The organism is Ereboglobus luteus (assembly GCF_003096195.1).
Classification (GTDB): domain Bacteria; phylum Verrucomicrobiota; class Verrucomicrobiia; order Opitutales; family Opitutaceae; genus Ereboglobus; species Ereboglobus luteus.
On record NZ_CP023004.1, the window covers coordinates 3,544,051 to 3,601,721 of the forward strand.

40 protein-coding genes (2 of these 40 only partly in view) are annotated in these 57,671 nt (G+C 60.7%); 9 read left to right on the top strand and 31 right to left on the bottom strand.

Going from position 1 to position 57,671, the window contains the following annotated elements:
* The 6 genes from CKA38_RS12940 to CKA38_RS12965 all read right to left on the bottom strand — a co-directional run.
* Positions 1-5,266: the 5' portion of a filamentous hemagglutinin N-terminal domain-containing protein gene (locus CKA38_RS12940; RefSeq protein ID WP_108825854.1), read on the bottom strand. Its footprint begins 9,206 nt before the window's first position; 5,266 of the gene's 14,472 nt are visible here — the first part of the coding sequence; its start codon is at positions 5,264-5,266; its stop codon lies off the left edge, out of view.
* 156 nt (positions 5,267-5,422) lie between these two features.
* Entirely contained in the window at positions 5,423-10,723 is a 5,301-nt protein-coding gene (locus tag CKA38_RS12945; protein WP_161554905.1) for a beta strand repeat-containing protein, read from the bottom strand.
* Positions 10,724-10,773: 50 nt separating this feature from the next.
* Positions 10,774-11,514: a ShlB/FhaC/HecB family hemolysin secretion/activation protein gene (locus CKA38_RS12950; protein WP_108825856.1), complete on the bottom strand. Its 741-nt coding sequence runs from the start codon at positions 11,512-11,514 to the stop codon at positions 10,774-10,776.
* 575 nt (positions 11,515-12,089) lie between these two features.
* Positions 12,090-12,734, bottom strand: a complete 645-nt coding sequence (locus CKA38_RS12955; protein WP_108825857.1) for a hypothetical protein — start codon at positions 12,732-12,734, stop codon at positions 12,090-12,092.
* A 340-nt stretch (positions 12,735-13,074) separates the two neighbouring features.
* Positions 13,075-14,547: a peptidoglycan-binding domain-containing protein gene (locus CKA38_RS12960; protein ID WP_108825858.1), complete on the bottom strand. Its 1,473-nt coding sequence runs from the start codon at positions 14,545-14,547 to the stop codon at positions 13,075-13,077.
* Between the two features lie 70 nt (positions 14,548-14,617).
* Positions 14,618-15,184, bottom strand: coding sequence for a hypothetical protein (locus CKA38_RS12965; RefSeq protein WP_152032865.1), 567 nt, complete (start codon positions 15,182-15,184; stop codon positions 14,618-14,620).
* A gap of 499 nt (positions 15,185-15,683) precedes the next feature.
* On the opposite strand from CKA38_RS12965, the gene CKA38_RS12975 reads away from it, so the two are divergent.
* On the top strand, positions 15,684-16,832 hold the full coding sequence (locus CKA38_RS12975) for a hypothetical protein (protein WP_152032866.1): 1,149 nt from the start codon (positions 15,684-15,686) through the stop codon (positions 16,830-16,832).
* Between the two features lie 106 nt (positions 16,833-16,938).
* Positions 16,939-17,781, top strand: coding sequence for a hypothetical protein (locus CKA38_RS12980; protein WP_152032867.1), 843 nt, complete (start codon positions 16,939-16,941; stop codon positions 17,779-17,781).
* A 213-nt stretch (positions 17,782-17,994) separates the two neighbouring features.
* On the opposite strand, the gene CKA38_RS12985 is transcribed toward CKA38_RS12980, so the two are convergent.
* From CKA38_RS12985 to CKA38_RS13070, 19 genes are all read right to left on the bottom strand, one after another.
* The gene (locus CKA38_RS12985; RefSeq protein WP_108825863.1) at positions 17,995-19,101 is read right to left on the bottom strand and encodes a hypothetical protein; all 1,107 of its coding nucleotides are present in this window, start codon (positions 19,099-19,101) and stop codon (positions 17,995-17,997) included.
* A 127-nt stretch (positions 19,102-19,228) separates the two neighbouring features.
* The gene (locus tag CKA38_RS12990) at positions 19,229-22,864 is read right to left on the bottom strand and encodes a type VI secretion protein IcmF/TssM N-terminal domain-containing protein (protein WP_108825864.1); all 3,636 of its coding nucleotides are present in this window, start codon (positions 22,862-22,864) and stop codon (positions 19,229-19,231) included.
* 69 nt (positions 22,865-22,933) lie between these two features.
* Positions 22,934-23,695 carry a DotU family type IV/VI secretion system protein gene (locus tag CKA38_RS12995; protein ID WP_108825865.1) on the bottom strand — a complete coding sequence of 254 codons (762 nt, stop codon included), beginning with the start codon at positions 23,693-23,695 and terminating at the stop codon, positions 22,934-22,936.
* A gap of 127 nt (positions 23,696-23,822) precedes the next feature.
* On the bottom strand, positions 23,823-25,190 hold the full coding sequence (tssK, locus tag CKA38_RS13000; protein ID WP_108825866.1) for a type VI secretion system baseplate subunit TssK: 1,368 nt from the start codon (positions 25,188-25,190) through the stop codon (positions 23,823-23,825).
* A gap of 168 nt (positions 25,191-25,358) precedes the next feature.
* Positions 25,359-26,303, bottom strand: coding sequence for a hypothetical protein (locus CKA38_RS13005; protein WP_108825867.1), 945 nt, complete (start codon positions 26,301-26,303; stop codon positions 25,359-25,361).
* Positions 26,304-26,346: 43 nt separating this feature from the next.
* On the bottom strand, positions 26,347-30,708 hold the full coding sequence (locus CKA38_RS13010; protein ID WP_108825868.1) for a hypothetical protein: 4,362 nt from the start codon (positions 30,706-30,708) through the stop codon (positions 26,347-26,349).
* 121 nt (positions 30,709-30,829) lie between these two features.
* On the bottom strand, positions 30,830-31,369 hold the full coding sequence (locus CKA38_RS13015) for a hypothetical protein (protein ID WP_108825869.1): 540 nt from the start codon (positions 31,367-31,369) through the stop codon (positions 30,830-30,832).
* A 107-nt stretch (positions 31,370-31,476) separates the two neighbouring features.
* Positions 31,477-32,400, bottom strand: a complete 924-nt coding sequence (locus tag CKA38_RS13020) for a hypothetical protein (protein WP_108825870.1) — start codon at positions 32,398-32,400, stop codon at positions 31,477-31,479.
* Between the two features lie 407 nt (positions 32,401-32,807).
* On the bottom strand, positions 32,808-33,443 hold the full coding sequence (locus tag CKA38_RS13030) for a hypothetical protein (protein ID WP_108825872.1): 636 nt from the start codon (positions 33,441-33,443) through the stop codon (positions 32,808-32,810).
* A gap of 69 nt (positions 33,444-33,512) precedes the next feature.
* Entirely contained in the window at positions 33,513-33,812 is a 300-nt protein-coding gene (locus CKA38_RS13035; RefSeq protein ID WP_108825873.1) for a PAAR domain-containing protein, read from the bottom strand.
* Between the two features lie 75 nt (positions 33,813-33,887).
* Positions 33,888-34,721, bottom strand: coding sequence for an ion transporter (locus CKA38_RS13040; RefSeq protein WP_236919035.1), 834 nt, complete (start codon positions 34,719-34,721; stop codon positions 33,888-33,890).
* 2 nt (positions 34,722-34,723) lie between these two features.
* The gene (locus tag CKA38_RS15790; RefSeq protein ID WP_161554906.1) at positions 34,724-35,872 is read right to left on the bottom strand and encodes a hypothetical protein; all 1,149 of its coding nucleotides are present in this window, start codon (positions 35,870-35,872) and stop codon (positions 34,724-34,726) included.
* Between the two features lie 105 nt (positions 35,873-35,977).
* Positions 35,978-37,927, bottom strand: a complete 1,950-nt coding sequence (locus tag CKA38_RS13050; RefSeq protein WP_108825875.1) for a type VI secretion system contractile sheath domain-containing protein — start codon at positions 37,925-37,927, stop codon at positions 35,978-35,980.
* 618 nt (positions 37,928-38,545) lie between these two features.
* Positions 38,546-39,520, bottom strand: coding sequence for an ABC transporter ATP-binding protein (locus CKA38_RS13055; RefSeq protein ID WP_108825876.1), 975 nt, complete (start codon positions 39,518-39,520; stop codon positions 38,546-38,548).
* Between the two features lie 29 nt (positions 39,521-39,549).
* Positions 39,550-40,158 carry a hypothetical protein gene (locus CKA38_RS15540; protein WP_152032868.1) on the bottom strand — a complete coding sequence of 203 codons (609 nt, stop codon included), beginning with the start codon at positions 40,156-40,158 and terminating at the stop codon, positions 39,550-39,552.
* Between the two features lie 23 nt (positions 40,159-40,181).
* Positions 40,182-41,846, bottom strand: a complete 1,665-nt coding sequence (malQ, locus tag CKA38_RS13060) for a 4-alpha-glucanotransferase (RefSeq protein WP_236919036.1) — start codon at positions 41,844-41,846, stop codon at positions 40,182-40,184.
* Between the two features lie 178 nt (positions 41,847-42,024).
* Positions 42,025-42,582 carry an FKBP-type peptidyl-prolyl cis-trans isomerase gene (locus CKA38_RS13065; RefSeq protein ID WP_161554907.1) on the bottom strand — a complete coding sequence of 186 codons (558 nt, stop codon included), beginning with the start codon at positions 42,580-42,582 and terminating at the stop codon, positions 42,025-42,027.
* A 58-nt stretch (positions 42,583-42,640) separates the two neighbouring features.
* Positions 42,641-43,330 (bottom strand): hypothetical protein, encoded by a 690-nt coding sequence (locus CKA38_RS15795; protein WP_161554908.1) that lies wholly within the window; start codon positions 43,328-43,330, stop codon positions 42,641-42,643.
* A gap of 3 nt (positions 43,331-43,333) precedes the next feature.
* A complete protein-coding gene (locus CKA38_RS13070) occupies positions 43,334-43,606 on the bottom strand; it encodes an FmdB family zinc ribbon protein (RefSeq protein WP_108825878.1) in 273 nt (90 codons plus the stop codon).
* 195 nt (positions 43,607-43,801) lie between these two features.
* Here CKA38_RS13070 and CKA38_RS13075 point away from each other — a divergent pair, with 195 nt between their 5' ends.
* The 3 genes from CKA38_RS13075 (at position 43,802) to CKA38_RS13085 (ending at position 46,148) form a co-directional block, all read left to right on the top strand.
* Positions 43,802-44,689 (top strand): polyprenyl synthetase family protein, encoded by an 888-nt coding sequence (locus tag CKA38_RS13075; protein ID WP_108825879.1) that lies wholly within the window; start codon positions 43,802-43,804, stop codon positions 44,687-44,689.
* A 29-nt stretch (positions 44,690-44,718) separates the two neighbouring features.
* The gene (locus tag CKA38_RS13080) at positions 44,719-45,126 is read left to right on the top strand and encodes a protease inhibitor I42 family protein (protein ID WP_108825880.1); all 408 of its coding nucleotides are present in this window, start codon (positions 44,719-44,721) and stop codon (positions 45,124-45,126) included.
* A gap of 104 nt (positions 45,127-45,230) precedes the next feature.
* Complete coding sequence (locus CKA38_RS13085) at positions 45,231-46,148, top strand: endonuclease/exonuclease/phosphatase family protein (protein ID WP_108825881.1); 918 nt, start codon at positions 45,231-45,233, stop codon at positions 46,146-46,148.
* 94 nt (positions 46,149-46,242) lie between these two features.
* Here CKA38_RS13085 and CKA38_RS13090 read toward each other — a convergent pair whose 3' ends face one another.
* From CKA38_RS13090 to CKA38_RS13110, 5 genes are all read right to left on the bottom strand, one after another.
* Positions 46,243-46,623, bottom strand: a complete 381-nt coding sequence (locus CKA38_RS13090; protein WP_108825882.1) for an RNHCP domain-containing protein — start codon at positions 46,621-46,623, stop codon at positions 46,243-46,245.
* A 433-nt stretch (positions 46,624-47,056) separates the two neighbouring features.
* Positions 47,057-47,860 carry a hypothetical protein gene (locus tag CKA38_RS13095; protein ID WP_108825883.1) on the bottom strand — a complete coding sequence of 268 codons (804 nt, stop codon included), beginning with the start codon at positions 47,858-47,860 and terminating at the stop codon, positions 47,057-47,059.
* A gap of 158 nt (positions 47,861-48,018) precedes the next feature.
* Positions 48,019-49,434 carry a DUF1343 domain-containing protein gene (locus CKA38_RS13100; protein WP_236919037.1) on the bottom strand — a complete coding sequence of 472 codons (1,416 nt, stop codon included), beginning with the start codon at positions 49,432-49,434 and terminating at the stop codon, positions 48,019-48,021.
* Between the two features lie 257 nt (positions 49,435-49,691).
* Positions 49,692-51,254 carry an RNA polymerase factor sigma-54 gene (rpoN, locus tag CKA38_RS13105; protein ID WP_108825884.1) on the bottom strand — a complete coding sequence of 521 codons (1,563 nt, stop codon included), beginning with the start codon at positions 51,252-51,254 and terminating at the stop codon, positions 49,692-49,694.
* Positions 51,255-51,300: 46 nt separating this feature from the next.
* Positions 51,301-52,305: a serine/threonine protein kinase gene (locus CKA38_RS13110; protein ID WP_108825885.1), complete on the bottom strand. Its 1,005-nt coding sequence runs from the start codon at positions 52,303-52,305 to the stop codon at positions 51,301-51,303.
* Between the two features lie 183 nt (positions 52,306-52,488).
* On the opposite strand from CKA38_RS13110, the gene CKA38_RS13115 reads away from it, so the two are divergent.
* Both CKA38_RS13115 and CKA38_RS13120 read left to right on the top strand, forming a co-directional pair.
* Entirely contained in the window at positions 52,489-53,199 is a 711-nt protein-coding gene (locus CKA38_RS13115; protein WP_108826586.1) for a MazG family protein, read from the top strand.
* A 44-nt stretch (positions 53,200-53,243) separates the two neighbouring features.
* Positions 53,244-54,188, top strand: coding sequence for a tyrosine recombinase XerC (locus CKA38_RS13120; RefSeq protein ID WP_108826587.1), 945 nt, complete (start codon positions 53,244-53,246; stop codon positions 54,186-54,188).
* A gap of 33 nt (positions 54,189-54,221) precedes the next feature.
* Here CKA38_RS13120 and CKA38_RS13125 read toward each other — a convergent pair whose 3' ends face one another.
* The gene (locus CKA38_RS13125) at positions 54,222-55,109 is read right to left on the bottom strand and encodes an AraC family transcriptional regulator (RefSeq protein ID WP_108825886.1); all 888 of its coding nucleotides are present in this window, start codon (positions 55,107-55,109) and stop codon (positions 54,222-54,224) included.
* A 226-nt stretch (positions 55,110-55,335) separates the two neighbouring features.
* Between CKA38_RS13125 and nagB the strand changes: the two genes are divergently transcribed.
* Both nagB and CKA38_RS13135 read left to right on the top strand, forming a co-directional pair.
* Complete coding sequence (gene nagB / locus CKA38_RS13130; protein ID WP_108825887.1) at positions 55,336-57,243, top strand: glucosamine-6-phosphate deaminase; 1,908 nt, start codon at positions 55,336-55,338, stop codon at positions 57,241-57,243.
* Positions 57,244-57,277: 34 nt separating this feature from the next.
* Positions 57,278-57,671, top strand: partial view of a beta-N-acetylhexosaminidase gene (locus CKA38_RS13135; RefSeq protein ID WP_161554909.1) — the 5' portion only. It continues 1,277 nt past the right edge of the window; only the first 394 of its 1,671 coding nucleotides appear in the window; the start codon lies at positions 57,278-57,280; its stop codon lies beyond the right edge, outside the window.

Below are 57,671 nucleotides of genomic sequence, written 5' to 3' on the forward strand. Positions count from 1 at the left end.
GGATGATGGAACCGGCGGTGATGCTGGCGGAAGCGGCGGTGATGGAGTTGTCGGAGACGGCGGCGATGAAGGCGCCGGAGGCGGAGGCGGTGAAGGCGGCGGCGGAGTTGATGAGGCCGTCGGTTGTGGCAGTGTGGACAAGTGTGATGGTGCCGGTGGCGTTGAGGGTAATGTCGCCATCGGCGGCGTTGGTAGTGGCGAGGGTGTTGGTGACGTAGATGTTGGAGCCGGAGAAGGAGAAGGACTTGCCGGAGGTGATGGCCTCGAGGGTGAGGTCGCCGGAAGTAGCGGCGGAGATGCTGCCCGTGCCGGTGTTGATGACGGAGGGCAATAGGAGGGAGCCTCCGGCGGAGTAGGCTTGGTCGCCGTTGGAGGTGGCAGTGATGCCCTTGAGCGAGAGGTTTCCGTTGGTGGAGGTGATGGAGATGCCGCCGGAACCGCCGGTTCCGGCGGTGATGTTGCCGTTGAGGGTGATGGCGTTTTGAGCGTTAATCGTGATGTTGTTGGCGGCGGTGATAGTGTTGTTAAAGGAGATGCCGTCGTTGCGGGAGGCGAAGGTGATGTCGTCGTCGATCGTGACCGCGCCGGCGTAGGTTTGCGCGCCGGTGGTGGCGATGGAGGACGCGGCAATGTTGATACCGTTGTTTCCGGTGACGTTGAGCGAGGTGAGGTTGAGGTTTCCGCCAAGGGAAACCATCTTGCCGCTCAGCGTCAGGTTAACGTTGGTGGATGCGAAAACGCCGGAGAAATTAATGTCGCCGTTGTTGCTGGTGGCGTTGAAGGCGTTGTTCGCGATTTGGAGGGTTCCCGAATAGCTCTGGCTGCCGTTGGTGGTGAAGCTGGTGTTGGAGCCGAGCTTGATGAGCGTGCCGGTGAGGCTGAGGGATTCAAATCCGGTGCCTCCGGTGTTGCCGAGCGCGCCGCCAAAGGAGATTTCCCTGGCGCCGGTGACAGCAAGCGATGCGGTAGTTCCTGTTTTCCGGATGACATCGTTTGCAAAGGAGATCGTGCCCGTGGCGCCCGCGCCGAGCGTGACGTTGCCGCTGAGGAGGACGTTGCTGTTGTAAGTTTGGTTGGAAGCAGTGGTGAGCATCAAATCCCTCAGGGTGATGGTGCCGGAGGCGCCAGTGCCGCCGACGATGCCGGTGGAGCCGGCGGTGCCCGCGCCGCCATCGGAGCCGTCGTCAGCTCTTTTGCCACCGTCGCCACCCATGCCCCGCACTCCCGCGCCGCCGGCGATTCCGGCGCTGTTGGAGACCGTGAGCGCACCACCGCTATCGGCATTTCCGGCAATTGTAATGCTATTGCCCGCGCCGCCAGTGCCGCCATTGCCACCGGCGCCGCCGCCTCCTCCGCCTCCGCCGTCGCCGTCCAGGTAATTAAAACCGGTATGAAAGGTGGAGGCGTCGCCGCCCTTGCCGCCCTTGCCGCCCTTGCCGCCCGTGCCACCCGCGCCGCCGTTGCTGGATAGTGAAAGCGTGCCGCCTATTGAGACGGTTGTCGTTTTGGGAAATAGCAAGGAAACTGAACCGCCACTGCCGCCCTTGCCGCCGTTGCCGCCACCACCGCCACCACCACCGCCGCCGCCGCCCGCGCCGCCGCCCATTGAACCGCCGTTGCCGCCGTTGCCACCATCGCCGCCCTTGCCACCCGCACCGCCGTTGCTTGCCAAAACGATGGGTCCAGCGACTTGCGCAAGCTCGTCAAGCGTCACCGTAATGGAGCCGCCATTGCCACCCGCGCCACCGCGGGTTCCTCCCTTGCCGCCGCTGCCTCCGTTGACCACCCGATTTTCCCCAGTCGCCTTGTTATCGCCTTTGCCCCCTGCTTGACCAGCGGCTCCCACGCCGCCGCCCGAGCCACCGTCGCCGCCCAAATAGGTGCTGCCTCCCGTAGAAGATCCGCCGTTGCCGCCGCCGCCGTTTGGTGATGTGATACTGCTCGTGCCCGCGCCGCCCGCGCCGCCATTGGCGTGGATGTCGATGGTTCCGCCAATGTTGCCAGTGATGGTGACGTCGATTTGGCCGCCATTGCCGCCGGTCCCACCCACGGTGCCGCTGCCGCCGTCGGCGTTGATGGTGACGTCGCTGAAGGACTCGATGCCGGCAATCGTGACGTTGCCGCCGGCTCTGCCCGAATTGGCGGTTCCACTGGTGTTGATGCTGAGTGCAATCGTGTCGGCGCCGCGCAGGGTGCCGGTGGTTGTGAAGCCCCGAACATCGAACAGGCTTCCGCCTGCGCCGATGTTTATCAGGCCCGACCCGGCATGCAGGGAAAGATTCCCGCCGGTGGTAATCGTGGCGTTTAAGTTGATGTTGCTGCCCGCGTGGATTGAAGCACCGCGTTGGGCGGTAATGGTGTTGATGGGGCCCTCAAGGGTAAAATTGCCGGAGGCAGTGGCGGAGAAGATGCCAATGGCATCGATGCGCCCGTTTTCGTTGATGAGGATGTTGCCGTTTTTGGAGATGAGGGTGATGTCGCCATCACTGGCATTGGTGGTCATCAACTGGCCGTCAATGGTGAGGTCGTAATCGACATCCATAAGAATGCTGGTTGCGGAAATACGGGCGCCTGTGGTGATGCTCTGGCTATTGAAGGTGATGCCGACGGCATCCAGAGTGCCGGTGTGGATGATGCTGCCGTTGAGAGCGCTGTAAGCTTGGGTGCCGTCGGGCGAGAAGGCACTGGTCAGGGAGATGCTGCCGGTGGCGGAGGTGATCGCGATGCCTCCTAGGTCGGAGCGAATGTCCTGGGAGAGGGAGATGTCGCTTCCGGCGTTTATGACAAGGTCGCCGTTCACGCCGGTGGTGCGGAGTTGCCCCGAGCCGGTGAAGGCGGCGCCGGCTGCGTAGGTTTGGGATCCGCTGGAAGTGGCGCGATTGATGGTGATGCCGCCGGTGCCGGAGGTAAGCGAAATGCCGCCTTGTTCGGAGATGATGTCCCCGGTGAGAGAGATGTCGTTTTGGGACTCGACGATAATATCGCCGTTCGCGCCGGTGGTGCGGAGTTGCCCCGTGCCAGTGAAGGCGCCGCCAGCGGCGTAGGTTTGGGCGCCGATGGAGGTGACGTCGCCGACGTGGATGCCGCCGGTGCTGGTGGTGAGCGAGACACCGCCCTGGCCGGAAGTGATGATCCCGGAGAGGGAGATGTCGTTTGCGGTGTTGATGGTGATGCCGGCGTCCGCACCGGTGGCTTGGAGTTGTCCGGTGCCGGTGAAGGCGGCGCCAGCGGCGTAGGTTTGGGAGCCTGTGGAGGTGACGTTGCCGACGGTGATGCCACCGGTGCCGGAAGTGAGCGAGATGGCGCCTTGGTCGGAGGTGAGTTTTTTTGTGAGGGAGATGTCGTTTCCGGCGTTGATGGTGATGCCGGCGTCCGCGCCGGTGGTTTGGAGTTGTCCGGTGCCGGTGAAGGCGCCTTTTGCGATGTAGGTTTGCGCGCTCCCCGTGATGACGTCGCCAATGATCATGTCGGAGTCGGAGATTGCGGTGAGGGATCCACTTGCCGCGCTGATGGCGGCGGCGATTGAGAGGCTGGTGCTGGAATCGAGCGTGATGTCGCCGCCGAGCGAGGTGATGTTGCCGTTGAGCGTGATGTCGCCGTTGGTGGCGGTGATGGCGATGCCGCCGTCGGCGTTGATGGTGTTGGCGGCGGTGTTTGTGGCAAAGTTGCCGGACACGGACGAAAAGGCGCCTGCCGTGGTGATCGAGCCCGCGCTTGAGAAAATCGTGTCGGTGACAGCGTTGAGGTTGATGTCACCGGCGTTGGTGTTGGTGATCGCGGCGTTGATATAAATGGCCGCGGCGGAATCGAGAGTGAGGGAGTTGGTGGAGTTATAGGGAAGCGCGTCGGCAACGGTGATGGCGCCGCCGGCGGAGGTTTGGACAGTGATGTTGGCGAGCGCGAGTTGGGCGATCAGGGTTCCGGTGTTGAGAATGTAATCGCCGTCGGCTGAGGGGGCGGTGAAAACGCCGGATGCGTAATTAACGTCGTTCGTGCCATTCGATATGGTGATGTTGTCGGGATCGAGGAGGAGGCTGCCGGTGAGGCCGTTGGCGGAACGCAGGTCGGCGAGGCCGGTGTAGAGGAGGTTTTGCTTGCCGGAGACCTCGGCGAAGCCGCCGTGCGTGAAACCGGTCGCGGAGATATTGCCGTGGAAGCGCGTGGTTTCGTCGGCCCAGACGATCACCTTTCCGCCGGAGCCGCTGGTCGTGGCGTCGGCGCGGATGGCCGCGCCCTCGGCGACGTAGGTGGCGGTGGCGTTGCGGATGTCGGCGCTCGCGCCTTGGAAGTCGCCGCCAATGAGGACTTCGCCGCCTCCGGTCGCGCCGCTCGCGTCGATGACGGAGTTTTCGTCGAGGCCCACATATTGACCGGTGATTTCGACTCGGCCGCCTTCGGTGTCGGTGGAGGCGGCGTCGATGGCACCGCGGTTCCAGACTTCGCCGGAGCCCTGGCCGGCGAGTTCGACGTTGCGCGCCTTGATGACGCCGGAGTTTTGCACGGCGAGCGCGTAGAGGTCGCCGGCGGCGAGCAGGGCGCGGCCGCCATCGGCGTTGATGTTGCCGGCGTTTTCAACACCGGCGGTGGCGGAGGCTGCGTCGGGCGTGGTCTTGGTGGCGTTGACAAAGACGTGCTCGCCGCGGCGGCCGATCAGCACGTCGTCGCCGGCGGCGAGCATCACCAGGCCGGCGGGGGCGTTGAGGTTGCCGGTGTTGCGCACGTTCTGGCCGATGAGGTGGATGGCGCTGGCATTGATTGTGCCCTCGTTGTGCACCTGGCCGGAGAGCCGTTCGAAGTTGTCGCGGCCCGCGAGGAAGTTGGAGTTGGAGAGGTTGCCCGCTGCGGCGTAGAACTGGCCGACGTCGATGGTGGCGTGCTGGCCGAAATAGATGCCGGCGGGGTTCACGAAATAGACGATGCCGTTGGCCTGCAAATTGCCGAGGATCGAGGATGGATCGCCGCCGGTGATGCGGTTCAAGACGCGCGAGGTGTCCGTGGGCTGGACGAACTGCACGGTTTCGTTTCGGTCGATGTTAAACTTGGGATACTCGATGATGGCGTTGTTGCCGGCGGTGATTGTCGTCTTGTTGCCGTTGTAATCGAAGGAGGCCTCGCCCGAGACCACCGTGCCCATGGGCGCGTCGGCGCGAAGGCCGGTCGCGGGAAGGGTGAGGATGGATGCGGAGAGGATGACGCGCAGGGTGAAATCGGCCTCGCGTTTCAGGCGGAGGAGGAGGCGGGAAAGGATTGTGTTGCGCGTGTTCATGGGCGGGGGTGGCTTTCGGTTGCATGGACTGCGGGGAACCGCCAGAGGGTGGAAATTTCAAAGGGCGAGGCCGCGCCTCGTCCGACGGTTGAAAACCGTCGCTCCGGCGCAAGCGCGCTTCGATGGGCTTTTTGAAATTTCGTCATTTGGGATTTATTAATAGGAGGCGGTGATGAGCGGGCCGGTGTCGGGGGAGACTTGCATGAGGGGGGCGAGGAGGGAGGAGGGGGCGCCCTGGACGCGGAGGGGGCGCAGTATCACGTTTTTGGATACAAGCACTTCGTTGTTGGTGAGGCCGAGGCGGTCGATGCGCAGGAAGAGGGCGCGGACGTCGTCAAAGAAGGCGTGGAGGGCGCGGGTTTCCGCGGTGCCGGGTTCGATGGTGTCGATGTAGCGGACGTATTGGGCGGCGGGGGCACCGGGGTTGGCGGCGCGGAATTCGCGGTAGGTTTTGAGGATCGCGGCCTGAAGGTCGGGGAGTCGGGATGCGCCGGCGGCGGTTTCGAAGGCGCGGTTGTAGGCGGCGAGGGCGGCGAGGGCGGATTGCTCGGAGAGGCGTCCGTCGGCGACCCGGTAGTTTTCGGGCGCGCGGATTTCGGAGGGAATGATCTGGCTGAGGGTGCCGAAGCGGGCGCCGAGTTCGTTGCGTTCTTGCGGGGTGAGGGGGCGGGGGAAAATGCCGAGTTTGCGGAGTTGCGAGGCGGTGGCGGCGCTGATGGCGGTTTCGGCGTCGATTTGCTGGAATGCGGCTGCGGTTGCCGCGGCGCGGATTTCTTGAAGTTGCTGCGCCTCGGGTTCGGTGCGGTTGGAGGGGTTGGCCTCGTCGGCGACGATGTTTTGCTTGATTTCCTGGTCGGGGACGGCGGGGGCGACGATTTCGCTCCAGAATTGGGTGCGCTCGTAAACGCTGGCGTAGGGCGCGCCGGTGGAGGTGGCGATGAGCGGGAAGTAGCCCGCGTTCATGGAGAGGCCGGTCATGGCGTCGTCGGCGATGGTGACGGCGGTGTAGGAGCCGGTTGTCGGCGGTGTGATGTCGTTTACGGCGGAGGCGGTGGCAATGGTGACGGCGGAGCCGCTGATGTCGAGGGATGTGACTGCGCTGAGCGCGATGCCGGGGGCCTGGTAAACGGTCCCATCGAGTTGTATTTGGTCGGCGGATACATTTATCCGGCGCGATGCGGAGAGGTTGCCAAGAGAGGCGATGCCGCCGGCCTCGATGACGATGGTGCCGGCGTCGGGGGCGGCGCTGCCGTCGTGGTAGGCGAGGAGGGTGTCGTTGTGGCCGATGGTGACGTTGCCGAGCGTGGCGGAGATGAGGATGCCGTTTGGCGAGGTGGAGAAGATGGTGGCGTAGGGCGGGGGAAACCCACTGTTGCTTGTGATGGTGATGTCGCCGGTTTCGGAGACAAGCGCGCCGTTTATTTTCATGGCGCCCGCGCCGTTCGGACCGAAACGGTAGTCCTGGTCGTCGAATGTGGTGACGGCGGCGGTTTCGATGTAGCGGGCGTCGAGGACGGAGAGCGCGGGGAGGTTGATGTCGGCGTTGATGACGACGTCCCTTGAGAGCGCGTCGATGACGAGGCCGAGGTCGGATGTGAGGCTCGCGCCGTTGTCGATGCGGACGCCGCCGTTGAGGTTGATCGTCCCGCCGGAAACCGAGGCGGCGCCGGCGATGGCGATTGTGCCGGTGGTGGCGTTGATGGTGTTGGCGCCGCTGAAATTGAGCGCGCCGGAGATCGAGACGCCGGTGGCGGAGGTGATGCCGACAATGCTTCCACCGTGCGTGCCGGTGATGGCGAGCGCGCCGGTGGTGGTGGCGATGGTGAGGGTCTCGTCGGTGTAGATGATGCCGCCGAGGGTGGCCGCCGCGGCGTTGAGCGTGATGGCGCCCCGGGAGTCGATGCCGGCGCCGGCGGTGGTGACGAGGGTGCCGGTTTGCGCGGTGAGCGCGACGCCTTCGCCGGTGTTGGTTGTTTGAAGCGTGCCGGTGAGGGTGAGGTTGCGGGAGGCGGTGTAGACCTGGGCGTCGTTGGTGATGACGGTGTCGATGGTGAGGTCGCGGACGTTCGAGATGCCGAGGGTGCCGGAGCCCATGTTGAGATCGGTGGCGATGACGACGTCGCGGTTGAGGGCGTCGATGGTGATGTTGCCGACGCCGTAGGGCGTGGTGAGCGCCGCGCCGTCGGCGACGTCGAGGCCTCCTGTGATGTTGATGTTGCTGCCGTTGACGGTTCCGGTGGAGGCGACGCTTATGGTGCCGGTGGTGGAGGCGAGGGAGACCGCTCCGCCGCTTCCGGCGTCGATCACGCCTCCGACGGACATGGCTTGGTTGCCGGTGAAAACGAAGTTGCCGGACACTCCGGTGACGGTGCCGGTGAGGGTGATGTTGGCGGCGTTGGCGAAGGTGCCGCCGGTGAGTGTGTCCACTTCGCCACCGAGGACGATGTTGCCGCCGAGGGCGTTGACGATGGTCTCATGGGCGTAGACGATTGCGCCCGAGGCCATGTTGAGCGCGCCGGTGATGGCGACAGTGCCAGTCGAATCGATTTCGGAGGTGCCGGCGAGGGAAACCGAGGTGGCGGAAAGCGAGATGTTTTGGTCGGAGTTGAGGGTTTGGAGCGTGCCAGTGAGGGTGATGCCACCGGTTGCGGTGTAGGATTGGGCGTCGTCGGTGATGATCGCGCTGGCAAGAGTGAGGTTGTCGGCGTTGGTGACGGTGAAGGAACCGGAGAGGTTGAGGTCGGTGTTGATGAGCACGTCGAGGTTGTCGCCGTCAACAAACATGCTGTCGCTGCTGATCGAGCCGCCGGTGTCGAGCCGGAGTCCGCCGGCGACCGAGAGATCGCCCGCCGAATCGATGGCGGCGCCGGGATCAAGCGAAATAGTGCCGCTGGTGGTGTCGAGCACGATGCCCTGTCCGGCGGTGCTGGTCTGGAGCGTGCCGGTGAGGGCGATGTTGCCGGTTGCGGAGTAGGATTGGGTATTTGTGGTGACGATGGCGCTGGAGATCGAGATCGAGGAGGCGTTGTTGATGGCGAGGGAGTCGAGGTCGATGGGAGTGGTGGCGTAGCCGATGTAGGTGCCTCCGGTGACGAGGCCGGCAATGTTGATGGCTGAGTTTTTCGCATCGATGACGAGCGCGCCACTGTCGGCAAAAAGGGTGCCTGTCTCGGTGAGGTTTAGTCCGCCGGTGATGTTCAACCCGTCGGTGTCGGTGGACCACATGTCAAGGCTGCCGATTGCGCCGTGAATCGTCGTGGTGCCGGAGGTTGATGCGGCGCGCGTGGTGTCGAGTGTGAGACCGAGGAAGACCCCAAAGAATCCGGATTCAACGATGATATTGTTGCCTTGAAACGAGGGTGCGACACCGCCGATGCGGATGTTGGATCCGGCCTTGAATGTGATTGTGTCGGCATTGATGACGGTGAAGTAGTCGAGGTAGTTGATATAGCTGTCGGATCCGTCGGTAATAAACTTGAGCGAGACGTCGCGGCCCTTGGCGTCAACGGCGAGACCGCCGGCGAAAAGGAAAAAGTCACCCAGCGACTGTCCGTTCACCTCCCATCCGCCGAGAATGGATACGGGGTATTCGTAGCCGCCGCCGGCGATGCCGATACTTACATGGTTAAAGACAGTTTTTCCAACGAGGCTTGTGTTCGTCGGGTGCGAGGTGTCAAAGGTTAGCGAGCCTTCGGCGGGCGTGGGGAAGCCATGGGGGCTAAATCTTCCGCGCGAATTCGTATCATGGTTTCCGACGATGATGTCGCCTCCGTGGGTTTTGAGGGTGACGTATTGGCCTTCGATGGTAACGCTGTCAGCTTGTGCAATGAGAATATTTCCAGCGGTGGCGGTGAGGGCGATGTTGGCGGCAGATAGATCACCGTTGATATCTATCCCCTGTCCGGCGGTGAGAGAAATGTTTCCTGCACTGATGTTGTTGCCCCCCGTTATGTTGATGTTGTTGCGCGCGATTAGCGTGAGGGTGCTGCTGGTGCCGATGCCTTCGATGCCGGCGTTGATGTTGATGTTGTTGCCGGCGTCGAGTTTCAGTTCCGTGTCGGCAGTCCATCCTGTGGCCAATGATATGTAGTCGTTGACGGTGATGTCGCCGTTGGTGGTCTTGACGGTGACGTTGGCGGAGTTGAGCTGGGCGATGAGGTCGAGCACGTTGAGGTTCCAGTCGCCGTCGCCGGGTGGTTCGAAGGTGCCAAATGTGTCGGTGATACCGGGGGATGTTGCCGCGTTCGATATGGTGATGTTGTCGGGATCTAGGAGGAGGCTGCCGGTGAGGCCGTTGGCGGAGCGCAGGTCGGCGAGTCCGGTGTAGAGGAGGTTTTGCTTGCCGGAGACCTCGGCGAAGCCGCCGTGCGTGAAACCGGTCGCGGAGATATTGCCGTGGAAGCGCGTGGTTTCGTCGGCCCAAACAATCACCTTTCCGCCGGAGCCGCTGGTCGTGGCGTCGGCGCGGATGGCCGCACCCTCGGCGACGTAGGTGGCGGTGGCGTTGCGGATGTCGGTATTCGCGCCTTGGAAGTCGCCGCCAATGAGGACTTCGCCACCGCCGTGCGCGCCGCTCGCGTCGATGACGGAGTTTTCGTCGAGGCCCACATATTGACCGGTGATTTCGACTCGGCCGCCTTCGGTGTCGGCGCTGCTGGCGTCGATTGTGCCGCGGTTCCAGACTTCGCCGGAGCCCTGGCCGGCGAGTTCGACGTTGCGCGCCTTGATGACACCTGAGTTTTGCACGGCGAGCGCGTAGAGATCGCCGGCGGCGAGCAGGGCGCGGCCGCCATCGGCATTGATGTTGCCGGCGTTTTCAACACCGGCGGTGGCGGAAGCGGCGTCGGGCGTGGTCTTGGTGGCGTTGACAAAGACGTGCTCGCCACGGCGGCCGATCAGCACGTCGTCGCCGGCGGCGAGCATCACCAGGCCGGCGGGGGAATTGAGGTTGCCGGTGTTGCGCACGTTCTGGCCGATGAGGTGGATCGCGCTGGCATTGATTGTGCCCTCGTTGTGCACCTGGCCGGAGAGCCGTTCGAAGTTGTCGCGGCCCGCGAGGAAGTTGGAGTTGGAGAGGTTGCCCGCTGCGGCGTAGAACTGGCCGACGTCGATGGTGGCGTGCTGGCCGAAATAGATGCCGGCGGGATTCACGAAATAGACGATGCCGTTGGCCTGCAAATTGCCGAGGATCGACGAGGGATCGCCGCCGGTGATGCGGTTCAAAACGCGCGAGGTGTCCGTGGGCTGGACGAACTGCACGGTTTCGTTTCGATCGATGTTAAACTTGGGATACTCGATGATGGCGTTGTTGCCGGCGGTGATTGTCGTCTTGCTGCCGTTGTAATCGAAGGAGGCCTCGCCCGAGACCACCGTGCCCACGGGCGCGTCGGCGCGCGCGGATGTGCACGGGAGCGCGATGATCGCGGCGGAGAGGACCGTTCGGATAATGGCTGACACGAAACTGACTCGCGAAATTGTTCTCATCATGGTGAAAGACGTTTTTCGAATTACCAGAGCATCGAAATGGTGAAGTGCACCTGCGAGGAATTCCTGGAGACATCGCGCGCGCTGGTGTGGACGGATTTTTGGGCGAAGCCCCAGTCGATGCGGGCGTTAAAAACTCCCTTGAATTGCGCCTCGAAACCGAAGCCGACGCTGGCGAGCGTATGGGAGTCCTCGATGACGTAGGCCTTGCTTGTGGGGATAACGTGGGAGCGGCCGACGTCGCCGAAGAGGCGCACGATGAAATCCCAGTCGGGCAGGGCGTGAAGGTTGGGGGCGCGCCAGTTCATGGGGATTCCGAAATAGGTGGGCGGGGTGTGGTCGCCGCGGTCGCGGGGCAGGGCGGCGTAGGGGCGGAAGAGGCGGGGGACGTGGAGGCGGTATTCGAGCGACGCGGCGTAGACATTGTCGCCGGAGGTGGTGGACTCGGGGTATCCACGAACTGAATACATGCCGCCGAGGGTCATCATTTTTTGCGGTATCAGGCGGTCGTCGGTGATGGAATACTGGCCGCGGCTGCTGAAGGAGATTTCGTGGGCGCGGGCGGATTTGCGCCAGTTGTCGCCGGAATAGAATTTTTCGCCGAAGAGGAGCGGCTCTATGAACATGGTGTGGCCGAAGTCGTAGCTGAGGATCTGGTAGTCGCGGGTGGTTTCGTAGCGGCCGAGGGCGATGAGCTCGGGCTCGGTGAGGCTGGTGTCGCCGTCGAAATTGGTTTCGTATTTGAGGCGGAAATACGTGCGCATGGCGTCGGTGTTGCGCTCGAAGTGGAGACTGAGCGAGGCGGCGATGAAGTCGGTGGTGGATTTGCCCCGCAGGGGGAGGACGTCCTTTTGGTTGCTGTCGTAAGTGTGGTATTTTTGCCAGGTGACGCCGGGGATGATGTCGAACGAGATGCCGCCGGGAATGCGGAACGGGCTCCATGGGACTTCCGCGCCGGTTGCGATGGAGTAGCCGGTGAATTTGTCGAGGGCGATGCCGAGATCGCGTGCGGTGAACTCGGAGTAGGCTCCGTAAACTCTTGCGCGGAGTGTGTTGGGGTAGAGGAGGGGGCGGTTGTAGCTGGCGGAGGCGGAGAAGCCGCTTTCGACGTCGGTGGTGGAGGAGAGGTCGAGCAGGAGCGTGTCGTCGTGATTGGTGAGCTGGTAGTAGGAGAAGCCGAGGTGGGCGCGGAGGTCGTCGGTCTCGTCGGTGCCGGAGTCGGAGAGTTGGGCGTAGGCGAACCAGGGGCGCGTTTCGGAGACGAGGTAGTCGAGCGTGACTTCGCCGGGGCTGGCTCCGGCGGAGATAGCGGCGTCAACGCGGCGGGCGGGGTGGCGGTTCAGGTCGAGGAGGTAGTTGTCGAGACGTTTTTTCCAGAGCGCGGAATTGGGTTTTGTTGTGTTCGGGTCGGGCTGGAGGGGGAGTATTTCGAGATGAGTTTGTGCGCGGGATTGTCGATTGCGCTGGCGGCGGGGATGCGCGAGCCCTTGGCGATGGTGCGCATTTCGCTCACGCGGCTGACCCAGATCGTGAGGCGCAGGTCCTTGCGCCCGGCGGGGCGGTAGTCCTCGCGGGTTTGAGGGTCTATGTCGTCGCGATTAACCACGACAAACACGCCGTAGATGCCGCGGGTGTTGTAGTATTCGGCGATTGATTGGAAAACTTTCAAGAGCGCGGCCTCGGAAAACTTGCCGTCGGGGAAGGTTTGGCCGACGGCGCAGGGCGCGGTGGCGACGGGGCCGGTTGCCGGATAATAAACGCCGTCGCGCAACTCGATGTTAACCTTGATGGAACGGAGCGCGTCGAGCGGGATGATGTTTTCCGTTTCCGAGCCGTAGCCCAGCGTGAATGACTCGGCACTGAAGATTTCACCCGCGGCGGGGGCGTCGGCTTGCGCGGGCAGGTTTGGGGTGAATACAAGCGCGCAGATGGCGAGAATGCATGCGGTGGTAACGCGTGGCGAGCCGAATGGTTTCGGGTTCATATTTCAGAGGCTTTAGGTGTCTTCAGGGGGGTATTCACATACATGCGGTTTCACTCAAAAACGCAAGCGGCGTTTAAAAGACAAAACGGGTGTTTGCAAATACGATGGAGAGAATGGATGGCGGGTGGCTGTTGATTGCCTGCGAACTGGATAATCAAGTTGCGGGGACGCGCAATGAGTCAACGGGCAGGTGATTACAATTCACGATTTTTTTTGTAATCGCATGGATGCTTAATGCAATTTTATGGAAAAACGCGTGTGTGCGGAGTGTGTGCGAAACATGCCGGAGACTTTTGCGGGGCTCCGGCTTGGCAACGGATGACACGGCCGGTTTTGCGGGTCATTTTTTCTTTTCGATCTTGGCGATTTCAGCCCGGATTTGATCCATGAACTGCTTGTCCCTGGCGGCTTCGATGGCGATCATGTCAACGATTTGGTTCGCCGAGGTTTCATTGCCGTTCAGATTATTGATTGCCGCTCCCATCGCCTTGTCGAGGGGCACGCCGACCGGGCCGCTGGCCATGATTTTTTTGAACAGATCGTGTGTCAGGCGACTGGTAATGTCTTTCGGCAGCTTGCCGTATAGTTTTGCCGCGAGGTTCGAGTCGATCGCCTTGTTGAGGCCGAAAAGCGGGATTTTTGTCAGCATGTTCTTCGCGATTGTCGATCCGAGCTGGTCCAGGCCTATGTCGCCGGTCAGCACCTTGGACGTGTCTTGCACTGCGGTCTTGAGCAGGCTGGCGCCGCCCTTGGCCAGCCATTTGGCGATGTATTTCTCGCACACACCGCCCAGCTTGCTTGGCAAATGCTTCGCAAGCGCGCCCATTGCATTTTTGGCGACATTGTTGGTGAGGTTTTGGACAAGGCCCTTGTCGGCGAAAAACTTGCTGGTTCCGGCTGCGACGAAGGTGTCCACCGCCACATTTTTGAATGCGTCGTCGAAGCCGCTACTCGTTCCGGCGACACCCTTGCCGATCTCTGTCGCCGTGCGTTTCACTGCCGCGATGCCGGCATCGATGACCACCGAGCCCCGCCCCCCGCTTTTGGCGTTGGCGATGAGCCTGACGGTCTCGAAGCTCACATCGCGGGTGATTTCGAGGACGGTGACAGCGCCGCCGCTTCTGCCAATGGATTTTTCCCGGTGATTGTAAAGCACCTCGCCGGCGCGGTTGATCTCGTCGGCAGCGGCCTTGAATTTGGCCTCGACGATGTTGAGATTGCCCGCATCGACCGCGCGCTTGGCCTCCGCCGCGGCGGCCTCGGCTTTCCTGACAAATCCATCGTTGGGCGGAGTCGGCACGACAGCGCGGACAAACCAAGGCGCGTCATTGTAGATTTCGACCGCGCACTTCCATCCATACCTGATGCTGCCGGCGTTGTTGACCAGATGGGTTGCCGTGGCCTTGAGTGATTTGATCGCGTTGGCCCTGATTTCCTCATAATCCTTTTTCGTGACCACCTTGCCGTCCGCGAGCACCATTAGTTCCACCTGCGGCTCGCTTTTTTTCGTTTCCGCGTCCTTCTCCGCCCGATCCTTGAGCGCCTTCATCGTCGTCTCCTTGAGTTGCTGCCATTTTTTCATGGCGGCGGTGAACTTGCCGCTGCCGAGCTTGCCGGCCGTCTTGAGGTCAACGACGCCGTCGGGGCGGAGTTTGTTTTGCTTTTGGAACCCCTTGACGGCGATCTCGGTCGCCGAGCCAAAGACTCCGTCGGCGCGGATCGGGTGCTTTTGGGGGAATTCCTTGTTAAGCGTGTTTTGGAGGATTTTGACGAGGTCTCCCTTGTCTCCTTTTTTTAGCATGGGCTCGGACATGGTGTTTGTTGGGTTTGAGGGTTGATGTTGGTTGGCAAACCGGGCGCCGCAAACGGCACCCCGGCGTTGATTACCATATTATTTTTTCGAGTTCGTTGATGGTTCTCCCCACTTGATCCAACATGAACCTCAATTGTTTTTCCTCGTTGAGAGCCTTCGCTTTAATGAAGTTGTGCTTTTCCACGCCGCCGGCGAGCAATTGCTCTTTGATCGCGACAACGGTTGTCTTGAGATGAAAGCTTTCGAGGGCCGGTCGCATTTTTTTATGCAAGTAGTCCGCCGCATCAGGGTGGGCGGCTTTGAATTTGGATGCGGTTGAAATGCCGCTGAAATTTTTGGCGGCCATTATGGCCTCTGTAAATCTGCTATTAGCAAAGGCTTCGCGCAGTCCTTTATATTCCTTTCTCAAATCCATGGCTGCATCCACAGCGTGCGCGATGTCCTTGTATTCGGGTTTTCGCTCGCAGAATTCCTTTATTCGGGCCCACGGTATTTTTTTATACGCCTTGTGGAGGGTATCGAGATTTTTCGTGAGGATTGCGGCGTCCTTGTATTTTTCCGGGGCGTCTCCGGCGTTTTTCACCCACTCGTCCACGGTGATGACATTTGGAAATACGGGTATTGTGAATGATGGCATGGTGTTTGTGTGTGTGTTATTTCGGTTGTCGTGAATTGCGCCGGGGAAAAGCGTCCCTGTCGCAAAGGCGGAAAAACATTTCCGCTTACCCATGCATTGGGATTTTTTTGGAAAAATGTTCGGAAAATTTTCGGGAAATCTTGCGAATTTTAAACGGGAGCATGAGCCGTTTTTTTATTTATTGGTATTTAAAGAGTTGTGCGGCCTGTCGAGTGCGCGAGGATTTTTTTCGAAACCTTTTGCGCATAAATCCCAATGCACTGATGCCCGGGGATATTTTTTCGGCAACATTCCTCCATGTCGTGACTCAAGCAAACCAAACCAACCGCAGATAAACGCAGATAAACACGGATATCCAAACCATCGAACCACAAAATACATTGTTTTCTTTATATGCGTTTATCTGTGTCCATCCGCGAATAAAAAAATCGGTATTTTCGATTAATACAAACACATAAACAAACCCAACAACACCAACCAACTAACACCAATAAACACCATGAGTAAAAAAGCATACGCGGAATTCAAGAAGATGTATGATCTGGCCTGGAAATATAATAAAGAATCGCACCGCCTCGCGGAGGCGGTTACAAAAGACTACGAGGCGATGATCGTCGCGTATATCGCCTTTTATAATACGATCAGTGACGTTCCCCATGAGATACAAAAGGCGTCCGATGCGATCAAGGCAAAGGATCCCGAGGGATGGAAGACGGGCGCGAAGGTGTTGACCGAATTGCAAAACAATTCGAATTTCCGGGATGTCGCCCTGATCACGACGACAGGCGGCATGCTTACGACACTAAAGGATGCTGAAGCCGCGGTCATGAAACAATACACTTATGTTTTTGAGATAAAAAAATGGTATGATAAAAAGGCAAGCGGGAAGGATGCCGTGAAGGCGACGGATTTGGATGTCTTCAAGGCAGCCCAAACCCATATTAAAAATTGCCAGAATATAATAGATAGCATCCTCAAAATAAAAAGCGACGACAGGGACGTCACGGCATTTGTAAAGGCCACCGGAACACTGTGGAGTAACATAAAAAAAGGCTCCGCCCAGGAAAAGGCCGCGAATGACCTCGTCGCATTGATCAAGAGGGAGATTGGCCGCGCAAAGAAAAAGAAAAAAAACGAGCTTCCCATGGGGTATCTTGACACGCTGGCAGCATTGCTGCCGGATTGCATGAAAATACCGAAACTTATCTCCGATGTGTATAAGGCGGATGCCGGCCTGAAGGCGGACGCAAAGGGCGCGCAGGGCGCTTATGATCAAATGGGCGCGGCAGTTGCGACCGGCATGAAAAAAATGTCCACATTGCTTGGGGTTGTGAGGAAGCCCCGCTGGAATATACAGGGACTGGCAAGGGAATTTGACGACCTCAAAAAGACGTCGGCAGCGGAAATGCTAAAGCACATGAAGGCGCTGGAGCGCGACTGGGTGACTGACAAGAAAAATTTCGAAACCTTGAGGAGTCGTTTTGCGTCGGCGGGCTCCTTCAATATAGCATTGGAGGCCAAGTTTCATGATCACCCCAAGCGTTCGCCCCTGAAAAACGCGATCTTTGAATACAACGAAAACTTTGTGATGGGCTCCCCCAGTGTGAACAATTGGACGGGAACCGAAATGCGCGCGCATGAAAAGTAATGCCGGACAGGGGGCGGCCGCGCCGCGTGCGGCGTGTGCCGCCCCTCAAATTTGTCGAAACAAACAACCCTCAATATAAACGCAAACCACCAATATAATAAAAATCATGTCACTCGATAAAAAAACAATCAAAGATCTGGAGTCTTGCCTTTTATCCCACGGCAGGCACATGCACAAGAGCATGCACGCGGCTGCAACGAAAGCATACAGGGAGGGGGAATTCACCCAGGAAGACTACCAGCAATTCGTCAAGGAATACGTTCCTTATGCCAAAAAATTACCCGACGCGGTGCGAAAATACTGCAAGGATTCAACGGATCCCAAAACAGTGCTCATGATCTGCGATGGTTACATAAAAGTGTTGAACGCCGAGAAAAAGCGCACCGAGAAATTTGAGCACTACGGGTGGTCGAAGCATCTGAAGGCATATTGCAACGGACTGGATCTCATGGCTGACGAATGCGAGAAAATAAAAAAAATCGTTCTCGACGCTGAAAAGAAAAAAAAGACCGGCCCCAAGGGGGGGCCAATGCTGATAGACGACAAAAAACTCAAGGCACTTGCGGAAAAGGTCGATAAGGAGTTGGCGCAAGAAATAGAGAGTTGTATCAAGACGGCAATAAAATCAAAGATTGATAAAGCGGACTCAGTATTGCCGAATGGTTATGACTCCATAAAAAATTATATTCTTCATATTAAGAAAAAACATATATCCCGTTATGAGGGCAAGCGCAAGGTGGGTGATCTTATTGGGCTGCCCGAGGGGCTTCTGAAATTCGCGGCGGAATTGGGCAAGTGGCGAAGTGGAACCCTCGTAAAATCAAAAGATCATTCCAGCAAGGCCAAGGATCTGTCGCATGATATAGCCTACGTGGAAAAACTGGCCGTGGCGCTGGCCAAGGATATTGAACAACAAATTGGCGCGCTCACCGTTCCGCTTCCCGATTAAAATTTGGCCGCAGGCGCGTTTCAGAGTTTTTGAATCGCGTGAAGCGAGCATTGAACAGGGGATGGCCGCGCCCGACCAGCCATGCGGGCGCGGTCTATTTTTGTGGGGGCGCACCTTGTGTGCGCCCGGGAACGCGGGCATCATGCCCGCAGGTTTGGAGGTTTGTGCGGCGCGTCGCGCCGTCTTGCGGGCGGGACGCCCGCGCTCCCAGACTCAGCCGAAGAGTTTTTTGAGAAGGCCGGGAGGGCGGGTGGCCTTGGTGAGTCCGTCGCGGGTGCCGATGATGGCGAGCGCTGTGTCGCGGGTGGGCGGCTTGAGGTGGAAAAGGCTGCGCGCGGGCAGGGAGGATTCGTCGGCGTTGAGCAGCAGTTCGTTTGTGACTTGCTCGATGTGCGACGGCACGGAATAGGGCGTGTCCGTGACCGTGGGGAGCGCCGCGGAATCGACGAGGAGGCAGCGAAAATGCTGGCTGGCGGGTTCGCCGACGATCAGGTCGAGCCAGGCGGCGGTTTCGGGGGCGATGAGTAGCAGGGGGATTTGTGTGTCGAGTTGGGTGAGCCAGTAGGTTGCCCACCAGAGGAGGTTTTGCACGGCGCGGGGCGAGGCGGAGGGGAGCCGGAGGTGACGGCAGGATGGATGTTCGGGGCGCGCGCCGGGGCCGTATTGGTGAAGCTGGCTTTCAATGACGTGATAAATGCGAGCCCAGCCGGTCGGATCAATGGCGGGGCGAAGGCCGGGGGGCAGCGGGTTTGGCGAATCCGAGGACGCCTCGGCAGTGGCGGAGAGGCGCGCTCGTGCTTGGGCAATGACTTGGCGAACCGCATCGGGCGTGGTCGCCTCGCGTGCCTGGCGCGCAGCCTCGTCGATGAGCGGGGCGCAGGTTTCGAGCGCGGCCGCAAGCGGCAGGTTTATAATATGCGCGAGAACAACAAAGGGATACCGTGTGCGGCCTTTGCCGTCGGTCGAGGCGAGGAGGCGTCCGAGGAGGATTTCGCCCGGACGTTGCCAGAGGAGCCAGTGGTTGAAGGAAAGGGCGGCTGAAGAAAGGGCTGAAGGACTGAAGGGCTGAATGGCTGAATCGGAAGACGGCGCGGGAGAGGAGGGAGGGTTCCATGCGCCGCTGTCGATGTTGCCGGAGATGCCTTGGAGGTAAATGTAGCGTTTGGCTTCGAGGAGGGTGAGCGTGTTGAGGCCAATGTCCTCCATGTGGTCGTTCCACGCGGGGTGCTTGCCGAACGCGGCGAGATGCACGACGGGTGGCGCGCCCCGTGACAGGGCGGTGATTTCTTGGTGGAGGAAATCTTTGGGGAAGTCAGGCATGGTTACGCTTCGCTAATGAATAATTTATAATGAAAAATGTATAATGGCGCAGGCTTGAAAGCCTGCGCCACGAATGAATGGCGGGGGAGTGGTTTGGAATTTTTCATTATACATTATTCATTTTCCATTAGAGCTGTAAGCTCGCTCGCGTCGGCCAGTCGGCGAGTTCGGGGAGTTGTTTGTCGTATTGGAATTGGAGGATCAGGAAGAGATCCGTTTGCGGGGCGCCTTCGGCGACGGTGTTGTCGCGGATGCTCACGGGGGCCTGCCAGGTCTTGCCGTCGGATTTGCGGAAGCCGGCTTTCGAGATGAGGCGCAACGTGGTCCAGGTGTCGGAGAACGTGGCCTGCGTGTCGGGGGTCGGCTTTGCGTCGGCGGCGAGGAAGAGTTCGAGCGGGGGCATGGCCTCAATGACGCGGATGGTGGCGAGCTCGGAGTCGGAGGGCGACTGGGTGCGCGCGGCGCGGCCGCTCATGCGCGCGGTGCGCCAGAGGTTTCCGGCAAAGACGGCGCCGAAATCGCTGGAGATGCCGCGCTCGGTGATGAACTTTTTCTGGTCCTCGTATTTTGCGATCTGGATTTTGACGCTTGCGGGCGCGCCGTCGGGCGCGGCGAGGGCGTTGAGGATGCCGCCGATTTTGTTAATGCGCTCGATGCTGCGGTTGAGATTGGTGCGCGCGGCGCTGGGGGCCCGGGAATCGGCAAGGTCGGCGTGGGCGGCCTTGATGAAGTCCACGTTTTTCTTGAGCGTATCAGTCGTGGTGGTGATGTCGGTGGCGTCGAGGAGAATGGGGAAGCCGACGTTTTTGCGGAGGTAGTCGGCAATGGTGTCGTGGTGGAGTTTGTAGAGGTCGAGTTCGCGGGCCTGGTTTCCGGCACGGGTGACCTGGCGGAGGGTGTTGCGGAACTCAAGCGTGAGGGCTTGCATGTATTTCGTGCCCTCAGCGTCGATCGCGGCGGCGGTGGCGGCGGCTTGCTCGATGTGCCTGCCGAGTTCGCCGACGAGGGTTTCGGCGGTCGAGGGCGCGAGCGTGAAAAGATCCATGCTACGATTGTATGCTGTGAACCGAATTTCGTAGAGGGGGCGCTTTTCGTGGATGGCCAGGTAGTTTGTATCGAGCAGGGCGAGGTCCTCGGGTTTGGTGTCGCCGAAAACGGCGCGGGTTTCGGCGAGGGTTACTTTTTCCATCTGATCAAGGCGCGCGGTGATTTCCTGCAACATGGGAAACTCGGGCGTGAAGCTGGTTTTCACTTTCTTGGCGAGATCCTCGGCGGTGGTGCCGGCCTGGCCTGTAATGTGGCTTCCGAGCTCGCCGATGACGCCGGTGCTGCCGGCTTTTTCCGCGAGAGCGCCGAGGTCGGGTTTTGTAAACTTGCCAATGACGTCGCGGATGGCCTTGCCGCCGGCCTCGTTTTGCGCGCGGGCTTTTTGAACAAGGTCGTTGTAGGCGGTGGCGAGGGCGGGTGGGGCGTTCTTGGCGAATATGCCGTTGGCGCGGCCTTGCTCGATGGCGCCGTCGAGCATGGTTTTGGCGGCGGTGAGTTCGGTGAAGGTGCGGCGCGCCTCGGTGAGCCAGCCGGCGATGTTGCTTTCGCGCGAGGCGTAGAGCTGGTAGTCCTTTTCGGTGGTGGCGAACGTGTTCACGGCGTCGCGGATTTTGGCGAGATTACCCAATTCGGTTTTCTGGCTGACCGCGCCCGCGCCTTGCGCCTTGGCAAAGGCGAGCCAGGCCTTGGCGATGGGGGTGTTTTCGCGGAAGGAGATGCCGGCGGAGTAGGTGACGTTGGGCCATTTGTTGTAGCCGGAACCGCCGCGTTCGTAGTAGGTGGCGTCGAATGCGCCGTTGAGGTCGGCGGGAATTTTGCCGTCGGGTGTCCAGAGACCGAGGAGGGGCGTAAGGAACGCGTTGGGCGCAAACTCGACGGTCTGGCCGGGGAGCATGGGGTAGTGGATTATGCCTTCCATTTGGATGAGCGTGGCGAGGGCGGCGGTGTCGCGTGCGGTCCAGGTGGCGAGGGCGTCCTCGCTGGCGATGCGGGTGCGGGCGGCGGCGATGGCGGGGCGCATGATGCTGCTTTCAAAGAGCACGCGCTGGGCCTCGCGTCGTCCGGCGTTGGTGGTGGTGCCGAAGATGTCGAGCGGCTTGAAGACGAGCGGCACGGAGAGGTCGCGCGTGACGAGGAATTGCAGGCGGGCGTGGAATTCGTGGAGCGGGATTTGCTCGGTGCCGACGCGGACGGGGTTGTCGCCGTTGTATTTGTATTTTTCGGCGCCGCGGAATTCGGGGGTGACGATGGGATTCCATGTGTGGTCCTTGGTCCAGTCGGCGGCGGCGGCTTTCCAGTAGGCGGATTCGGCGCCGACGCTGTCACGGACGGAGAAATAACCCCAGATGGAGAGGGTGAGCGTGAGGGCAAGGCCGGCGACGGCGGTGCCGCCGAGGATGAGCTGGCGGCGCTTGAGCTGCTTGCGCGTGTTGGAGGCGCGGGTGACGAGGCCTTTTTCCTTAAAGATTTTTTGAATGAAGAGGTCGCGGAGGAAGAAGGAGCGTTCGCGTTCGAAGAGTTTGCCCTCGGGGAGCGAGTCGGGGGTGACGCCGAGGGTTTGGGCGAGTTCGAGGTCGAGCGCCTTGCCTTCGGTGAGCGCGGAGGTGAAGTAGATGCCGCGCAGGAAGAGCGGCTTGGCGGACCATTCGCCGGTCACGAAAACGGTTTCGAGGTAACGGCGGAGGCGCGGCGCGAGCGACTGGATGGAGTTGGGCAGGGCGAAGAGCGAATCGACCTCGTCGGCGCGGCGTTCGCTGGGATCGGTGGCGACGGGGTCGGCGAGGAGGCCGAGGCGGCGGCGGGCGATTTTTTGAGCGATGGTGTTGAGGTATTCGTCAACGTGCTCGGGCTTGAAGGGGGTGTCGAGCGGATCGGGGTTGGACCAGCCGGTCATTTGGTGCTGGAGGTGCGGGTCCTTCATGTCGGAGAAGAACTCGCGGAAGCCGTTCAGAAGATCGCACTTTGTAACAAGAATAAAAACGGGGAAGCGAACGTCGAGGGTGCGTTGGATGCGGTCGAGTTGCTCGCAGATTTTACCGGCTTTCTTGGCGATGTCGTCGGCGTTGTCCTTGAGGAGCGAGTCGGCGGGGATGACGAGGACGAGGCCGTTGATGGGGCAGTTGGGGCGGGACTTGGTGAGGAGGTTAAGGAACTCGGTCCACTCGGTGGTGGTGCCGGGGGGCGCTTCCTGGAAGAGGAGCTTGCCCGCGGTATCGAGGAGGATGGCGTGGTTGGTGAACCACCAGTGCATGTTGATGGTGCCGCCGGCGCCTTGCATTTCGTCCTGAAGGCCGGGAGGGAAGCCGACGTTGGAGCGGCGCACGGCCTCGGTTTTACCGGAGCCGGGTTCGCCGACGACCATATACCAGGGGAGCGTGTAGATGTCCTTTCCGGCGGCACGGAATTTGGCGATGCCCTTCTGGAAGTTTTCGCGGAGGGCGTCGAGCTGGGCGCGGCGGGCGGCCTCGGAGATGCCGGCGTTGCCGGAGGAGTTGTCGGCGAGTTGCGCGGCGAGGCGTTTTTCAGCCTTCGATTTTTTGGCGCGACGAATGGCGTCGAAGACAAAGAGCAAGCTGCCGACAACGATCAGGCCGATTGCGAAGACGGTGTAGATGGCGCGGTCGGCAAAGAGAACCGAGCCGGCGATGCCCGTGCCGGCAAGGAGCATGGCGACGTAGCGCAGGTTGTCGGAGATATTGTTAAAGAAGTCTTTCATGGGAAATGCGGAATGCGGAGTTTTTGGGTTTCGAATTAAGTCGGCTTAACTCGATTTAAGTCGTGATGGTTAGCGGGCGGGCGTGGCTGCTTGTTGCTCGGCGGCCGCGGCATTTTCGTGGGCGCGGATTTCGTCGACGGACTTGGTGAGTTCGCTGGAGGCGGTTTTGAAGAGGACGATGTTGGCGGCGATCACCACGACGATGAGCGTGACGAGGCAGATGAGCATCGGGATGAGCGTCGAGCCCATCGGGAGCGGGAGGTTGACGGTGTTGGTGCTCTTGTAGGCGTCGGGCGAGATGAGGCCGGACTCGTCGGTGTCGAGGTAGGGGCGGATGCGGGGGAGGATTTCCTTTTGCTTTTTGCGCAGGTATTCGTCCTGGCCCATATACCAGCCGCTGAATCCGAGGCCGAGGCAGATGTAATAAATGACGAGCCGCTCGACCGCGCCTTCCTTGGTGTCGGCGAGGGTTTCGTCGAGCATGTCGAAAAACTTTTCGTCGCCGGCGAGTTCGTTGCGCTCGTAGGCGAGGCGTTTTTTATTCCACTCGGCGGAGTAGGGGAGCTTCGCCTCGGTGATCATGAAGTCCACGAAGAAGACGAGCGCGAGCTCGACTTTCTCGTAGTTGAGGTTGAGGCGGACGTCCTTGCGCGCTCGCTCGGCCATGTTGGCGAAGATGCCCTTGATTTCGGAATACGTGATGGCGTATTCGCCCGCGGGCGCCTTGCGGCCGATGCGGTTGAGCCGGCAGATTTCCTGAAAGAGCGGATCGCAGAGTTCGTGGAGCGTGGGAACGGCCGGCGGCTTGGTGTCGAGAGTGGATGTGTTCATTGTGGATTGAAAAGGCGGGGAGGGTGGAAATGCGGATTGCGGATTGCGGAATGTCGGACGCAAGCGGCGGGGCGGGTGGTTTGCGGTTTTTCATTCCGCATTCCGAAATCCGCATTCCGCATTCAGATTAGTCGGCGAGTGTCATGTAGAGCGCCACTTGGAAGTCGGATTTTTCCTGGTCGGGCCAGCGGAGGACCGCGACTTTTTCGGTTTGGAGTTGCTGCCAGATGCGCGCGCTTTCGGCGCGGTTGAGGCGGTAGAAACTCAGGCCGCCAATCGCGGGGAGCTGCATCGGGGGGAAGCGTTCCTCCTTGAGCTCGACGCCGCGCACGGCGCGGTTGGCCATGCTCTTGGGCATGAGTTTGAAGCGGTTGCCGTCCTCGATCATCGGGGCGATCTGGCGCGGGTCCTCCTTCGACTTGATGGCGAGGTAGTATTCGACGGGGCGCGTGAAATGCTCCTCGGTGAGCGTGGCCTCGAGCCCTTCGGGCGTGGTGGCAAAGTCAACCTTGAGGAACGATGCCGCGACCGCGCCGCGCAGGAGGGCGCGGATTTTGGTGCTGAGCTGGTCGAAGCCGTTGAAGAGGTTTTCGTGATTGTAGGGCGGAATTTCGTAATCGTCCTTGTCGGGATGCAGGCCGCAAAGCTCGGCGTGGAGCGAGCGCAGTTCGAGATACCAGTCGAAGGGCGTGATGTTGGCGGCGGTGAGCAGCGTGGTGAGGCGCGCGCTGTAGTGGTTGAGCGTGCGCAGGCGGAGGACTTGCTCGATTTGCGCGCCGCGGAGGGTGTCCATCGCGAAGCCGCCGCGGTTGATCTGGATGACGAGTTCCTGGCGCGAGGCCTCGACTTGGTTGACGAGGTCGCGCACGATGTTGTGGAGCGTGGCGGAGCCGGTGAGGAAGAGGCAGGGCGAGGCGTATTCGGGGTCGAGCTTGGGCTGGCCGAGTTGCTCGCCGACGCCGCGCACGAGGCGGAGCACGGGGATGAGCTCGAGGTCGGACTTGTCCTCGTCGTCGGTGACAAAACGGGCGTTGAGGCGGCGGATGAGGAGGGGCTTGGAGTTGTCGCCGGTGTTTTCGTCGGCGAGCGTTTTTTCCTCGACGCGGTAGATGATCTTGGCGGTGGCGTCGGGTTGCTCGGAGGGCGACTCGCCGCCGGAGTTGGCGCGGCCTTCCTTCCAGAGCGGCACGCCGAGGTAGATGTTAAACACGGCGCCGCTGCCGGCGAAGAGGGGTTTCAGGTCGATGGAGGGCAGCTCGGCGTTTTCGGGATAGTTGACCTCAAGGCCGCTGGGCATGACGGCGTGGAGCTTGTCGAAGCGGACGCGGAAGTTGGCGAGGTCGTCGAGCGAGAGTTTCGATTCGATGATGCCGTAGGGGTGCGTCCACGAGAGGCGCCGGTCGGATTGGTTTTGCGCGAGCACGCCGTGCTGGAGGCGCTGGAGGTGGTGCGGTTGAAGAAAAAGGCCTTCGTGCCAATGGATGTTTAAGCTCATTTGGGAGATGGTATGCGTGGTTGAGGTTTTGGGTTGTTTGTGTGCTTTGAGAATGGAGGGGAAATGAGGAATGTGGAGTGCGGAATGCGGAGTGTCAGACGCAAGCGGCGGGGCGGTCGGTTTGTGGTTTTTTCATTCCGCATTCCGAAATCCGCACTCCGCATTTCATCAGCGGTTTTGTCCTTTCATGAGTTCCTCGGCGTATTTGGCGACGGCGTCCATCATGTCGGTTTGGATGGTGTCCTCGCTGATTTCCTGGGCGAGCTCGGTGTATTTTTTCCAGTTGCGGGCGTCGGCGTTGCCGAAGACGGAGGCGCCTTCGAGCTTGACCATGTCGCGGATGGCCTCGGGCGAATAACGCGACTGGAAGCGGCGTGTGAAGTTCTTGCCCGCGGGGCCGATGGCGGCGATGAGGCCGGCGATGAGCTGGCGGTTTTTTTCAAGCTGGGCGGCGATTTGCGCGGCGGAAACCTCGGGGTCGCCGGTCGTGGAGCGGCGGAGCGCGGTGCGCAGGTCGCCGGCTGATCCGTCGCGGCGAATGGTGGATTTCGGCGCGAGGCCCTTCCAGACGTTCCATGCGAGCTGGTCGGTCATGATGGCGAACTCGGCGAGCGCGGCGTAGAGTTTGCCGAGGCGCGAGCCGTCGATTTTGTCGGAGGGAGGGATTTTTAGTTTTTCAACGATGTCGGCGGTGGAGCTGCCGTCGATCGAGTCGCCGGAGACGCGCACGAAGCCGGCGTCGGCGAGGCGGGCCTTGATCGTTTCGCGTTGCTCGAGGGAAAACTTTGGCAGCGTTTTCAGGAAGAGCGCCCAGACTTCGTCGGGCGTGCGCTCCTCGCTGGCGGCCTTGGTGGCGACAGCGGGCGCGGAGGAGAGTGATTCCCATGTGGGGAATTTTTCCGCGAGCGTGTCGAGGTAGAGCTGGCGCTTGCCGAGCGGGACGGGATCGAGGAGTTTTTTGAGTTCGTCCTCGAGGAACGCCTCGCGGCTTTCGGCGGGATCGTCGGCGAAGTTGGCTTGCAGATAGCGCAGGCGCGTGGCTGCAGCGGCGGCCCAGGCGGGCGCGTCGGTGAGAGGCTGCGAGTTTGAGGCGGTGGAGGTGGGTGTTGTCATAGTAAAATGCGGAGTGCGGATTTCGGAATGCGGAATTGGTGGATCAGTCTGATCGGGCCGATTGGCGGACGTAGGGTTGTTTGCGGAGGAGCATCATGAGCTGGCCGCGGATGATCATGGATTTGGAGGCGTCGAAGACGGGGCGGATGCCGATGTCGGCGTAGCCTTCGCTTTCGGCGGGGAGCGGATAGGTTTTTTTCGGGTCGATCGTGGCGGGTGAAATGGCGGAGCCGCCGGCCACGGAATAACTGCCGCCCGCGGCGGCGAGGGGATCGTGAAGAAGGGTCGCCACGTTGCCGAAGAGATGCGCGAAGCCGGTCTCGTTTTGCGCGGCGTCGGCGTTCACATCGGCAAACCAGAGCATGCCGTCGTTTTGTTGCGGTGCGTAGGCGGGGGCGGTGGAATGGGTTTGCACGGTCGAGGGCGGCGAGCCGGGCGGCGCGTAGGCGCCGGAGTCGGGCCAGGGGAACTCGAAGAGCGCGCCGTTTTTCACGAGGTGGTCGCGCTGGGCGAGCCAGGTGGCGTCGGTGAAGTTTGCGCCGGGGGCGTCGGGGCGCGCGAGTTTGCCGGCGAAGAGCTCGACGATGCCGGACCATTCCTCGGTGGTGGGGAGGCGCGCGCCGAGTATCCGTTCCGTGAATACACGGGCGGCGGCGGGCGGGAGGTTTTGCATCGGGGCGTTGGGCGTCGGCGGCGCGGGCGGCGTAATGCCGGGCGCGTAATAGGGCTCGGGCCAGCGCGGGTCGAGGAACGCCTGCCAGCGGGTGTTGAGCGACATGCGCGAGTCGTTGAGGCGCGTGGCGGTGAGGCGGCGCGGGGCGAGCACGCGCCAGGGTTGCGGGCCGGGGCGGAAGTCGGTGTCGATGCCGCCGGAGACATCGGCAATCCACGCGGGCATGGCGTCGATCACGGCGCGGCCCTCGGGACGGCCTTCGATGAGCGCGATGAACTCGCCAACGGATACCGCCGTTGTGGACAGGAAGAATGGAACGCCGGCCTCGGGTTCGACGAGGAGGTATTTTTGGATGTGCTCGTTGCCGCGCAGGTCGGTCCATCGGTAGGTGGCGGCGCGCATGTCGTCGGAAAACTCGCCCGTCCAGCCGATGCGTCCGGGGCCGATGTCGGCGGGGGTTGTGCGCTCGCCGGTGGGTTCGAGGTTGATGCCGGCGGCTTCGGTGAGGAAGCCGTCCAATGCGGAATGCGGAGTGCGGAGTGCGGAATGATCGGAGCTGCCGGAAAGCGCGGCGCGGGCGTTGGTGACAAATGTGTTTCGCTGGTCGCGGGCGTCGGTTTCGGTGAGGCGCGCCCAACGGGTTTGCTTGGCTTGCGCAAGGAGGTAGTCGAAACGGTCGAGTCCGGTGAGGTCCTCGGGTTTCACGCCGAAGGCATCCATGCGCGCGATGACGTCGGGCGTGTGCTCGACGGGGATTTGCGCGTAGCCGCGACACCAGCGTTTTGGAGCGGCGTCGGTGATAAGTGCGAGGCGTTTGGCTTTCAACTCGGCCAGGTATGCTTCCGTTTTTTGTTTTTCGTCCGATGATGAATCGTTGGGCGGTATCAAGAAGGCTGGTGATTTTTCGATATGCTCAATCAGGTCTTTTTCCAATGTGCTTTCAGTATCGAGTTCCTCGACGCTTGCAGGCCAGTCGGGAAGCGCGTCAAGACGCCGCCATGCCGACAGCGGGACACTGAGCGAGGCGGGTGATGCCGCGGTTTGCGCAAGCGTGGCGCGGTTGGTTTCGTTTTGGAGGGATTGAATCAGCCTGCATTCCCCGAATATTTTCGAGGGACTTCCCCCGGCGGTTACCGTGGAGGCCGTGACATTTGTCGAGGCGCGCGCGAAGTTGTCGCCGAGTGTCTGGTCGGTCGCGCCGATTTTTTCATTCCATGCGTAACCCTGGTTTAGCGCGGATTGAAGGCCTTGGAGTTCGTGGGCAAGTCTGGTCGCTGCCTCGCGCCATGCAGCAAGCGCTTCGGTGTTGCCGCGAACGGCGGTTGTGGCGGCAAATTCCGCAAGCGTTTGGGCGGGCGTTCCGTTTGCCGTCCATTGCGTTTCAGCGAGCAGTTTTGTGAACAGCTCTTCTTTTTGCGCCGCGTCAGCCGCGTTTGTTTGGGCGGTGATCGCCGGGTCCGTTTTGGCCAGGTCGGTCGGTTTCACACCGCCGGCGACTTGGGGGCCGTCCAGGCCGGAGAGGAATTCGCGGGTTTGGCGGACGCGGGTGCGGAGGTCGCGGAAGGCGTTTTCGTTGGCGGCGAGGCGGTCGGCGGTGATGTCGGTGAGAAGCGTTTCGCGGCGGCGCGCCCATTCGGCGTTGAGGACGGCACTGGGGCCGACGTTGGCGGCGCGCATGCGGGCGAGCCATTCGACGGGGTCGGGGTGGAGTTCGTCCAGTGCGGCGGCGATTTGCGCGGCGAGCGCGGTGTAGCGGTTTTGCAGGGCCGTGGTTTTTTCGCGCGCGACGGGGATGTCTTTTTTGAGGACTTGCTCGGCTCGCAGGGTGTTGAGGTCGGCGGCGAGCGCGGTTTGCTCTCGGGCGAGCGGGGCGGAAACCTCGGTGCCGCTGCCGAGGTTGGCTTCCTCGTTGGCGAGGTTGCGAAGGGCGGTGTCGGCAGCGGTGACGGCGGTGTCGAGCGCGGGCGCGCGACGCGGATCCTCGTCGGGCGTGACGATGTAGTAGTCGCGGATTTCGGAGTCCCAGCGCGCAAGGGTTTCGTCGGTTGCGGGGCCGGTGTGGTTGCGGACAAAACTTTCGGCGAGCCAGCGCTGGCGTCCGATGTTGCCGGCCCAATCAACACGAACGAAGGCGACGCGAGCGTCGAGCGCGGAGGCGGTTTCGGCGAGTTTGGCGGGGATGCCGGCGAGGGGCGCGGCGGCGGTCCGGGCGATTTCGCGCGTGCGCAGGCCTTTGAGGACGGGGTCGTTGGTTGAGTCGAGGGTGTCGAGTTTTTGGGAGGTAGCGGCCCAGGCGCGCTCGGCATCGGCGGCGGTTTCGAGGGTGCTGAGACGACGGGTGATGTTTGCGGGGAGGCGTCCGGAGTTGATGGAGGGGAGACTGATGAACTCGGGCGCGCGGAGTTCCTCGGCGGCGGCGGCGAGGCCGAGTTTTTCGAAGCGCTCGGCGGTTTGCGCGAGGGTGTTCGCGCCGGGCCACTCGACGAAGCTGCCGGCGAGTTTTTCGAGCGTGGCGTGGGCTTGCTTGACGCGGCGGACAACGAGACCTCGCTTGGCGGACTCGGGCGGGTTGGCGCGGAGGTTTTCGAGGTTGCGGTTGTCGTCGGTGAGGACGCGCGGGTCGAGCGCGGCGCGGGCCTCGGGAGTGGTGTGGACGAGGACGTGTTCGCGGAGCCAGGGATCGGCGCCCCAGCGGCCGGCGTTTCTGGTGTTGCCGGCTTCGGCGCAGAGGGAGCCGAACCAGTCATACCAGATGTCGCAAAGCTGGGCGAACTCGGGCGGGACTTCCTCGACGTCGGGTGGAAGGTTGCCGAGCTTGATGGCGAACTCTTGCAGTGACTCGGGGATTTTTTCGAAGGGGGCGAAGCGCAGCGCGGCGAAGGGGGATGCGAGGACAAGGAGCGCGGCGACGGGGATGAGGATTTTGGTGCGGGTGCGCATGCCGCGTCCGCCGAGCTTGGCGAAGCGGCGTTGCAGCTCATCGAGCGTGGCGGCCTCGGGCGCGGGGTGCGGGTCGAGGAGGTAATTGCAAAAGTCGAGCCAGGCGCGTTTGTGTTTGCCGAGGGATGTCCATTCGGGGCCGTCCTCGATAGGCCAGCCGGTGTGCTGGCGGCGGCGGATGAGCGTGGCGATGAGCGTGCCGAGTGCGCGGTTGTCGGCGACGCGGGCTTGCTGCGGGGTGACGCCGGAGAGGGGCGCGGGTTCGGTGAGGAGGATGGGGGATTTGCGAAGCGGGCCGTTGCCGCCGATAAAAATGTTTCCGGCGGTGAGCGCGCCGTGGGAGCGGCCCGCCGCGGCGTCGAGCGCGACGAGGGCGTCGATCACGCCGCGCGTGAACGCATGGATGGCGCGCAGGTCGAGTTCGAGGCGCGCGTCGATGATGCGTGCGAGCGTGCGCGGATAATAATCGGTGACGAGGTAGGCGGCGGTGACGGCGGGGTTGTCGATGCCGCGGATTTTCGGGGGCGCCTTGATGAGGCCGGTGGCGCGGACGGCGACCCAGCGGCCGGGGGCCTTGGCGTGCGCGGCTTGCTGCGCCTCGATTGCGGACTGGAAGGCGTTGAAGAGCGCGGCGCGACGCGGACCGGGCGGCTGGTCGGTGGCGTAGGTTTTGAAAACAAGCCCCTGCGGTTTGTCAGGGGCTTCGGGGGTGGCGGCAAAATGCACGGTGGCGCTCGCGGTGCTGGAGATTTCAGCACCGAGCGTGTAGCCGTTGATGGTTTTGCCGGACATGGGGGAGGAATTTTCGATTTTCGATTCTCGATTTTCGATTGCGCGCTACCGCGCGTGCTCGAAATTGGAAATGGAGCGGAAGCTCCCAATCCAAAATCGAGAATCGAAAATCGAAAATTTATTAGAAGAGCTTGAAGCCTTTCTTTTCCGTGGCCGGCGGGGTGAGGATGCGGAGGCCGCTTTCCTGAACCAGGATTTCGAGGGGGGCTTTTTTGTCCTTCTTCCACGCCTTGGCGTCGAGGGAAAGGATGAGGCGGCGCGGGTCGGCGGCTCCTCCGCGGTCGGCGGCGATGCCGGGGAGATCGGCGATGATGACGACGTTGCTCGCACCCTGGTCGAGCCAGCGTTTCCACTTGGCGTCGGTTGCGGCGACGGTTTGCGCGGAGGGTTTGCCGCGGCCGTAGTCGAGCGTGATGCGGTCGGTGTCGCGGCGGGTGGCGTTGCCGGGCTGCCAGTAGTCGGTGATCGAATACGACTGCCACTTGGGGAGGTCGGAGACGGCGTTGGCGCCGATGATGTCGATTTGCAGCGAGGTGTTTTCAAGCGACTTGTCCACGGTGATTTTTATCTCGTGGGCAACGGGTTTCGGCGTGCTGCCGCAACCGGCGATGAAGAGCGCGCTGAGCGCCGCGATGATGGATAGGATGCTTTTGGTATTCATTGATGGATGTGGTGGAAATGCGGAATGCGGAGTTCGGAATGCGGAATAAATTTCAGATTTCAGAGTTCAAATTTTAAAGGTGAAACGGTGATTCGACTTAAATCGATTTAAGTCGTGTGAACTTTTTTGATAACGCGCGCGACTTCGCGGTTGCTGGTCCAGTCGCTGATGATGAGGCCGCGCGTGCGGAGGAGGAGGTTGCCGAGGTCGCGCAGCGGGGCGTCGAGGGCTTTTTCCAAGTTGAAGGGCGAGGCGTCGCCGTAGTCCTTGCAATAGCTGTCGGGGCCGGCGCCGGGGATGAGGCGGGCGAGCGTGCCGATGATGTGCCACCAGAGGTCGGGCGGCACCCACGCGGCGGCGTCCTCGGCGGTGACGCCGTCGTAGGCGAGGCGGTGCGGGCCGAGCGCGGCGCGGATGCGCGGGTCGGCCTCGGCGACTTGGATGGCGCGCGCGGCAAAGGGTTCGAGCACGGTGTCGGGCGCGGCGGGTTTGGTGGCTTCCTGACCGAGCTTGCGGGCGTAGCCGATGAGGTCGTCGGTGGCGACGCCGAGCGTGTTGCCGGAATTGACGAGGAGGAGGAGCGCGCCGAGGACGGCGAGCGAGTAGAGGTCGGCGGGCGCGCTGAGGAGGGGAATTGTCTCGAAGGGAGTGTCGGGGAACACGGCGCCTTCTGTGTTGCGGAGCATTTCGTTGATCTCGGGCGCGAGATCCTGGGGGATGGTGCGGAAACGGGCTTCGCCGGCGGCAAGTCCCTCGGCGGTGTCGAGGCGGGCGAAGAGGTCGAGCGCGATGTTGGGGAGCGGGAGGCGGAGCCAGAGAATGTCGGACGCGGAGTGGCCGACGCGGTCGGGCGTGACGAGCGTGCCTTCGACGCAGATGCGGTCGCCGGTGTCAGTGAAGACGCGGCGGATGCGCACGTCGCCGAAGCCGCGGATCGACTGCGTCATGTGCGCGGGGCGATAGACGGAGGCGGAGGGTTGCTCAAGGGCGATGAAGTAGCGGACATCGGCCGTCTTGATGGGGAGCGCCATGGACTGGCCGACGCGCACGGGGACGAGGCGCGCGGTCCAGAGCGCGGGGAGCGTGGTGTCGGGCGCGTCGAGCGCGACGCGGAAGGAGTCGGCGGAGAGGTTGAGGTAGGGGAGCTGGCGTTGCTTGATGGCGGCGCGGGCGTGGTGAAGCGCCTGGTGGAGGAGCGAGAGTTTGAGGTGGAGCGATTCGATGAAGCGTCCGCAGCGGCCACCGGCGGTGGAGAAGAGGTGGAGGCCGTGTTGCTGGGCGGCGTCCCAATCGGAGAGGGCGCGGAGCGGGGCGTCGAGCGGATAGGTTTCGCGTGCGCTGGCGTTGCCTTTCCAGGGGCGTCCGCCGAGGAAGGCGGCGTAGTCGTCGAGCGCGATCGGGGCGAGGCGTCGGAGAAATGTTAAACCGCTTTCGGGGTTTAGGGGATGTAGTTTTTGGGGAGGGCTTGGAGTTTGGCGCTGTGGGTGTTCAGTTGCTCGGATGTGAGGGGCGCGGGGATGAATTGCGGTTTGCCGTCGGGGGCGGTGGCTCGCCAGTGGCGGGTGGTGGTGCTGGAAAAGGCGGGGAGCCCGGCGGCGAGGAGTTCGGCGTCGTCGGTGGCGAGAGTGTAGGGTTGGTTCTCGGGCGCGGCGGGATGCCAGGGGGCGAGCGCGTCGAGATCGATGTAGGCGGGGCGGGGGTGTTGTTGCTCGCCGCCGGTCTGGATGCACGCGGCGGGATCGGCCTCGATGAAGGTGCGCGTCATCACGTCCCAGCGGGCGTCGAGCATGGCGTTGGTGAGGGGATCGTTGCCGGCGATGGTTTTGAATTCGGCGGCGGCGAGGGGCGCGATGGTTTGTATCCAGATTTCAAGCCATTCGCGGTGCTGGCCGGTGGCGTCGAGGACGGCTCCGAGGTAAACGCGGGCGTCGAGCGTGGAGCGCAGGAGCACGAAGGGGCTGGCGGGCGCGGTCGTGCTTGCCGGCGGGTTTTTGTTGACGACAACGCAAACGCGCAACGGCTGACCGGCGCTCGCGGCGTCGATGGGAACAAAAACGTGGTTGGAAGGGAGCATGAGAAAAAGGGCTGAAGGAATGAAAGGCTGAAGGGCTGTGGTTCGGAGTTTGGTGCGTGGGTGTGGATGTCAGCCGCCGATGTTCACGGTGGGACAGCCGAGCGTAATGACGCCGCCATGCGCGGTGTTGTCGCCCATGCGCGCGGCGGGCATTTTGCCGATCATGACTGTTGCGGAACCTTTGATGATACTGTCCGGGGGACCGGTGCAGGTGCATAAGCTGCCTACGGTGGCGGCGGGCATTTTGCCGATCATGACTGTGGGGCATCCGGGGCCGGTGATGGGACCGCCGACGTGCGGGACGGGCGGCACGCCGGGCGTCACCATCGGGCAGGTGTGCATGTCTGTGAGTCGTGCGGCAAATGGCATGGTGGGAAAAAGGCTGAAGGTCGCGTTGGCTAGTGGAGAGTGTGTCGTCGTGTTTTAAAATGTGAATTAAGAAAATCAGCGCGCGGAGGTTTCTTTTTTCTTCTGTTTGGTTTGCTCCAGAATGGTTTGGTAGTTGGTGAGGACGGCGCCGACGAAGAGGTTGAGCAGAAGGAATGCCGCGAGGACATACCAGAGGACGTGGAAGCCGGTCACGACAGGGGGGCTGACATGGATGATGCCGTATTCGGAGGCCTTGACGAGGTTGTAGCGGATGTCGGTCCAGTCCTCTCCAGTAAGGAGTCGGAAAAGGGTGAACATGGATTCGCCGAGCGTGCCGTAGGGGTCGGGCGAGCAGGATGGCGTGGGCGGCGCGACTTCGACGAGCTGCGCGTAGGCGGCGGCTTTTTCCGGGGGCAGGGTCGCGGGCTCGGGCAGGCGGAACATGGAGATGCCCAGAATGGCGAACAGATACATGAACGCAAAAAACACGACGGCGTTGCAGAGCAGCGAGCGGAGCGAGCGCAGGAGCACGCTGACGATGAGGCGGATTTCGGAGGAAAGACGAAGCAGGCGGAGCACCCGGAAAACACGCAGCACGCGCAACGCAAGCAGCGAGAGGCCGTTGTCGAACGCCGTCTCGGGGATGTAGTTGATGACGAGCAGCGAAAAGTCGAAAATGCTCCAGCCGGAGGTGACGAATTCCTTGAGGCTCGTGCGTGCGAAAAAACGGATGACGAACTCGATGGTAAACAAAACGAGTATGATGTTTTGAATCCTGTGAATGGTGTCGTGCAGCTGCAATTGATAGGTGTTCAGGCCTATTAAAAAGCAGTTCGCCAAAATGATTATGGCGACGGCGACCTCGAAGGTCGTTCGCGCGATCAAGTTGCGGCAGAATTGTGAGATCATGTTCATGCAAGCGGGCATTGCGGGCATTTTTTGGAGGCGGCTTTTTTGCCGACGGCATTTTTCGCGGCCTCACCGAGCGTGAAGGCGGAGCTTATGGGCCCGAAATTGGGCAGCGGCGGCACGTCGCAAAGCGGAGTGAGGTCGAGGCGCCCGAGGTTGACGGTCTCCATCAATCTGAGCGCTGGAAAAAACTGCGAGGCCGCCGCCCAACTTTGCGCGTTGGCAGCCTGCGCAGGGGTGAGCACCTCGGCGATGTTTTTGCCGAATTCGACCAAGGGCTGCAAGGGCACGCCGATCTTGGCGATGAAGTTGGGCGGGGTGAGATTGGCGAGGTCGAGATTAAAATAGTGGAGAACGTTGGCGTTGGTTTGCGCGATGCTGAGCACCTGCATCATCGCGGGGAGCGCGGCCATGGCGGGCGCGGGCGGCTCGGATGGGAGCTTGGCGATGAGCGTGAGGTTATTGGCGAGCTTGAGGACGCCACCGGGTTTTTTCAAATCAACGCCCATCGCGGTGGCCAGGCGCGCGACGGTGGCGAGCGGGGCGAGCGGCTTGAGCTGATCGATGGGGAAGGGCGGGATTATGGCGACGGCTTTCGCGGCGAGCCGAACCTTGGCAAGCGCGGAGGGGTCGAGCGGGGTGAGCTTGAGGGAGAGGTCGGCCTTGGCCATGCGCATTTGCGTGACGACGGCGGAGACTTTTTGCATGACCGGAGGCGGAGGCGGCGGCATCGTGGCCAGCGTGGGGACGGCGAGCGGAATCTTCGCCAGGCCGAGGAGCGAACCTTGCATTTTTGTTTCGAATGACGGGTCGTCGATTTTGACGCCGGTGGCCTGCTCGAAGGCGCGGATGACCGGCGGTATGCTTTCCATCCGGCCGATACTCATATGGTCGAGCGGCAGGCGCGCGATCACATCGGGCACGCGCATTTTGTTTATGATGTCGAGCCTCGAGCGGATGAAGTTGTTCGCCGGCTTGGGGGCGGCGGTGGCGATGGGCGTGAGCGGGTCGAGCTTGGGGATGGGAATTTCGGGAAGGTCGGGCAGGATCGGGATGAGTTTTTTCAACTGGTCGAGCATCTTCACGGGGCACACGCACGGAGGCGTGGCGGCTCCGAAAAGATTGTCGGCGACTGATGAGAAAAAGCCCATGTGGCGATTTTGAATTTTGGATTGCGGATTTTGGATTGGGCGCTGCCGCGCCATGCGCCGTCTTAAATCGACTCAAGTCGATTTAAGACAATGCGAGTCGTTGGTTCAGGATTTCGGCACGCGGAGCGCCAGGGGCGCGTTGTCAACGGAGATGGAGTTGATGCGACCGATGCGGATGGAGTCGGAGTTCTTGATCGAGAGAATCGGGATGAATCCGGCGTTCGAAACAGCGACGGCGGCGCGCTCGGTGAGCCACGCCTCGGCGCAGGGCATCATCTTCGACTCGCCCTTTTCCTTGAAGTGGAAAACGGGAATGTCGCCGAGCGTTTCGCCCGCATCGAGGTCCATGCCCCAGCCCTTTTGCTTGAATCGCTCGAGATACATGCGGGCAACAAGCACCGCGGGGCTCGCCCAAAGGTATTGCTCGTGCTGGTCTGGCGACTCGATTTCCTCGAAGGGGAAGGGCGCGATGGGATCGGTCGTCTTGCCGTAGGGCAGGCGCATGAGGACGCGCGGCATGGCGAGCGCGAGGTAGGCGGAGCCCGGGCATTCGCGGAGCGCCTTGAGCGCGGCGCCGATGTCGGTGTCCTTTGTTTTCGTCCAGTTGTCGGGATCGGGTTGCGTGGCGAAACTGGCGCAACCGAGCGCGAAGGGATGCCCCGCGGCGATGATGGGCGTCTGGTTCGCGGCGAAGACGGCGGCGAGCTTTTTGGTGCGCTCGAGGTCGTCGGGCGAATCGCCGAAGGTGTGCATGCAGAACGCGGCCATCCACTGATTTTCCGCGATGGTGTCGCGGATCATTTTGTGGAGCTCGGTCTCGGTCGGGTTGTCGCCGTTCTTGGTGAGGTCGAAGGCGATTTCCTCCTTCGAGACATCGTAAACGAGAAGCTTGATGCGGTCGCCGTCGTCGAAAAGGCGCACGAGCATGTCGATCGATCTCCACGCGGATTCGAGCGTCTGAAAGCGCGGGTTCGAGAGGATGGCGCGAAGGCGCACGGCGCACGCGGCGTCGAGCGCGGCGACGAGTTGCTGCTGGTGCGCGGTGGGATTTTTGACGACGTTGTCGGCGACGGCCTGCTTGATGAGCGCCTCGACCGCCTGCGTGGCCGTGGATGCCTTTGCCGCCGGGGCCGCGGCTTTTTTGGCGGCGGGCTTTTTCTTGAGTAGGCGCTCGAGGGTTTGCTCGGTGGTCTCGCCGGGACGCGCGCCGGAACTGCGGCGTGGGGCTTTCGGGAGCGGTGTGCCGAGAAGTTTCTGAAGTTGCGCGGCGGCCTTCGCGAGCGAGGCGGACGAGAGAAGCTGCGGGCGCAGCGTGCGGAGATTTTGGATGCCGGGGAACTTTTTGTAGAACTGGTCGGGATGAAAATCGTCGAGTTCGCTGAACGTGAGCTCGACCTTGGTGCCGGGCGCGCCGGGGTCCTCGATGGTGAGCGTCGGGGAAAGTTTTTCGTAGAGCTCGTCGTGCGAATCGAGATCGACGAGATAGCCCTTGCGCTCGGCGAGCGGCTCGACAACGCCGCGGCTGACGCGTCCGGTGAAGTCGCCGATCAGCGCGATGACGAGCGGTTGCTTCGAGCCGGGATGCGCCTTCGGCGCGGAACGGACGCCGAGCGTGGCCGAGAGTGAAGGTTTCACGCCGGAGCCGGTGGCGGCCTTGGGCGCCTCGCGCGGCGGAGCGGCGGGCGCGGAAGGCGAGTCGTCATCGGACGAGTCCGACGACAGGTCGGATAAATCGGAGGACGATGAATCGGATGAGGATGAGTCGTCATCGCCCCCGAGACCCGCGAGCAAGCTGTCGAGATCGGAATCGCCGCCGGACGAGGTATCGCTATCTGAGGACGACGATGAATCGTCATCACCGCCGAGCCCGGCGAGAAGGCTGTCGAGGTCGGAGTCGCTCGATGCGCTGTCGTCGGAGGGCGTGTCGTCGCCGCCGAGACTTTTTAGGAGATCGTCGAGTGAAGTGTCGTCCGATGCGGAGGAGGAAGCTGAATCGTCGCTGGAATCGCCGAGTTCGGCGAGGAGGTCTTCGAGTGATTTATCGTCGTCGCTCATGATGATGGATGGAAGGGTGGATTTAAGGCGCTCTGCAGAAAGACTATTGGGAAAACAGGCCCCTAGGTTGCGCACATATTTAAAGGGCTGCGTTAAGGTCGTCGAGATTTGTTTATGTCATTGGAGTGTAAATGATTTGTGATTGTGAGAAATTCTGCAGGGGAGCCGCCCGCGGCCCCCCTGCAAGGGCCGCATCCACCCGCTTCCCTGTCGGGAAGTTCCATCGTGTGGCAGCCCTAAGTGGCGATTGATGAAATTGCGTGTTGATGAAATTGGTGAACACGGTCGGTGGAGGTTTTTCAGGTGCGGGATTCCTGCAAAAAAGCTACCGGGGGCAAATATCGTCAATGGGAAGGTAATTACAAACTTGGCATTTTTTTGTAATGACACGGCTGTGGCGCGGCGCAGGCGAATGCGTGCGTTACATATCTGCCGGGGCAAATTTCAATTTCCGAAATACCCAAAAGCCCGCAAAGCTTGCCTCGCGTTATCCCATTTATGGATGGGATTCATCCTTTAGGCGTCGTCAAAGGCAGGGCGGTTGCCTCCCGTAGTTCTCGGCGCACTCGGCGAGCACGCCCTACCCGTTAAAAACCAAAAGACATCTCGCAAATCGTATTACCGCGAGGTGAACAGCTCGGCGATCACGTCCTCGAGCGGGACGTCCTCGATGGTGATGTCCGCGACGGCACCGGCGGTGAGGATTTCCTGCGACACGGCAACAATGTCCGCGGCGGGAACACTGAGCGTGATGTGTCCGTCCTCGTCGCGCACGGCCTTACCGTGGCGCGACGTCCAGTTTTCGGGAAACGCGCCGGGTTGCGGGAGAAATTTTATGATTTTGCCACGGGCGCCTGAACCGGCCTCGAGGCGGTCGAGCGCGCCGTCGTAGATTTTTGTGCCGCGATGAATCACGATCACGCGGTCGCAGAGCTCCTGGATGTCGGCCATGTAGTGACTCGTCAGCAGGATGGTGACATTGTGCTGGCGGTTGTATTCGCGCAAAAACTGGCGGACGGCTTTTTGCGAAACGACATCGAGCCCGATGGTCGGCTCGTCGAGAAAAAGGACGCGCGGGCGGTGGAGCAGGGCGGCGATGAGTTCCATTTTCATGCGTTCGCCGAGCGAGAGTTCGCGCACCATGACGTTGAGCTTGTGGCCGACGCCGAGCCGTTCGACGAGCTCGTCGAGCGTGCTTTTAAAGCTGTCGGCGGGCAGCCCGTAGATATGGCGGAGCAGTTGAAACGACTCGATGGCGGGCAAGTCCCACCAGAGCTGGTTTTTCTGCCCGAGCACGAGCGCAAAAATGCGCCGGTAGGCGGACTCGCGCCGCGTGGGATCGAAACCGGCGACGCGCGCCGTGCCGCTCGTCGGAAAAATGAGCCCCGAGAGCATCTTGAGCGTCGTGGTTTTTCCGGCGCCGTTGGGTCCGAGAAACCCGACAAACTCGCCCTCGGAAATATCAAAAGAAACATCCTTCGCCGCGGCGATTTCCTCGAAGTCGCGCTTGAACAACCCGTAAATGCCGCCCAGAAAACCGGGCCGCTTTTTATAGGTGCGAAAGACGCGCGTGAGATTTCGGACTTCGATCATTGTGAAATATTACCCTTGGTTATGTTTGTTTAATATGGGTAGAATCTTCCCGAATTATCACGCAAACGTAATTTTAAAACAATGGCTTCTGTTTCATTAGACGCGTCACGTTTTAACCATTGTTGCCAAACCAAAGCATTCCCTGGTTTCGATATATCCCAATACGATTTCACGTGAATGTCCCGGTTGGTTCTGTGTAAAATTATGCCGCCATATGTTTTGTTGGGATTGTGAGCGGATTCTTTGTCGAAGAGGTTCATGTGACCCTTTCCTAGTGTATATTCATTAAAATATTCCGACAAATTAACCCAATATGTTTCAAAAACATCGCCATACTTGAAACTGTGAATGGTTTTTCCCGAAAGGGAAACCATTCCGTTTTTATCAGATGTATAATCCTCAGAACAATATTTCTTCATTGAAATGTTCTTGGCCATTCCGCTCCTGAATCTAGGCTGGGAATAACACCAGAGTAATCGAAGCTTTATTCCTTCTATTGGGCGACCTGTATCTTCATCGACAATTTTGAACACAGTTGGCGGAATCTTAATTGATTTTGCTGAAAGGGTGGCGGTCGATAATGGCGCCGAGATTATTGCAACAATAAATAAAACGAGGAGCCGCCGATTGTGTTTCATGAAGTTAATAGTTTAACTTTTAATTATTTCTCAACTCGTCCGTGGAGTTCGCCGATTGATTTCAAATACCCCGCGCTTTCCCTGTGCACGTTTTCCAGTTGCTGCGCGGTATAACGCCATTGCCAGTTGCCGGCGGCGACGCCGGGAGTGTTAAACCGCGCCTCGCTGCCGAGGCTCATGAGGTCTTGCAGCGGAATGACGGCGAGGTTGCACACGGATGCGTAGGCGGAGCGCACGAAATCCCAGCCGATTTCGCTGCCGTTGACTCGGAGGTAACGGCGAACGTGGTCGGCGGCGGATTCGTTGCCGACGGCGCGATACCAGCCGAGTGTCGTGTCGTTGTCGTGCGTGCCGGGATAAACGACGCTGTTGTGATGATGGTTGTGCGGCAGGTAGAGGTTGTCGGCTTTGCCCCCGAAGGCGAATTGCAGGATGACCATGCCGGGGAGCCCCGTGGCGTCGCGCAACTCGATGACCGAGGGCATGAGCTCGCCGAGATCCTCGGCGATGATTTTGGCGCGGGGCAGGGCGGCGCGGACTTTTTCGAAAAGGGCGAGGCCGGGGCCTTGCTGCCATTCGCCGGTCTTGGCGGTCGGCGCGTCGGCGGGAATCGACCAGTAGGTGTCGAAGCCTCGGAAATGATCAAGGCGCAGGACATCGCACAGCTCGAAGTTCACCGCGAGGCGGCGAATCCACCATGCGTAACCGGTGGCGGCGTGTTTTTCCCAAGCGTAGAGCGGGTTGCCCCAGAGTTGTCCGTCGGCGGAAAAATAATCGGGCGGCACTCCGGCGACGGCGAGCGGTTCGCCCGTGGTTTCGTCGATTTGAAAGAGTTCGGGATTTGCCCAGACGTCGGCGCTGTCGCGGGCGACAAAGATGGGCGCGTCGCCGATGATTTCGATGCCGAGGCGCGCGGCCTTGGCCCGGACTTCGGCCCATTGGCCGTAGAAGAGGTATTGGAAAAACGCGTGGGCCTTGGCGCGGACCAAAACGTCCCGAGGAAGGGCGGCGGCGCGCGCTTTGTCGTAGAAACGAACTTCCTCCGGCCAGCTCCACCACGGGAGCGGATTGTGATGTTCCTTGAGCGCCTGGAAGAGCGCGTAAGGTTCGAGCCAGTCGGCGTGCTTTTTCAGAAATTCGTCATAATCACCGTAGGGAAGGGCGGAGTCGGCGCGCGCGAGTCTCGTTTTGTCACTGAAATTTTCGTAGGCGCGGTGCAGCACTTTCCATTTGGTGACGTAGAGCCAGCCGAAATCGACATGGTCGCGGGGCAGGTCCGCGAGCGGCGCAATGTCGGCGCTGTCGAGAAGCCCGTGTTTTTGCAAAACCTGCAAGTCGATGAGATACGGGTTGCCGGCGAAAGCTGAGAAACACTGATAAGGCGAATCGCCGTAACCGGTCGGGCCGAGCGGGCAAACCTGCCAGTAGCGAAATCCGGCGTCGCCCAGAAACGCGAGCCACGGGTCGATGGCGGCGTCGCTGAGAACGCCGATGCCTTGCGCGCCCGGCAGCGAGGTCGGGTGCATGAGCACGCCGGCCGCGCGTTGCGTGAGCCAGTTGAAGAGCGGTTCGCGCGTGCCTGATGCCGGGGCGATTATTCCGGAGCTGGCGGAAAGCAGCGAGGAGGTGTCGGCTCCCATTGGCGTGGTGGCGTCGGGTGAATGTTTGATGTTGGTGAAATCGGGCATCGGAAAACGGAGGGTTCCTTGTGCGAACGGCGAAAGGAAATGCCTGAATAAAACAGGCGATGGCGGAACGAATCGAGTTTTGTTTTTTCGGACGCAATTCCCCTCGCGCGCTCCGGCTTGGCGGACGAAACGCGAGCTTTTCACCGACGGCGCCTTCCGGCGAGCAGGCGCGTTTGCGTCAGTTTTTCACCGGAGGGACGTTGGTCACGGGACCGGCGTCCTTCTTTTTCTTGCGCGGCGCAATCGGGGTTTTCTCGATCTGGGTTTCCGGATCGGGTTTCACGACTTTTACCAATTCAACCTCAAAAACCAAGGTCGCGCGGCGCGGAATTTTCGGGGGATCGCCGCGCGTGCCGTAGCCGAGTTCAAAGGGGATGATGAGGAGGCGTTTTTCGCCGACGCGCATCATCGGGATGCCTTCCTCCCAGCCTTCGATGACCTCGCCGCGCCCGACGCGGAATGTGAACGGATGATCGGCGCCGCGCGTCTGGTCGAAAACGGTTCCGTTGAGCAGCATGCCTTTGTAGAGAACACTGACACGGTCGCCGCGCTCGGCTTTTTCACCTGTGCCGGTTTGCATGACGATTGTTCGCATGCCGGTGGAGGTGATTTGGGCGTCCGGCCATGTTTTCTCAACGTATTCGAGATCGGCGGGCGGCAGCTTTTCGCGCTGTGCGTGGAGCGCGGTGGGCGCGGCTAGGATCAAAAGGGCGGCAAGTAATTTGAGCAAACGCATGTCGTAAAGTTTTTCTGCAGGCGCAGTTTCTGGCGTCAATCCCCGGCTGTCAGCAATTTTATTCGCTCGCGCCGGAAATAATGACGCGCAGCTCGCGTCCCGTGATTGTGACGCGATCGATTTTTCGCCACGCCGCGAGCGCCTCGCCGGGCGGTGTTTGGGTCTGGAGTATTTTTGAAATGATCCACGCAGTCGCGCCGGGAATCCGGTGCAGCGGCAGCGATCCGGCGTGGGCCTCGCGCGGCGCATACATGATCACGCTTGGCATGCCGGTGTCGGGATTGGCCGCGACGCGCTCAAAGTTGCCGCGCATCTGCATGAGCACCGTTCGTTTGCCGGCGGGCGTTTGCACGATGACAGGGGCGGCCACTTGCAGAAGGTTGTTGTCGATGCGGAAGTCGAGTTGGGTGGCGAGCGAGGTCGTTCCGGAGCGGCGAGCCTGCCGGATGTGCGAGCTTGCGGCGAACCAGGTGTTGAGCTCGTCCTCGGTTAACGCGATTGCGCCCGGCGCGGCAACGAGAAGCGCGGTGCGTTTGCGGACCCACGACGCGCCCTTGACGCGGTCCCTTGAACCTTGGGCGTAATAAACCTCGCGTGTGTTTTGCGGCACCGGCGAATCACCCGCGATGATTACGACCGGCTTGAACACCAGGCAAACGCAGGCGAGCGCGACGCCCGCGATCCATGCGACGGCGGCAAGGATGACGTCGGGCCGGAGGAGGGGGAATCGGGAGGCGGGCGCGGGCACGCGTTATTTTGATTCGCCGGCGTTTTTGCAGGCGCAGTTTTCGCACGCCTTTGTCTCCTTGGGCGCGGACTCGACGGGCGGCTTGCCTTTTTTTGTTTTGAAGTCGGTTTCGTAGAATCCCGTTCCCTTGAACACAAAACCGGCGCCGGGGCCGATAAGCCGCTTGACGCCCGTTTTTTTGCACGACGGACACTTGGTGAGCGGCTTGTCGCTCATCGACTGGAAGGCCTCGAATTCGAAACCGCATTTCGGACAGACGTAATCGTAGGTTGGCATAAAAAACCTCCTTTCATAGTAATTTTTTTACGACATGCGAGCCGAGTGTTTGAAGGTGCGCAAAAATGTTTTCGAGTGAAAACTCGCGCCGCGGCGAATCGTGTGAATAGGCGTTTGCAAATTTGCCGGAGTGCCGGCATTGCGGGATCTGTTTTGACACAATAACGCAAATTGCAAGAACCGGATACCGCCCCCATGGATTTCTCAACAAAGCTCAACACCTACATCGCCCGCGTCGAACAGGCAATCGACGGGCTCCTGCCCGCCGCCGCGGCGCGTCCATCGCGTTTGCACGAGGCCATGCGCTACGGCATGCAGGCGGGCGGCAAGCGGCTGCGCCCCGTGCTTCTCCTTGCCGCGGCCGATTTGCGCGGCAACCCGCTCCACGATCCGGTCGCCGCGGCGATTGCCGTCGAGTGCATCCACACGTATTCGCTGCTCCACGACGACCTGCCGTGCATGGACAACGACGACATGCGCCGGGGGCGCCCCACCGCGCACATACAATATGACGAAGCCACGGCGTTGCTTGCGGGCGACGCGTTGCTCACGCACGCGTTTTTGCTTTTGGCAACGCATTATTCCGCCGATCCCGAATTGTCGCGCTCGCTCGTGCGCGAACTTGCCGCCGCCGCGGGAAGCGAGCAGCTCATCGGCGGACAAATGGAGGATTTGCTTGCCGAGAAAAAAGTCGACGCCACGGGTGAGCAGCTTGAATACATCCATCTCAACAAAACCGCCGCGATGATTCGCGTGTCGCTTGTCATGGGCGGCATGTGCGGCGGCCTGCTGTCGGAAAGCGAGCTCGACGCGCTCCGCGAACTCGGTCGCGAACTCGGGCACGCATTCCAGGTTGTTGACGACATTCTCGATTCGACTGCCGACAGCGCCACGCTCGGCAAAACCGCCGGCAAGGACGCGAAGTCGGGCAAGACGACCTATGTGCGCCTTTACGGAATCGACGGCGCGCGCCGTCACGCCGAAACGCACACGCAAGCCGCGCTGGCCGCGCTCGCACAGTTGCCCGGCGACACGACTTTTCTGCGCGAACTGATCGCGTCGATGCTCGACCGGCAAAAATAAGAATTCGCACCCGTTTAAAAATTATTTCGATGAAAAAACTGATTTTGATAATTTCCATTGCCGCCGCCGTTTTCGCGCTGTGCGGATGCCCAAAATCCGCGCGCATGCCGCATCAGGTGAGTGTTGTGCTGAAAAACGACGAGCCATCCAAGGATGTGACCATTGTTTTGGGCGATATACTCGTGATCGAGATGCCCGGCGACATGGCGGCGGGCTACGTGTGGGAGTTGCGTCCGCTGCCACCGGACGTGGCGGGGATGGCGCTTATCGAAGGCCGGTATTCCAAGGCATCCGAGGCGGGCAAGCCGGGCAAGTTCACCTATCTGATGCGCACAATCCACATCGGCGAACAACCGCTCGAATTCATATACCGGCACGCCGCCCAAAAAGACAAACCGCCGTTAAAAACCTTTACGGTGAATGTGAAGGTGAAATGAGCGGAAGGAGACTCGGTTTTCCGAGCGTCATCATGTTTGCCGTCAATTGACCAAACGCCTCAAATCAACCTCAGTCCTCATTTCAAATCAGTCTCCGCAACATCATGGAAAAACAAAAAAGCTTCCCTTTCATAATCTCAGTCGCGCTGGCTTTCTTGATGATATCGGGATCGATTTGGGCGCAGCCATCCGGTGAGTTCGCGCTTCGCAAAAGGCAGACAGCCGACGGCTTCAGGGTTGTCACCGCCAACGTGCGGCAAATGATGAAGGAGGACTACGAAACCGGCAATGGCTGGGATCAGCGAAAGGAAATCTGCCGAAGCGTCATCGTGGCCCAAAACGCGGACATTTATTGCATCCAGGAAAACCGTTCCGCCATCACCGATTACCTGCTGAAAGCCATGCCCGGCTTCACGCTTTCAAACACCATCTACCGTTCGAAGCAGCCCATAAACCCCATCATGTATTCGACCAAGCGCTTCAAGAAAATGAACGAGGGAGGCTTCTGGCTTTCACCCACGCCGCATGTCGAAAATTCCATGTTTCCCGGGGCCACGCGCCGTGTCGCAAACTGGGTGCTGCTGAAGGACAAGGTCACCGGAAAACAGCTCTGCGTGATCAACGCCCACTTGCAGCACGACTCCGATTCCGTGCGCATGCTGCAGATGGATATCATGCTCGATTTTGCCAAAACGCTCCCGCCGGGCACCCCCGCGTTCATGACGGCGGATTTTAATTGCGGCATGAATTCCGGGCCCATGAAAAAAACAACGGCGGACGGCTGGATGGACAGCTACGCGATCGTGCACGGCCCCGCCGAGCCGGGCGCAACCTTCCACGCTTTTCACGGGACTGAAGGCGAGAAGAAGCGGGTGAAAATCGACCACATCCTCATCAATAAATTCCTCAAACCCGTCGCCGCCGAAATCATCAAGGACAGCCGCCTCGTCGATGGTGTCCGGCGCTATCCGAGTGACCATTATTTTGTCTCGGCGGAGCTGGTTTACACGGAGAAGAAGTGAAAGATTGCGGATAATTGGACGACTGATTTTTGGGATGGGATTAACAGGATGAGCAGGGCGCGGTTTCGTGCGGCCCTGCTCATCCCGTCATCAATCATATTGGGAATGGCGATAGCTTGAGCGGACGCACGGCGAGCCCTAGCAACTCCCGTTCGCTGTCGTCGCCGGCGATCCGGTTTATGTGAACGACGAAGCAGGTTTTGCATTGGTGCACGATCAGCCATTCGCCATCGGGACACGCGCTCACGGCGATGGGCTCCATTCCTCCATGACAATCCGAGTTTCGGTCGCCCGGTTTGTCGTCGAGATGGATGCTCCAAAGGCACCATGGGCAGTGATTGCGATGTCGCGTGCCCGGCGCGTTTAGTGAGAATTCCCCTCCGCAATGGCGGCATTTTAACCACGCGGCTGGCGATGAATGACAAGTGTGTTGTTTCGACCGCCGACGCTGCGACGGATCAGTAAAGTGAGACATAGGTGTGAAAAACACCCCGGCGGCAATAAACTGGAGCCGCGTTGCGCGCAGGCTCCCTTACCTATGTTTACACGCCACTGATCCACTTTGCGGAGCGGGACGCCATGGTTGCCGGGGCATAACCAGACCTTCTCTCGCTCACAGTGTTCACCAGTGTGCGTGTATTACTTTGCGGACTCACCTAAATTGTTTGTCATGAGCCTCCAACCGTGCGCATCGGCGAATGCCAGTCAAGCATTCAGAATTATTTTCAGGCGCATGGCGCGCGAGCCCCTCAGTATTTGCCCCGTCCGGTGTTGATGAATAAATCAAGCCCTGCCCGTGTGTGTCGATTTCCGGTGGCGGATGTGTTTTTAACTTCAAAAATTTCCCAATAACAAAGACCGGCGTTTCTAATTCGCCGGTCTTTGTTCGTTTATCTGCAACTTGCCTCTTAATTTGCCTTCTTTGCAAGATTGCCCAGCGTTTTTATGATGTTTTGAATCACTTTGATAACCCCCTGTTGCTTCGCCCTGAGGGTGGTGCATTCCACGATTTTTTTCTTCAACTCGTAATGCGTTTTCCACGCGGCATGCTTTTCCATGAAGGTTTCAAACTGGGATTCGCTTGTGTTAAAGTGCGCATGGGCTAAGTTAATGAAATCCTGTTCATACTTAAGCCGGATACGCATGGCGGCATCTTTGGATGCCGTTTGCACTTCCTGGAGTGCCTTCTTGCCCTTGACTATGATCGCGTCGAATCTTTTTTCCGAATCCCTGTATCGTTTCACAAGGCCGTCGAAATCATTGAGTGCCTGTATGAAGCCCTTCTCGGCGTCTTTGAGCTTATCAATAAGCTCGTCCCTGTATCTTTCCATGTCGGAGATATAGCCCTTGGCGGCGAGTTGGAATGACGCATTGAACTTGACGACACTCTTGTCGGTTGAGGTCTTCCCTTTTTCCTTTTTGGCCGCATTGGTTGCGATCATCTCCATGAATTTGCCGACCTCCTTGATTTCCCCCGTGAATTTTTGAAATGGTCCCAAAATGGATTCACGAATTCTCCTGATATCAATATTGCCCTTGTTACGGGAGTTTAGCTCATCCTCGCATTTTCCAAGGGTTGCTAGGAGGTCGTTGCAGTTGGTTTCGCAGGCATCCAATTTTTTTTCAATTTCCTTTCCGCTGGCGAACAGGCTTTTTTGTTTTTTCCAGGCGGCCTTGGTGAGGTCTTTCGGGTATGCGGGGACGTTGCTCATGTTGTTATGTGTTTACGGTTGTTATGTTGGTGGACGCCGGAAACCTTGTCAGAAGTAGATCGTTATGAAACAGCAATGTCATTACAATGGCGGTGTATTTTTGTAATTAGCCCGGCTTCCCCACGTCTGATCCCGCCATTTGGCGGCACATTCTGTTTTTAATTATACAGCCAAAACTGTCTGCTTGCGTGCTGAAATTTCTGGCACTCGCGGTGCCATGCGCGGAGGAAGAGGTTGACGTCGATGCTGGCGCCTTCCTTCACGATGGTGTTCCACCACCAATGGCTTCCGGTGTGGATATTGAATCTGCGGGCGACGACCGGGCTGGCGGCGGCAAAGGGGTTTTGCGCATTGTAAACACAGGCGAGGCGCATGAGGTGAAAACTGAGTTCGGTTGGGCGCCAGGATTCCCAATCGGTCACCTCCACAAAAATACCGTCGCCCTTGGCCGAGCCGTTGGGCGCGGTGAGGGTGATCTTACGGAATCCGAGGCCGGGGATTTTGAGCGCGTTGAGATCGCGCAGGAGTGGATCGACGGGGCGCGCCTTGTGCGAGAGTCCGCGGAAGGGAAATTGCGTGCCGATGCCGTGCCTGAAGCCACCGATCTCGCAACCGAGCCCGGTCATGGCGTAGCCGACGCACGCGGAGAAGTCGGGAACGTATTGCGAGGTGGGCACGTAGCGCAGGCCGGTTTCGGGCCAGCGCATGCCGCGGCGCCAGTTGCGCATGGGAACGACGGTGAGGCGGCCTTTGATGTTGGCGGAAACATCGAGCCAGCCCGGCGTGCCTGCGGCCATGCGCGCGAGCTCGCCCATTGTGAGTCCATGCACGTAGGGAATGGGCATCTGGCCGACACCGCTGAACAGGGTTTTGTCCAATATGGGGCCGTCGACTTTGCGACCGCCGAGCGGGTTGGGGCGGTCGAGGATGATGACTTCGACGTTGTTTTGGAAACACGCTTCCATCGCGTATTTCATGCAGGTGGTGAAGGTGTAGGAGCGCGAGCCGTTGTCCTGAAGATCGATGAGGAGGGCGTCTATGCCCTTGAGCTGCTCGGGCGTGGGGCGGCGATTTTTGCCGTGGAGCGAATAGACGGGGAGTCCGGTGCGTCTGTCGATGGTGTCGGCAACATTTTCACTGGCGCGCGCGGTGCCGTAGATGCCGTGCTCGGGACCGAAGAGCGCGACGAGTTTTGCGTTTTTGGCGCGACGGAGGACGTCGATTGTGCTGACGCCGTAGCGGTTCACACCGGCGGGGTGGGAGAGGAGCGCCACGCGTTTGCCGGCGATTTGCTTGAAGCCGCCCTCCTCGAGCACATCGATGCCGAGCATGATGTTGGGGCCAGTGTTGCGCGGGATGACGGGCGATGCGGCGTTTGCGGGCGTGACCGGTGTTGAGGGCCGTTGCTGGGAGGGCGCGGTGATGACTGGTGTCTGCGCGGTTGTGACGGGCGAAATGCGCGTGTCGGCGGGAGTGGGTTCGGAGGTGCAGCCCGCGAGTCCGAAAAGCGCGACGAAAGTGGCGAAGAGCGGGATGAGTGACGAAACCGGAAATTTGCTGACGAGACTGCGCATGAGTGACGGTCACTGTGCGAGCGCGCGCGGATTCGTCGAGCGATTATGCGAAAAAGTTGTTCGCAGTGTTTTTTAATCGCGGAAACGCTGAAGAGTGAAAAGCGCGGAAAAGAATCAAAGCACGAGAGCGCAATCTCGTGTTTTGATGATTCGGTGATAAATGATTTCCAGCGACATTTGATCCCGCGAGTTTCCGCCGAAATCATGGTTTGTGGAGCAAGGCATTTCCGCCCTTTCGCGTTTCCGCGATTGGTTTTTTATCCGGTGTAGTCGCGGCGGAGGTTGCTGGGGAGGATGTTCAGTTCCTCGCGATATTTCGCCACGGTGCGGCGGGCGATTGTGATGCTTTTTTCGGCGAGTTTTTCAACGAGGTCCTGGTCGCTGAGGGGGTGCGCGCGATCCTCGACGGCAATGAGGTCGGCGATCATTTCCTTCACACTTGTGTTTGATACGGCGGCGCCGTCGCCGGCTTGGTAGCCGGACGTGAAAAAGTATTTGAACTCGAATGTGCCGTGCGGGGTTTTGATGTATTTGTTGGCGATGGCGCGGCTGACGGTTGTTTCGTGCACGCCGACAATGTCGGCGATTTGGATCATGGTGAGGGGTTTTAACTTCGAAACGCCCTCCTCGAAAAACTCGCGCTGGATTTTTAGGATTTCACGAGTGATGCGCTCGATGGTTTGCTGGCGTTGCTCGATGGAGTTGATGAGAAACTTGCCGGAGCGAATGCGTTCCTGGATGTAGTCGCGCTCTTGTTTGGTGAGGCCGCCCTTGGCTATGAGTTCGCGGTAGGTGTTGGAGATTCGGAGCCGGGGAATATAATCGTTGTTGAGCTCGATTTTCCATTCGTCGCCGTCCTTGGTGACGGTGACGTCGGGGATGACGACGCGATTGCTGTCGTGGGCGAAACGGCGTCCGGGAGCGGGGTCGAGCGCGCCGATTTCCGCGATGGCTGCCTGCACATCGTCGGCGGGGACGGCGAGCTTTCGCGCAAGCTCGGGGATGCGGCGGCGTGTGAGGAGGTCAAAGTGGTCGCGAATGATGCTCGCGGCGAGGCTGTCCGCGCGGTTTTTGGCTGCGAGCTGAATGAGGAGGCATTCCTGGATGTTTTCACCGCCGATGCCGGTGGGGTCGAATGTTTGGAGGAGGCGGTGGGCTTTCTGGACGGCGTCGAGGGGAAGGCCGGTTTGGAGGGCGATGTCGTTGGGGGATTGGGTGAGGTAGCCGCGGTCGTCGAGCGAGCCGATGAGATAGTTGAGAGCCTCCGTGGTTTGGGGCGAGCGGTCGGCGAGGTCGGCTTGTTCGCGTAGGTGTTCCTGCAGGGAGGTTTCGGCGGTGATGGATTCGAGAAAGTGCTGGCGCTTTTCAGCGTCGTCGGAGGTGTAGGGCTGGGCGCCGCCGGCGTTGGCCATGTGGTCGTGCCAGTCCTGGTCGAGTTTTTGGAGAATTTCGTATTCCTTGCCGTTGGAAAAATCGAGGGCTTCGGGACGGGAGTTGTCGTCCGGAGTGTCGTCGGCGGGAAGGATGTGCGTGGTGGCGTCGTCGCTGCCGGGGTCGTCGGAATTGGGGCGGTCGATGGTGTTGTCCCCCGCGGGATCATCGCGATTGGCGGCGTCCTCGGCGGCGCGCTCGAGCGAGATGGATCCGGTGTCGTTGGCGAGTTCCTCCAGGGTGGGGTTGGACTGGAGTTCCTCTTGGATGACTGAGCGGAGATCAAGGGCGGCAACCTGGAGGATTTTCAAGGACTGGCGGAGCTGGGGCGCAAGAACGAGGTTTTGCGTCTGGCGTTGCTGGAGTCCTTGGTTGAGGTTGCCGCTCATGCGTGAATGCGGAGTGTAAACTGCCCCGGTGTGCGCGAGGTTCGTTTTATCTTTGCAGGTTATTATTTTGATGCAGCCCCATGCGCGGAGGAAGGGGCGAGCGCGTGCCGGGCGGCGCGTAGTTCATGATTTTTTTGATATAAACGCCGAGCTTTTCATTGGTGGGACCGTAGCGGTCCGAGTAAAGATAGAGCTCGAGGTCGGTGAGCATTTGCTCGGCGGTTTGATAGCGTTTTTCGCGATCACGGTGGAGGGCTTTTTGGATGATCACCTCGAGACGTTCGTCGATATCGGAGCGGAGGGTTGCGAATTTCGGGATGCGCATCGAGAGGATGTTGCGCCGCGATTCGAGGCGGTCGGCGGAGCGGAATATGTTTCGTCCGAGGAGAAGCTCCGTGAGGACGATGCCGAGGGGGAAGAGGTCGGCGCGCGCGTCGGTGACGGCGTAGGTGGCCTGCTCGGGCGAAAGGTATTCGTCCTTGCCCGCGATGACCTTGCCTTCCTCATTATACATAAGGTCGAGGGCTTTCGCGATGCCGAAGTCGGTGAGTTTCACGTCGCCCTCGAAGGTGAGGAGAATGTTTTTTGGGCCGATGTCGCGGTGAACGATTTTGAGGGGGCGTCCGTCGTTGTCGGTTTTGCCGTGGGCGTAGGCAAGGCCGCGGGCGACGCGGGAGATGATGAACACGGCAATGTCGATGGGGATGTGCTGGCGGAGCGCATGATGGCGCTCGATGAGTTGCTCAAGGTGCGGGCCGCGGACGAACTCCATGACCATGTAGTAGAGGCCGTTGCCGGTTTTGCCGAGGTGGTAGGTTTGGACGATGTTGGTATGGATGAGGTCGGCCACGAGGCGCGCCTCGCCGATGAAGTTTTTTTGAAACTCGGGGATGGCGGAATACTCCTCGCGAATGACCTTGAGCGCGACGCTTTTCGAAAAATTGCCCGCGCCCCGCTGGGCCGCCTCATAGACGATGCCCATGCCGCCTTCGGCGATTTTCCGCGCGATATCGTAGCGCAGCTCGGTGGAGATTTGTTTGAGGTTCTGCATGAATGTTAAGAAAAGAGGGTTTTGGACTCTGGCAAGTGATGAAAGGATAATCTAGCACGAAACATGCTGCATGGGACGCATGGGCGGCGGATTTTGTGCCGGATTTTTTGGAGATTTGATATTTGCGAGGGATATGCGTTTTTGTCGTTTGAAATCGGCGCGCGCCTGCGTATCACTCCGCACATGAGCGAACTCAGCGAAATCGAGAAACTAAAACGCACAATGGCGCGCCTGCGCGAGCCGGGCGGATGCCCTTGGGACCAGGAGCAGACGCACGCCACGCTCGCGCACTGCCTCATCGACGAAACGAGCGAGCTGCTTGAAACAATCGATCGCGGCGACATGAATCACATGCGCGAGGAACTGGGCGATGTGCTTATCCAGGTTGTGTTTCACTCGCGCCTCGCCGAGGAGCGCGGGTTGTTCGACCTCGAGGATGTGGCGCGCGACATAAACGAAAAGCTCATCCGGCGGCATCCTCATGTGTTCGGCTCCGACAACGGCGGCGTGGACACGCCGGACAAGGTCATCACGCAATGGGACCAGATCAAGTTGCAGGAAAAGGCCGCGAAGGGAGCCGACGCGACCAAGGAGAAACTTTTCAAGGACCTGCCGCCGCGCCTGCCCGCGCTCATGTTTGCCGAGGCAGTTTGGAAACAAATCGAAAAGAAAAAACTTCCGCGCAAGGACATCGTCGATGATGCGCGCGTAAACGAGATCGCCGCCCAGCTCGACGAGGCGGCGCTCGGCAAGATGCTTTTCGAGATCGCCGCCGCCGCCCGCCAGCGCGGACTTGATCCGGAGGGCGCGTTGCGCTTGCACGCGACGAAGGTGATGGACGCGGTGGAGGAGAAACTCGCGAATTCTGGAATCACAAAAAACACCGGCGCTTGATTGCCGTATCTTGGGATTTCCAGACTTGAGATTTGATCCGCGCGATGAACCAACTCCCGCCCATCCCCGATACCATCGCCCGCGACTGGCTTGCGTCGTTTCTCGATTTTCTCGCCAAGGAGCGCCGCTACTCGCGCTACACGGTGCGTAACTACCGGCAGGCGTTCGAGGATTTCTGGCGCTGGATTGAGAGCGCGAAACTGGCGCGCGGTGACGATACTTTCGCGGCGCTCACCGCGCGCGATGTGCGCGACTTTGTAATCGAGTCGCAGGCGCGCTTTGATCGCAAGACGTTGCACAATCATGTGTCGGGGTTGCGCGCGTTTTACAGGTATTGGATGCGCCAGGGACGGCTTGCGGCGAATCCGTTCACGAGCGTTCCGCTGCCGAAAGTTGAAAAACGGCTGCCCAAATTTCTTACCGAGGAACAAATGCGCCGCCTGCTCAACGGGCCTATGCTCCTGCTCGAAAACGAGACGATCGACCCGTTCATGGCGTGGCGCGACCGGCTTGCGATGGAGCTGCTTTACGGGGGCGGATTGCGCGTGAGCGAACTCGCGGCGCTCAATTATGGCGACATCGATTTTGAGAGCGGAGTCGCCCGCGTGCTGGGCAAGGGAAACAAGGAGCGCCTTTGTCCGCTGGGTCGCGTGGCGATGGCGGTGTTGAATAAATTTCGCGCCGATTTCGCGCAGGGAAAAACACCGGGCTCGCCCGTGCTCGAGACAAAGGGCGGCGCGCGCATAACGGTGCGCGAAGTGCAGTTGTTGTTGAAGCGCTATCTCGCGCTGGCCGACTTGCCGCTGGAGATTTCGCCGCACAAGCTGCGTCACAGCTACGCCACGCACTTGCTCAACGCGGGGGCGGACTTGCGGCTCGTGCAGGAGTTGCTCGGCCATGCGAGCCTGAGCACGACACAAGTTTACACACATGTGAGCGTGGCGCGCTTGCGCGACATTTATAAAAAAGCCCATCCGCGGGCGACGTAACATGGCGACGATTCCGCCGCGCAAGGGAACGGATTACTTTTTCCTCCTCTGATTCGTCTGCAATTTCACATGGCCGCCCTTGCGGTAGTTTAGGGGGGCGACACCGTAGGCGGTGTGGAAGGCGCGGCTGAAGGTGTAGACCGACGAGAAGCCGCACATTTCGGCGATTTCCGTCACGCGGCGCGTGCTCAGGCGCAGGAGGCCGCGCGCTTTTTCCAAGCGCAGGCGGCGCAGGTGTTTTCCCAGGCTCACGCCGCACGATTCGCGGAAACGCGCGCGCAGATGGCTCACGCTGATTCCGAGCGTCGATGCCATCACCTTCACGTTTGGCGGCTGCGCCTTGTCCTCGACGATTTCGTTGACCTTGGTGAAGAGGCCGGGCGCGAGCGTGGGTTTGGCGCGGCGTTGCGAGGCGGGTTTTGTCTGCCGGATGTGCGCGAGCAGGAGCGAGAGTTGCAGCGTGATGAGGTCGTTGGCCGCGGGGCCGGTTTTTAAATAGGCCGCGACCAGTTCCGTCGCGAGGGATCGCATCGCGGGCGAAATCGCGAACGGCTGGTAGCGCAACGCCTGCATCGTCCCGTCGTCCACAAGGTCGAACGTGATGAACAACCACTGCAACGTCTCGTCGCCGGGGTTTGTGTAGTCGTGAAATTGAAACGGAAACACCATCAGGCCCTCGCCTTCGTTTAATGTGATTTCGCGGTCGTCCACGCGCACGGTCACTCCGGTTTGAAGCGCGAGCATGAGCACGAAACGGCGGTGCAGCGCGCGTCCGCGCTGGGGCTGGTTGAGGGCGGAGGCCGCGCGCCGGCCAAAACAAATAATGTTTTCGGGCAGGTTGAGCGGCACCGTCCGGCGTCCGCGCAGCGGGTGCTTCGGCGACGGAAGCAGGGCGATCATTTTTTTAAGATCGGGAGTCATGGTGCGGAATAGGGCAGGGGGTAGGGCGAAGCCTCCGGCTGAGCCGAAATTATATAACGATATTCAAATTGTTGCGGCTCACCCGGAGGGTTCGCCCTGCCGTTCATGGCGTTCACAGCTTTTGTCATTTTTGTTAAAAACATAATCGTTTTTGCCATTTCACATGAACACGACGGCGGTTATTATGGGCAAGCTTTTTTAACGTCATTAACGTCACACGCCACACATGAACCAAGTCACCACCGAAAGCCAGCAACGCGAGCGCATCCGTATCCAGATTTATGATACAGCCGACGAGGCGTCGTGCACGCTCGCCCGCGAAATTGCCGAGTTAATCCGCGCCCGCGCCAAGGCCGGGCGCTCAGTCGTCCTCGGGCTCGCCACGGGCGGGACGCCCGTGCGCCTTTACCGCGAGCTGATCCGCATGCACCGCGAGGAGGGGCTGAGTTTCGCAAACGTCGTCACCTTCAATCTCGACGAATACCACGGCCTGCCGCGCGAGCATTCGCAAAGCTACTGGCGCTTCATGCACGAGCAGCTTTTCGACCATATCGACATTCCCGCATCCGCCATCAACGTCCCCGACGGCATGGTGCCGCGCGCGGAGGTGTTTGCGTGGTGCCGCGCCTACGAGCAGAAAATCAAGGACGCCGGCGGCATCGATTTGCAGGTGCTCGGCATCGGGCGCACCGGACACATCGGTTTCAACGAGCCGGGTTCCGGCGCGGATTCACGCACGCGCCTGGTCACGCTCGACAGCATGACGCGCCGCGACGCCGCGCGCGATTTTATCGGCGAGGCCAATGTGCCGCGCCACGCGATCACCATGGGCGTCGGCTCGATTCTCGACGCGCGCCGCATCGTCCTGCTTTCGTGGGGCGGGGCCAAGGCGCGCGTGGTTGCCGACGCAGCGGAGAAGCCGCCCTCGGAGGCGCTGCCCGCGAGTTTCCTCCAGCAGCATGGCGACGTCACCTTCCATGTTGACCGCGCCTCGGCGTCGGAGCTCACGCGCATAAAACTTCCCTGGCTGGTCGGCCCGGTCGAGTGGACTCCGGCGATTTCGCGCCGCGCGGTCGTGTGGCTTTCGAGGCAGGTTAAGAAGCCCGTGCTCAAGCTCCTCGACGACGACTACACCGAGCACGGCATGACCGATTTGCTCACGGAGCAGGGACCCGCCTACATCCTCAACATCCGCATTTTTAACGAACTCCAGCACACCATCACCGGCTGGCCCGGCGGCAAGCCCGACGCGGACGACACGCATCGTCCCGAGCGCGCCGCGCCGCATCCGAAGCGCGTGCTCGTTTTGAGCCCCGAGCCTTCCGACGATGTGATTGGCATGGGCGGCACGATTCGCCGTCTTGTCGAGCAGGGGCACCAGGTCACCGTGGCCTGCCAGACATCGGGCAACCTCGGCGTGCCCGACGAGGAGGCCGCCTCGTATGCCGACTTCATGATCGAGCTGGAGGACTCCGACGCGAAGGGCGCCAGCAATACATTTGTCCGAAAAATCAGGCAGCAACTCGACGAGAAATCCGCGTTCGACATCGACCCGCCGGAACTGCGCCGCTTCAAGGGCGCGCTGCGTCGCGAGGAGGAGCGCGCCGCCGTCCGCGCGTGCGGCGTGACCAAGGAAAACTCGGTCTTCCTCGACCTGCCGTTTTACGAACAGGGCCGCTACCGCCAGTTCCGAATCGGCGACGCGGATGTGGACGCGGTTGTGGCGCTTCTGCGCAAGATCGAGCCGCATCAGATTTTTGCCACGGGCGCGTCCGAGGACCCGAGCTCGCTGCCCGCGATTTGTTTCAGCGTGTTGCGGCAGGCGCTTGAGAAAACGCGCGGCGACGCGTGGCGGCGCGATTGCCGCGTGTGGATTTATCGCGGCGCCTCGGGAATCTGGGACATCGCCGAAATCGACATGGCGGTGCCGATGAGCCCGATGGAGTTGTCCGCAAAGATCCAATCCATCTGCCATCACAAAAGCCAGCGCAGCCAGACGCCCGCGCGCAGCCAGCAGGCGGGCGAGGCGTGGCAGCAGGCCGAGCAGCACAACCAGTCCGTCGCCCGCGCCTACGATGAGTTCGGCCTCGCCAACTACGAGGCGATCGAACCGTTCCGGCAGTGGATGGAATAATAGTTGGTTTCCGTTTCCCTCCCATCACAGATCCATGACTCCACACAAACTACTCCTCGGCGCGCTTGCGTGCGTTGTCCTTTCATGCGGGCTTGCCGCCGGTGAAATCAATGTCATCCCGCGTCCCGCGCAGATCGTGCGCGACGATGCGAAGGCGGACGCGCCGTTGGGCGCGGCGCATGTCATTGTGTGCGCCGATGCCGCGCTTGGGCGCGTGTATGCGGACACGCTTTTGGAATGGACGGGCTTGCGCCTGGCGGTGCACCCGACAACGGCGACCGCGGCGGGCCGTCCGGTAATCAGCGTTGATTCCGCCTCGCGCTCGGCGAACGCGCACATCGCGCATCCCGAGGGCTATGCGCTTGAGGTCGCCGCGGATGGCGCCGTGCGCATCGAGGCGTCCGCCCGCAACGGCGCGTTTTACGCGT

Bases quoted from the DNA above. Each gene is read 5' to 3' on its own strand.
- CKA38_RS13115 (WP_108826586.1), top strand. From the start codon at position 52,489: ATGAGCGAACTCAGCGAAATCGAGAAACTAAAACGCACAATGGCGCGC.
- CKA38_RS13095 (WP_108825883.1), bottom strand. From the start codon at position 47,860: ATGAGCAACGTCCCCGCATACCCGAAAGACCTCACCAAGGCCGCCTGG.
- CKA38_RS13040 (WP_236919035.1), bottom strand. From the start codon at position 34,721: ATGATCTCACAATTCTGCCGCAACTTGATCGCGCGAACGACCTTCGAG.
- CKA38_RS12975 (WP_152032866.1), top strand. From the start codon at position 15,684: ATGAGTAAAAAAGCATACGCGGAATTCAAGAAGATGTATGATCTGGCC.
- nagB (WP_108825887.1), top strand. From the start codon at position 55,336: ATGAACCAAGTCACCACCGAAAGCCAGCAACGCGAGCGCATCCGTATC.
- CKA38_RS13065 (WP_161554907.1), bottom strand. From the start codon at position 42,582: ATGCGTTTGCTCAAATTACTTGCCGCCCTTTTGATCCTAGCCGCGCCC.
- rpoN (WP_108825884.1), bottom strand. From the start codon at position 51,254: ATGAGCGGCAACCTCAACCAAGGACTCCAGCAACGCCAGACGCAAAAC.
- CKA38_RS13035 (WP_108825873.1), bottom strand. From the start codon at position 33,812: ATGCCATTTGCCGCACGACTCACAGACATGCACACCTGCCCGATGGTG.
- CKA38_RS13015 (WP_108825869.1), bottom strand. From the start codon at position 31,369: ATGAATACCAAAAGCATCCTATCCATCATCGCGGCGCTCAGCGCGCTC.
- CKA38_RS13100 (WP_236919037.1), bottom strand. From the start codon at position 49,434: ATGCGCAGTCTCGTCAGCAAATTTCCGGTTTCGTCACTCATCCCGCTC.
- CKA38_RS12985 (WP_108825863.1), bottom strand. From the start codon at position 19,101: ATGCCTGACTTCCCCAAAGATTTCCTCCACCAAGAAATCACCGCCCTG.
- CKA38_RS12960 (WP_108825858.1), bottom strand. From the start codon at position 14,547: ATGTCCGAGCCCATGCTAAAAAAAGGAGACAAGGGAGACCTCGTCAAA.
- CKA38_RS13125 (WP_108825886.1), bottom strand. From the start codon at position 55,109: ATGACTCCCGATCTTAAAAAAATGATCGCCCTGCTTCCGTCGCCGAAG.
- malQ (WP_236919036.1), bottom strand. From the start codon at position 41,846: ATGCCCGATTTCACCAACATCAAACATTCACCCGACGCCACCACGCCA.
- CKA38_RS12965 (WP_152032865.1), bottom strand. From the start codon at position 15,184: ATGCCATCATTCACAATACCCGTATTTCCAAATGTCATCACCGTGGAC.
- CKA38_RS13010 (WP_108825868.1), bottom strand. From the start codon at position 30,708: ATGTCCGGCAAAACCATCAACGGCTACACGCTCGGTGCTGAAATCTCC.
- CKA38_RS13030 (WP_108825872.1), bottom strand. From the start codon at position 33,443: ATGCTCCCTTCCAACCACGTTTTTGTTCCCATCGACGCCGCGAGCGCC.
- CKA38_RS13110 (WP_108825885.1), bottom strand. From the start codon at position 52,305: ATGCAGAACCTCAAACAAATCTCCACCGAGCTGCGCTACGATATCGCG.
- CKA38_RS12990 (WP_108825864.1), bottom strand. From the start codon at position 22,864: ATGAAAGACTTCTTTAACAATATCTCCGACAACCTGCGCTACGTCGCC.
- CKA38_RS13070 (WP_108825878.1), bottom strand. From the start codon at position 43,606: ATGCCAACCTACGATTACGTCTGTCCGAAATGCGGTTTCGAATTCGAG.
- CKA38_RS15790 (WP_161554906.1), bottom strand. From the start codon at position 35,872: ATGGGCTTTTTCTCATCAGTCGCCGACAATCTTTTCGGAGCCGCCACG.
- CKA38_RS13020 (WP_108825870.1), bottom strand. From the start codon at position 32,400: ATGGCGCTCCCCATCAAGACGGCCGATGTCCGCTACTTCATCGCCCTT.
- CKA38_RS13005 (WP_108825867.1), bottom strand. From the start codon at position 26,303: ATGACAACACCCACCTCCACCGCCTCAAACTCGCAGCCTCTCACCGAC.
- CKA38_RS13050 (WP_108825875.1), bottom strand. From the start codon at position 37,927: ATGAGCGACGACGATAAATCACTCGAAGACCTCCTCGCCGAACTCGGC.
- CKA38_RS12980 (WP_152032867.1), top strand. From the start codon at position 16,939: ATGTCACTCGATAAAAAAACAATCAAAGATCTGGAGTCTTGCCTTTTA.
- CKA38_RS12955 (WP_108825857.1), bottom strand. From the start codon at position 12,734: ATGAACCCGAAACCATTCGGCTCGCCACGCGTTACCACCGCATGCATT.
- CKA38_RS12995 (WP_108825865.1), bottom strand. From the start codon at position 23,695: ATGAACACATCCACTCTCGACACCAAGCCGCCGGCCGTTCCCACGCTC.
- CKA38_RS15540 (WP_152032868.1), bottom strand. From the start codon at position 40,158: ATGAAACACAATCGGCGGCTCCTCGTTTTATTTATTGTTGCAATAATC.
- CKA38_RS13090 (WP_108825882.1), bottom strand. From the start codon at position 46,623: ATGTCTCACTTTACTGATCCGTCGCAGCGTCGGCGGTCGAAACAACAC.
- CKA38_RS13120 (WP_108826587.1), top strand. From the start codon at position 53,244: ATGAACCAACTCCCGCCCATCCCCGATACCATCGCCCGCGACTGGCTT.
- CKA38_RS13055 (WP_108825876.1), bottom strand. From the start codon at position 39,520: ATGATCGAAGTCCGAAATCTCACGCGCGTCTTTCGCACCTATAAAAAG.
- CKA38_RS13080 (WP_108825880.1), top strand. From the start codon at position 44,719: ATGAAAAAACTGATTTTGATAATTTCCATTGCCGCCGCCGTTTTCGCG.
- tssK (WP_108825866.1), bottom strand. From the start codon at position 25,190: ATGAGCTTAAACATCCATTGGCACGAAGGCCTTTTTCTTCAACCGCAC.
- CKA38_RS13075 (WP_108825879.1), top strand. From the start codon at position 43,802: ATGGATTTCTCAACAAAGCTCAACACCTACATCGCCCGCGTCGAACAG.
- CKA38_RS13085 (WP_108825881.1), top strand. From the start codon at position 45,231: ATGGAAAAACAAAAAAGCTTCCCTTTCATAATCTCAGTCGCGCTGGCT.
- CKA38_RS12950 (WP_108825856.1), bottom strand. From the start codon at position 11,514: ATGCGCACGTATTTCCGCCTCAAATACGAAACCAATTTCGACGGCGAC.